At 63.8% G+C, this 42,546-nt stretch carries 23 protein-coding genes and 1 pseudogene; 13 read left to right on the plus strand and 11 right to left on the minus strand.

The features are described from left to right. Window positions 1-199 precede the first annotated feature (199 nt). Together BG22_RS08335 and pepN are read right to left on the minus strand one after the other, a co-directional pair. A complete protein-coding gene (locus tag BG22_RS08335) occupies window positions 200-1,195 on the minus strand; it encodes a sulfite exporter TauE/SafE family protein (protein ID WP_140494767.1) in 996 nt (331 codons plus the stop codon). A 297-nt stretch (window positions 1,196-1,492) separates the two neighbouring features. After that, complete coding sequence (gene pepN / locus BG22_RS08340; protein ID WP_140494769.1) at window positions 1,493-4,102, minus strand: aminopeptidase N; 2,610 nt, start codon at window positions 4,100-4,102, stop codon at window positions 1,493-1,495. Here pepN and BG22_RS10890 point away from each other — a divergent pair. Then, window positions 4,101-4,277: a hypothetical protein gene (locus BG22_RS10890; protein ID WP_158216935.1), complete on the plus strand. Its 177-nt coding sequence runs from the start codon at window positions 4,101-4,103 to the stop codon at window positions 4,275-4,277. The two genes, pepN and BG22_RS10890, sit on opposite strands and share 2 nt — an antisense overlap. A gap of 49 nt (window positions 4,278-4,326) precedes the next feature. On the opposite strand, the gene BG22_RS08345 is transcribed toward BG22_RS10890, so the two are convergent. From BG22_RS08345 to BG22_RS11220, 6 genes are all read right to left on the minus strand, one after another. Beyond that, on the minus strand, window positions 4,327-6,198 hold the full coding sequence (locus BG22_RS08345; RefSeq protein WP_094667127.1) for a ribonuclease J: 1,872 nt from the start codon (window positions 6,196-6,198) through the stop codon (window positions 4,327-4,329). 64 nt (window positions 6,199-6,262) lie between these two features. After that, on the minus strand, window positions 6,263-7,168 hold the full coding sequence (dapA, locus tag BG22_RS08350; RefSeq protein ID WP_094667128.1) for a 4-hydroxy-tetrahydrodipicolinate synthase: 906 nt from the start codon (window positions 7,166-7,168) through the stop codon (window positions 6,263-6,265). 191 nt (window positions 7,169-7,359) lie between these two features. Beyond that, on the minus strand, window positions 7,360-8,115 hold the full coding sequence (gene dapB / locus BG22_RS08355) for a 4-hydroxy-tetrahydrodipicolinate reductase (protein ID WP_094667129.1): 756 nt from the start codon (window positions 8,113-8,115) through the stop codon (window positions 7,360-7,362). A 477-nt stretch (window positions 8,116-8,592) separates the two neighbouring features. Then, window positions 8,593-9,972 carry an MFS transporter gene (locus tag BG22_RS08360; protein WP_140494771.1) on the minus strand — a complete coding sequence of 460 codons (1,380 nt, stop codon included), beginning with the start codon at window positions 9,970-9,972 and terminating at the stop codon, window positions 8,593-8,595. Window positions 9,973-10,321: 349 nt separating this feature from the next. After that, the gene (locus BG22_RS11215; protein WP_233428093.1) at window positions 10,322-14,785 is read right to left on the minus strand and encodes an ATP-dependent DNA helicase; all 4,464 of its coding nucleotides are present in this window, start codon (window positions 14,783-14,785) and stop codon (window positions 10,322-10,324) included. Continuing rightward, window positions 14,782-19,374, minus strand: a complete 4,593-nt coding sequence (locus tag BG22_RS11220) for a PD-(D/E)XK nuclease family protein (RefSeq protein WP_233428095.1) — start codon at window positions 19,372-19,374, stop codon at window positions 14,782-14,784. Before BG22_RS11220 ends, BG22_RS11215 begins: the two co-directional genes overlap by 4 nt. 126 nt (window positions 19,375-19,500) lie before the next feature. Here BG22_RS11220 and BG22_RS08380 point away from each other — a divergent pair, with 126 nt between their 5' ends. From BG22_RS08380 to BG22_RS08420, 9 genes and pseudogenes are all read left to right on the plus strand, one after another. Beyond that, complete coding sequence (locus BG22_RS08380) at window positions 19,501-20,925, plus strand: serine/threonine-protein kinase (RefSeq protein WP_140494773.1); 1,425 nt, start codon at window positions 19,501-19,503, stop codon at window positions 20,923-20,925. 112 nt (window positions 20,926-21,037) lie between these two features. Beyond that, a complete protein-coding gene (locus BG22_RS08385; RefSeq protein WP_140494775.1) occupies window positions 21,038-27,058 on the plus strand; it encodes an Ig-like domain-containing protein in 6,021 nt (2,006 codons plus the stop codon). A 113-nt stretch (window positions 27,059-27,171) separates the two neighbouring features. Then, window positions 27,172-28,617: a MoxR family ATPase gene (locus tag BG22_RS08390; protein ID WP_094667133.1), complete on the plus strand. Its 1,446-nt coding sequence runs from the start codon at window positions 27,172-27,174 to the stop codon at window positions 28,615-28,617. Window positions 28,618-28,660: 43 nt separating this feature from the next. After that, on the plus strand, window positions 28,661-29,887 hold the full coding sequence (locus BG22_RS08395) for a DUF58 domain-containing protein (protein WP_094667134.1): 1,227 nt from the start codon (window positions 28,661-28,663) through the stop codon (window positions 29,885-29,887). A 182-nt stretch (window positions 29,888-30,069) separates the two neighbouring features. After that, window positions 30,070-32,433, plus strand: coding sequence for a transglutaminase domain-containing protein (locus BG22_RS08400; protein ID WP_233428126.1), 2,364 nt, complete (start codon window positions 30,070-30,072; stop codon window positions 32,431-32,433). Next, window positions 32,430-33,494: a PP2C family serine/threonine-protein phosphatase gene (locus tag BG22_RS11225; protein ID WP_233428097.1), complete on the plus strand. Its 1,065-nt coding sequence runs from the start codon at window positions 32,430-32,432 to the stop codon at window positions 33,492-33,494. Before BG22_RS08400 ends, BG22_RS11225 begins: the two co-directional genes overlap by 4 nt. Before the next feature lie 28 nt (window positions 33,495-33,522). Next, window positions 33,523-33,759, plus strand: a pseudogene (locus tag BG22_RS11505) (hypothetical protein); the annotation flags it as partial. Continuing rightward, window positions 33,745-34,440, plus strand: a complete 696-nt coding sequence (locus BG22_RS11365; protein WP_375137714.1) for a hypothetical protein — start codon at window positions 33,745-33,747, stop codon at window positions 34,438-34,440. The pseudogene BG22_RS11505 and the gene BG22_RS11365, both read left to right, overlap by 15 nt. A gap of 27 nt (window positions 34,441-34,467) precedes the next feature. Beyond that, window positions 34,468-35,169, plus strand: coding sequence for an FHA domain-containing protein (locus BG22_RS08420; RefSeq protein ID WP_181163458.1), 702 nt, complete (start codon window positions 34,468-34,470; stop codon window positions 35,167-35,169). 132 nt (window positions 35,170-35,301) lie between these two features. Here the strand turns inward: BG22_RS08420 and BG22_RS08425 are convergent, their stop codons facing one another. Together BG22_RS08425 and BG22_RS08430 are read right to left on the minus strand one after the other, a co-directional pair. Continuing rightward, window positions 35,302-36,780 carry an MFS transporter gene (locus BG22_RS08425; protein WP_140494777.1) on the minus strand — a complete coding sequence of 493 codons (1,479 nt, stop codon included), beginning with the start codon at window positions 36,778-36,780 and terminating at the stop codon, window positions 35,302-35,304. Continuing rightward, on the minus strand, window positions 36,777-37,271 hold the full coding sequence (locus BG22_RS08430) for a MarR family winged helix-turn-helix transcriptional regulator (RefSeq protein WP_140494779.1): 495 nt from the start codon (window positions 37,269-37,271) through the stop codon (window positions 36,777-36,779). Before BG22_RS08430 ends, BG22_RS08425 begins: the two co-directional genes overlap by 4 nt. Window positions 37,272-37,653: 382 nt before the next feature. Here BG22_RS08430 and BG22_RS08435 point away from each other — a divergent pair, with 382 nt between their 5' ends. Together BG22_RS08435 and BG22_RS08440 are read left to right on the plus strand one after the other, a co-directional pair. Continuing rightward, window positions 37,654-39,201, plus strand: coding sequence for an MDR family MFS transporter (locus BG22_RS08435; RefSeq protein WP_219846939.1), 1,548 nt, complete (start codon window positions 37,654-37,656; stop codon window positions 39,199-39,201). Between the two features lie 129 nt (window positions 39,202-39,330). Then, window positions 39,331-39,732: a helix-turn-helix domain-containing protein gene (locus tag BG22_RS08440; protein ID WP_181163459.1), complete on the plus strand. Its 402-nt coding sequence runs from the start codon at window positions 39,331-39,333 to the stop codon at window positions 39,730-39,732. A 122-nt stretch (window positions 39,733-39,854) separates the two neighbouring features. On the opposite strand, the gene BG22_RS10895 is transcribed toward BG22_RS08440, so the two are convergent. Then, window positions 39,855-39,995, minus strand: a complete 141-nt coding sequence (locus BG22_RS10895) for a hypothetical protein (RefSeq protein WP_181163460.1) — start codon at window positions 39,993-39,995, stop codon at window positions 39,855-39,857. 534 nt (window positions 39,996-40,529) lie between these two features. On the opposite strand from BG22_RS10895, the gene ettA reads away from it, so the two are divergent. Next, window positions 40,530-42,209: an energy-dependent translational throttle protein EttA gene (ettA, locus tag BG22_RS08445; protein WP_140494783.1), complete on the plus strand. Its 1,680-nt coding sequence runs from the start codon at window positions 40,530-40,532 to the stop codon at window positions 42,207-42,209. Window positions 42,210-42,546: the final 337 nt, after the last annotated feature.

A 42,546-nucleotide genomic window follows, 5' to 3' on the forward strand; every position in this document is an offset into this window, starting at 1 on the left:
AATCCAAGTGGGACGGAAACGCAGATTCGATTTTGCACTTGCGTCCCGAATCCCGAGCCACTGTGGAGTCGTATCGAAGCCCCTACGGCTCCTAATCATGTGATGCCACGGCGCTTGACAGACGTAAACCGAAGAACCCCGCCATGCATTCACTTCGGCCAGCCCATCGTCAGAGGGGACACAATTGCAGGACAAGCCGTTAGTAGGTCTTCAGCGCCAAGTCGATGGTGAGCACGATGCCGGCGAGTACCGCGGCGGCGCGCATGATGCGTGCGGGGACGCGACGGGTGATGGGAGGCGCGATGTATCCGCCGATGAAGCATCCGATGCACAGCATGATGGCGGCCGGCCAGTCCACCGCTCCCCTGACGATGAACACCACCGATGCGGTGATGTTCGCGCCGATGCCGATAAGCATCTTCAGCGCGTTGATCTTGTGGAACGGTCCGATTTTCGCGACATCAAGCATGGCCAGCGCGCAGGTGCCGGCACCCGCGCCGAAGTATCCCGAGTAGACGGCGACGGCGGACACGCCGAGCCAGACCCACCATGCATCCTGGCGGAGCGGTTGCACCGGACGTTCGAGCGACTGGGTGAGCGTCTGACCGGACGACTGAACGGGACCGGCCGACTGAACGGACGCCTGACCGGGACCGGACGGATAATCGGAACCAGACGAATGACCGGAACCAGACGAATGACTGGGGTCAGACGACTGAGCAGGACCGGCCGAACGACCAGAACCGGCCGGACAATCGGACAGCCGACCATCGCGCAACTGCGCCGAGGCGCGGGCGGCGGCCTGCTTGGCCTCAAGTCGTCCACGCGGATTGACGGCGATGACCAGCGAGCTGAACAGAATCAGCGCCGGCGCCGCATATTCGAATACCGACGGGTCAAGTTCAAGCAGCAGGAAGGCACCGATGACCCCACCGATCGCACCGATGGCGACATAGACGACCGCACGCACCGACTGCCCCGCGAGCTCTCGCTGCGCGCCGAGCACACCGCCGATGCCGGTGCCCATCACGCCGACCGTATTCGAGGCGTTCGCCAATACCGGTGGGATGCCGAAGGCCAACAGCGCCGGATAGGAGACCAGCGAGGACGCACCCACCGCATATCCCACGAATCCCGCGCCGATGCCGGCCAGCAGAATCAGGAATAGGGAGACGATCGAAAACCCCGCGATCATGCGAACATCCTTCTGACCGCGTGCGCAAGCCCGTCGCAGCGCATCCGCCATACCACACGAGCCGGAAATCCTAACACTTTCCTAACGGCCTTGAGCGAGAATACGCCAGCTGGGACATCCTGCGGGATTTTGCTTGATATGTGGACGCCGCACAATCAACGCAGACCCCAAAGCAAGCTCCCTCGAGCCGCAACGTACCGAGCCACGACGCGCCGAGCCACAACTCCCAGCGCAAAACGAAAGGCTCCCCTCAAATCATGAGGGGAGCCAATCAGCTCAGCGAGACAAGCAGACCCGTCACAGCGCGGCGTTGTATCCGCGCACCTTGAGCGTACGATGCGAGGAGGCCACGTTCTCGATGATCAGACGCTTCAGGGCGTTGTCGGCATCGGCGTGAGCGGCGAGCCAAGCGTCACCCAGCGAGACCAGCGTGGCCGGGTCGGCGTAGCCCGGATACAGACCGTTGAGCAGGGCGTCGGCCATGTGGTAGGTCTTGTTGGCCCAGATCCAGTCCACGGTCTCGAAGTACTTCTCGGCGAACGGCTCGGCCAGATCGGGACGCGGCGTGGCGGAGAAGCCACGGGCCACGGCCTCGAGCTGGGAGTTGGTCAGGTCGTCGTTGTGCAGGGCCTGATCCCAAGCCCACGCCTTGGCCTCGGCGGTGGCGCGGGAGGCACGGGCACCGTACGCGAACTCGCGGTTCTCGGTGGTCTCCTTCTTGGCCAGCTGGGCGTCCACCTCGGCGTCCGTCATCTCGTTGACCGAGGTGAGGGACTGGATAATGGTCCAGGTGAAGTTGTTGTCGATCTCGAGGCCCGGCAGGCTCACGGTGCCGTCCAGCAGACCGTGCGCGTTGGCGGCGAAGTCGGCGTCGCCTTCCTCGCCGTAGCCGAGGTACGCGGTAGCGAGCTGGAACTGCATGTCCGAGCCGGCCTCGGCGGCGTTCGCCAGCTTCCACAGCTCGGCGGCCACATGGCGCAGCACCTCCTCGCGGGCGTCCGGAGCCACGTAGTGGTGGGCGGTGGTGCTCATGCAGGCCAGCGCGTAGCGGAACGTGGTGGACTCGGTTTCGGTGGCCAGCAGTCGCAGGGTCATCTCCACGAAGCGCTCGGCCGGGAATTCGCCGTCACGGGTCATGTCCCAGAAGGCGAGCCAGGTAACGGCGCGGGTCAGGGCGTCGTCAAACCGGTGCAGGTTGGCCTCGGCGAACTTGAGGGAGTCTTCATCGAAACGGATCTTGGTGTACGTGAGGTCCTCGTCGTTGACCAGCACGATCGCCGGGCGCGGCTTGCCCTCCACCTCGGCCACGATGGTGGTCTCGCCGTCCACATCCAGCTCGAAACGCTCGGTGCGCACGATCTTGCCGGTCTCCTCGTCCTCGTTGTAGAAGCCGATGGCGAGGCGGTGCGGGCGCAGGATCGGATGGTCGGCCGGGGCGGTCTGGGTGAGCTTGAGCTCGGCGATGGTGCCGTTCTCGTTCTCCTCGATATCCGCGGCGATGGTGTTGATGCCGGACTGCTCGAGCCACTTGGCGCTCCACGCCTTGAGGTCGCGGCCGGAGGTCTGCGCGAGCTCGTCGAGCAGGTCGGCGAGCGTGGCGTTGGAGTAGGAGTGCTTGATGAGGTAGTTGTGGATGCCCTGGAAGAACTGCTCGCGGCCCACGTAGAACGCCAGCTGCTTCAGCACGGAGGCGCCCTTGGCGTAGGTGATGCCGTCGAAGTTCACATACGTGTCGTTGAGGTCGTTGATCGGCGCCACGATCGGGTGCGTGGTGGGCAGCTGGTCCTGACGCAGCGCCCAGCTCTTCTCGCCGGAGCAGAAGGTGGCCCAGGCGTCGTGCCATTCGGTGGCCTCGGCGGTGGCGAGGGTGGAGGTGAACTCGGCGAAGGACTCGTTGAGCCACAGGTCGTTCCACCACTTCATGGTCACGTAGTCGCCGAACCACATGTGGGCCAGCTCGTGCAGCACGGTCACGACGCGGCGCTCGGCCAGCGCGTCGGTCACCTTGGACTCGAACACGTAGGAGTCGCGGATGGTGACCATGCCGATGTTCTCCATGGCGCCCGCGTTGTATTCAGGCACGTAGATCTGGTCGAACTTGGCGTACGGGTAAGGCACGCCCCAGGTCTTGGCGTAGAAGGCGAAGCCCTTCTTGGTGATGTCGAACAGGTAGTCCACGTCCTTGGCGAACGCCTCGGCCAGGGACTGGCGGCAGTACTGGGCCATCGGGACGACGCGACCGTCCTCATTCTGGTATTCGGTGTGCCACTCGGCGTACGGGCCGGCGCAGATGGCGGTGAGGTAGGAGCTCATCACCGGGGTGGTCTCGAAGGACCACAGGCGGGTGGACTCGTTCGGCTTGTCGCCGAGGGTGCCGTCCAAGGTCTCGCGCGGGTCGTCCTCGACGGTGGCGGCCGGCATGTTGGAGGTGACGAGCCAGCTCTGCGGGGCGAGCACCTTGAAATCGAAGGTGGCCTTGAGGTCGGGCTGGTCGAACACGGCGTAGACGCGGCGGGCGTCCGGCACTTCGAACTGGGAGTACAGGTAGATGTTGCCGTCGGACGGATCCACGCTGCGGTGCAGGCCCTCGCCGGTGTTGGAGTAGCGGCACAGCGCCTTGACGGTGACCTCGTTCTTCTCCTTGAGGTCGGTCAGCTCGATGCGGTTGTCCACGAAGGCCGTGGCCGGGTCGAGTGTGCGGCCGTTGATTTCGATGGAGGTGACTTCGTCGGCGATCAGGTCGAGGAAGGTCGAGGAACCGGGCTTGGCGTTGAAGCAGACCAGCGCCGTGGAGCCGAAGTTCTTCGCGCCGACCGTCAGATCGAGGGTGACGTGGTAATGGATGGGGGCCTCGACGATGGCCTTGCGCTCCTCGGCCTCAACGCGGGTGAGATTGGAACCGGGCATGACTGATACTCCTTATAGTCGTCCTCTGGTGATCCGGGTTACCGGACCGGTGACTCGTGATGATTTGGTTGTGGTGCGTTTGGTTTCGCTGTGGTTCGATTGTGGTTCGATTTGGCGCGTTTCCGCGCGTTTTCATGGTGATGGCCCGGCGATTCCGCCGAATCACACTGAGTGATTCGCGGATTCACCGGGCCTGTCGGCTCATGGTTCAGCAGGTCACTGGATCACTGCTGTTCCACGGCGTCTACGTCCTGTGCGAGATCGGCCACGACGGGCACGATCATCGGCTTGCGATGCAGCTGGCGGGCCACCCAGCCACCCAGCGTGCGGCGGATGATCTGCTGCAGCTTGTAGGTGTCCTTCGTGCCCTGCATCATCGCGTCGTTCAGTTGTTCGACGATCTGATGGCGGACCTTGTCGAATTCGCTTTCGTCCTCGGCCACGGCGTTGAGGAAGATCTTCGGGCCGGTGACCACCTCGTGGCTGTCGGTGTCGACCACGACGAAGGCGGAGACGAAGCCCTCGGTGCCGAGGATGCGGCGCTTCTCGAGCTCCTCGTCGGTGATCTCACCCACCGAGTCGCCGTCCACGTACACGTAGCCGCACGGCACCGAGCCGACGACCGCGGCCTTGCCGTGGTAGAGGTCCACCACGTCGCCGTCCTCGGCGAGGACCACGTTCTGCGGGTCCACGCCGGTCTTGACGGCGATCAGGCCGTTGGCCACCAGATGACGGTTCTCGCCGTGGATCGGCATGGCGCACTTGGGCTTGACGATGTTGTACATGTACAGCAGCTCGCCCTCGTTGCAGTGGCCGGAGACGTGGACCGCCGCGTTGTCGCGGTTGACCACCTTGGCGCCGAGCTGGACGAGCTTGTTGATGACCTTGTACACCTCGTGCTCGTTGCCCGGAATCAGGGAGCTGGCCAGAATCACGGTGTCGAACTCGTTGATGTGGATGTCGCGGTGGTTGCCGTCGGCGATGCGGCCGAGGGCGGCCATCGGCTCGCCCTGCGAACCGGTGCACATGTAGACGAGCTTGTCGTCCTGGATGTCGTTGGCCTGCTTGAGATCCACCACGGTGCCTTCGGGGATGTGCAGGTAGCCCAGATCGGCGGCGATGGACATGTTGCGCACCATGGAGCGGCCTACGAAGACCACCTTGCGGCCGTACTTGTGGGCGGTGTCCACCACCTGCTGCACGCGGTGCACATGGCTGGAGAAGCTGGCGACGATGATCTTGCGGGTGGCCTGAGCGAACGCCTGGTCGAGCGCCGGGCCGATGGAGGTCTCCGGCTTGACGAAGCCCGGCACCTCGGCGTTCGTGGAATCCATCATGAGCAGATCCACGCCCTTTTCGCCGATCTTGCCGAACTCCACGAGATCGGTGATCTTGTGGTCGAGCGGCAACTGGTCGAGCTTGATGTCGCCAGTATCGATAAGGGAGCCCGCCGGGGTCTTGACGTAGACGGCCAGCGCGTCCGGAATCGAGTGGGTCACGGTGACGAATTCGAGCTCGAAGGGACCGACCTTGAGACGGTCACGGCCCTGAACCTCCACCTTGGTGGGGTTCTGGTGGTGCTCCTTGCACTTGGCGTCCACGAAGGCGAGGGTCAGCTTGGAGCCGATCAGCGGGATGTCCGGACGCAGCTTGAGCAGGTAGGGCACGCCGCCGATGTGATCCTCGTGGCCGTGGGTCAGGATGAGGGCATCGACCTTGTCCAGACGGTTCTTGATGTAGCTGAAGTCCGGCAGGATGAGGTCAACGCCGGGCTGCTCCTCCTCCGGGAACAGCACGCCGCAGTCGATGAGCAACAGGTGACCGTTGTATTCGATCACGTTCATGTTGCGGCCGATCTCGCCCAGACCGCCCAGCGGCGTGATGCGCATGGAACCCTTGCGGTACTTCGGCGGGGCGATCAGCACGGCGTCCTGCTGGGGCGCGGTCGCCGGCTGGTTCGCCGGCTTGCGGGACGTGGTGCCGCGGGAGGCGCCACGGGACGAGGTGCGGGAGGATGCACCGTTGGAGTTGCCGCGGCGTGCGGAGCCGCGACGGCGTGAATTGGAATTTCTGTTAGTGTTCTTCTGTTCTGCCATATCCTGATTGTTTTCTTGTTGTGCCCCTGCTTCGTCATTCAGAGGCGACGGGCGGGCAACCCGTTCACAGCAAGCCGGCTGCTCGCATGCCCTCGGTGGCCTTCTCCAGCTGGGTGGCGTCGGGACCGATGTTCGGCAGACGCATGGTGGTGGAGGGGATGTATCCCTTGACCTTGAGCGCGGCCTTGGCCATCACGGCCTGATAGCCGTCGCCGTTGAGCGCGTGGACAAGCGGGGCGAGCTGGTTGGCGAGACGACGGGCGGTGGTGATGTCGCCACGATCGAACGCCTGAACAAGCTGCTGCATGGGGTTGGAGGCGACGTGGGCGATCACGGAGATGATGCCGACGGCGCCGATGGAGAGGAACGGCAGGAACAGGCCGTCATCGCCGGAATACCAGGCGAGGCCAGTACGCTGCTGCTTCTCCACTGCGGCCGCAAGATCGCCGGTGGCGTCCTTGACGGCCTTGACGTGTTCGAGTTCGGCCAGTCGGTCATATGTTTCGACCTTGACCTTCAGGCCGGTGCGGCCGGGGACGTCATAGACGATGATCGGCTTCTCGGCGGATTCGTCGACGGCCTTGTAGTGACCGACGACACCGTCCTGCGAGGGACGGGAGTAATAGGGCATGACGACGAGCACCGCGTCGGCGCCCGCTTCCTGGGTCTGTTCGACCATGCGCACGGTGTGCGCGGTGTCGTTGGAGCCTGCGCCGGAAATCACCGGGACGCTGACGACCTCCTTGACCGCGCGGACCAGCTCGACCTTCTCGTCCATGTGGGTGACGGGCGATTCGCCGGTGGTGCCGTTGACCACCAGACCGTCCGCCCCATCGGCGACGAGGTGCTTGGCGAGCTTCTGCGCGGCCTCGTAGTCGATGGAACCGTCCGCTTTCATGGGGGTTACCATGGCCGGCAGAATGCGGCCGAAAGGTGCAGGATCAAGAAGATGCATGTCATGCTCGCTCATAGTGTTCACCGTACTTCCCGTTGTGGACTCTTGCAGGCTCTGTGTGATGAGCCATGATTATGGGACCGATTGGATTCCCGGGGCCGGTTCCGGCAATCGTGTCTTGCGATTGTTCTTGGCGATCGTTCCCAGTGATTGTTCCTGGCAATCGTTCCCAGTGATCGTTCCTGGCAACCAGCCCCGGCGATTGGTTACAGATCAAGGAAATGGTCGAGGCCGACCGTCAGCCCCGCCGGGGCGTCGCCGGCGAGCTTGCGCACGGCCAACAGCACGCCGGGCATGAAGCTCGTGCGGTCGAAGCTGTCGGCGCGGATGGTCAGCTGCTCCCCCGCGTTGCCGAACAGCACCTCCTCATGGGCGTTGAGGCCGCGCAGACGCACCGCGTGCACATGGATGCCGTCGATCACCTGGCCACGCGAACCGCCGTCCGTCTCGGTGGCGTCCGGAATCGGTGCCATGCCGGCGGCCTTGCGGGCCGCGGCGATGCCGTGCGCGGTGTGGATGGCGGTGCCGGAGGGGGCGTCCACCTTGGTCGGGTGGTGCAGTTCGATGACCTCGGCGGACTCGAAGTACTTGGCGGCCTTGACCGCGAAGTAGTCGGCCAGTACGGCGGAAATGGCGAAGTTGGGGGCGATGAACACCTTCTGGGTGTCCGGGCGGGGGCCGGAGGCGAGGGCCTCGCGCACCTGGGCGAGCTTCTCCTCGGTCCAACCCGTGGTGCCGACGACCACGTCCACGCCCTGACCGATCAGCGCGAGCACGTTGGTCAGGCTCACGCTCGGCACGGTGAACTCCACCACCACGTCGGTGTTCTCCGGGGTGACGGCGGTCAGGTCGTCGCCGGCGTCCAGCGCGAGCGCCAGCTGCGTGTCGGGCGCGTTGGTGACCGCTTCGACCACATGCGAGCCCATACGCCCCTTGGCGCCGACCACTGAGACCTTGATCATATTCTCCCCCTTGCTGCTGATGCAGTTGCCTACGTAATTTCGTTGTTCGCCGCTGTTCAGCGCCATCGTATCCGGCGCCGGCAATTCGGCAATCAGACTACCACCCGTATCCGCCTTGGCCAATGGACTGTCCGATGCGTGTACATCTCGGCACAGGTGGTGACCGGTCATTCACGTTCATGCGCGTACATCCCGTCACGGGCGACTACCGGTTATCACGTTCATGCGCGTACATCCCGTCACGAGCGACGACCGGCCATCACGTTCATGCGCGCACCGGCCAATCGCCCATGCACCGGCCAATCGCCCACACACCAGCTAATCACCTACGCACCGGCCTTCCGGCTGTTCGGTTACCCGGCTACCGATATTCCGGTTATCCAATTACTTGACTACCCGGCTATTCGAATATCCGACTATCCCCGGTTACCCGACTATCCCCGGTTACCCGGTTCCCAATTATCCTCGCCGATCCTCCTATCCCCGTCTTTTGGAGAGCCGCCAGCCGAGCAACGCCAACGGCACCGAAGCGAGGGTGAAGGCGCAGGGCAGCAGCATGCCGACATGCGGGCTGGCGGCGTCGAGCACGATGCCCGCCACGGACGACCCGATCGAGGTGCCGACCGTTCCGGCCGTGGTGACCCAGCTCAACCCTTCGGTCAGGGACTGCGGCGGCACCAGATCCTTGACGATGAGGTTGCCGGTGGCGAACAACGGCGAAACGGTCAGACCGGAGAGGATCTCGACCACACCGAGCAGTACCAGATGGTCCATGGTGAGGCGGAAGAAGGCGTATCCGACCGTGAGCAGGGCGAGGAACATGACCATGTGCCACCAATGCGAGCCTTTGAGCTGTCGTGAGCCGAAAATCAACGCGCCGATGCAGGAACCGAGCGCGAACATCGCCAGCTGCAAGCCCAGGAACGGCTCCAGACCCATGCCCTTCATCGTGGCGGTGATCGACACGTCGAACGAGGTGAAGCTCATGTTGAATACGATGAATACGGCGAGCAGCGGCAGCACACCGCCATACAGCAGCACGCTCTTCGGTTTGGCGCCACTGCGCCTGAGCTGTCGAAGGGTGAGCCGATCGGCGGCCGGGGAACCTGCCTGGGGCGATTCCTCGCCGGCCGCAGGGGTGGCGGAGCCATTCGGCATGGCCGCCTTCGCGTCCTTGGATTCAACGGATGCCGCCGAAACCGCAATCTGCTCCACCATGGCCGGAGGCTGCGTGGATCTGAGCGAGAGGAACACGGTGCCGCCGATGCCGCATGCCAGGGTGGGCACGAACAGCTGGGAGACGGGGTGCACCGACGTGGCCAGCCACGCCGCCAGAATCGGACCGAGGATGAAGACGACCTCATCGATGGCCGCTTCCATGGCGTAGGCGGTGTTGAGCAGCTGTTCGCCATCCGGAACCCCACGCAGGGCATATGACCACCGGGTACGTACCAGAGCGCCGAAGGAGAACTGGGTCAGCCCCATGACGACGGCCAATGCGAACAACACCGGAATCGGCACCCGCATCAGCGCCGCGAACGCGAACGAGAGCATCGCGGCAAGCTGCACGGCAAGCGCGATGCGGCCTACACGGGCCTGTCCGAACCGATCGAAAGCACGCGCGTAGAACGGCGTGACGCAGGACATGGCAAGCACGTAGACGGCGCTCATGGTGCCGGCAACGGTCCAATTATCGTAGATATGGTTCAACGCCAGCACGATGCCGAGGCTCATCATGGAGATCGGCAAACGCGCCACGGCACCGGACAGGCAGAACGCCTTGGTGCCGGGCAGCGCGAACAAGCGCTGGTACGGCGAATGTGCGGACGACTCCGTCATGGTTCGGGTCGTAGACATGATCCTCCTTACTGGGGTGCGTTCCGGCATGTGCGCCCGCCCACACATGCCATCCGAGGGTAGCGGTCCCCGAGCAACGTCACGCGGTGCGTTTCAGCCGCGGACCCTTGGCGAGACGGAGGACGGCAGCCCCACGAGTCCGTATACGCGCATATGCGCATACGCCTCGCAGGGCCGTATCGTCGCTCGTCGCTATCGCGATTTCGTCATCGCGACTGCATCTCGCGATAGCACTATCGCGGCTGCATCATCGCGTCCGCAGAGTGCGATCGATGCGTTCCACTGCATTTACTGCATCGATCACCCCCACGGGCGAGCCTCTCGCAACAGGGTCATGAACCTTCGCGGTTCAGTCGTTGTCGGATTGTTCGGGGATGCCGGAGCTCAACTCGGTAAGGATTTCCTGTTCTGTTTTGCCGCGGGCATGCAGCTCGCGACGGTCTTCATCAGACTCACTGACATAGTAGAGAGTGGCGTCGATACTGTCCAACGGAATGCCCTCGACCGCCGCCAGCAGCAATCGGTACATGTCGAGCTGGGCGAGTTTACGCGCCGTATCCTTCGGATCGGAAGGCCTGCGGCCGGTCTTCCAATCGACCACGGTGTACCGTTTGCCGGCATCATCGGGACGGAGTCCGCCGGCGAACACCGCATCGAGCTTGCCGTTGACCAGGCCGATGCCCGGCACGTTCACCACGATGGACCGTTCGGTCCAGACCGGCAGACGGCCGGCCCAGCGCGAAGTCTCCAACCGTTGGCTCCACAGGCGCAGTTGCGCAACGTCCGCGGTTTCGGGGGCTTCGGATGGACCGCCTGCCAGACCGTCGTCCAAGTCTGCGTACTGCCCGTCGTACGACAGTGCCTCATGGTCCGGCCGACGTTCGTTGAGGAACCATTCGGCCCAGGCGTGGAACTGTGTGCCCAGTTCGGCCGCCGGCGAGGACACCCGTGGTATGGGGCGGACGATGCCACGCCAGTAGGCGCGTTCCTCGCGCTCCCCCATACCGCCCATGCGCGCCTGCAGACCGGTGACGTTCTGACGGCCCGCCGCAAGTATGCGCTGCGCCTTGGCTTTGACGGCGGCATCCAGTTCGTTGCCTTCCAAGGTCCCCGCCATGAGATCAGCATCGTTCACCAGCAGCCGCGCGCGTTCCAGCAACGGCCCGGGATGCTCGTCGGGCGTCTCCCGGGCATCTCGCGGCAAGTCGCCGTCCGGGCAGATGCCATGCGACGAGTCACTGCGCGGCGAGTCACTGCGCGGCGAGCCACTATGCGGTAAGTCATCATGTGGAGGGGTGACAGTCATGGAGACGTCCTGTGGGGAATCACCGTCTGCGGAGACACTGTCCAACGAAGCGTCATGCCGGGAGACCTCATGCGCAGAGACATCCTGCATAAGGGTCCCATGCATATGACCGCTACGTTCCGATGACGACGATCGGGTCCGAATCTCCTCCACACCGCGGGAAAGTCTATCCGCGATCTGCGGGCTCAACGAGGCAGGCCAAGGCAGGCTCGTCTCCCGGCTCGCATGTTCGATGGGCGTACGCCACGCTTCGCCGACGACCATCTCGCCGTACTGTTCGGCGTGCTCGCCCACGAAGTAGCCCTCGGGCGGGGCGATCGTATCCACCGGAACAACCGTATCCGACATGAGTGGCGTTCCCTCAGGGGCGCCAGCACCCGGCAGACCATGCACATCCCGCTGACCATGTGCGGTCTTCGCACCGACTGCGTCTTTCGCCTCGACCACCCCGGCATGCCCATGAAGCGCGTCGTGCACCTCCAGCCAGAAGTTGGAGGGTGATGAGGCGCGAGACCCCTTCGCCACCAGTGAGGGGTCGCGACCCGGCTCCCCCGCATGCCGGCAGTAGGTCAGCAGCACATCCTTCTTGGCGCGGGTGAGCGCCACGTACATGAGACGTCGTTCATCGGCATGGAGACGACGGCCGTATTCCTCGGACTGCGTCAGATACCAGCCTGCGGGATCGACCTCGTCCACGCCGTCACCGTATTCGCGCATGGAACCGAATGCCTCATCATCGATGAGTTCCACATCGTCCAGCGACCGCAATGCCTCTATGGGGTCGGCCCCCACCTCGGCGTCGTGGGGGAATCGTGGCAGAATGCCGGCGTCGGCACGCATCGGCACCGGCACGGCCACCGGATTGACCAGCCAGGAATCGGCCGTCTCGTGGTATTCCGGCGCCCGCCACTCCCCTTGCTCCGTGCCGCCGGGATGCCGCTCGTCAAGGACGATCTTCAGATGGTCCCCCTGATTGCTGGGGAATCCGCCCGCAGTCAACCCCACGACGGCGACGGCGTCCCATTCCAGTCCCTTGGACTGATGAACGGTCATCAACTCCACATCCACCGGGCCATCCGGCATGGCGGCGGCCTCATCCTCCACCGAGGCAAGATGATCGACCCACGACATGAACCCCTGCAACGTGGGCATCTGATCGACTGCGATCTCCTGACTGTAGGTATCCACCAAGTCCACGATGGCATCGGTCGGCATATGGGCCAGCGTGGGGTCCGCCTTATGGCGCCGGTTGCGCAACGCCCCGGCCACCACGGTATCGATGTCGAGGTCCAACGCCTCCACGGCGGAGCGCACCACATCCGCCAGGGGATGCCCGATCATGCGATGGACCCGGCGTAGCGCGTCGGCGGCCCGCTGCAAGGCGTTGCGGCCATCAGGACTGAGCCCTTCCGTCAGCGCGTCAAGGTCGGAACGCAGGAGCACATCGGGGAGGAATACCGCATTGGCCACCTGATCACGGTATTCGCGCACGATTGCCGCCCACTCGCCGCGAGGGGCCTCCGGATCGGCCAGCCCCGCCTGGACCAACGCCTTGAACCGCCGTTCGGTGTTGCAGGTTTCGGCCACATGGGCCAGATCGGCCAGATCGGCGGCGGACATGGCGAAGCGTGGGGTGGCTAGCAGGCGCATCAACGATGCTGAATCCGTGTGGTCGGCCGCAACATGGAGCAGGGCCAGCAGATCCCGGATTTCGGGGCGTTCGAGCAGGGCGGAGTATCCGACGACAAAGGTGGTCAGACCGGCCTGTTCCAATGCCGCCTGATATTCCGGCATACGGGTTTTGGAGCGGAACAGCACCGCTACCGGAGCCTTCTGTTCCGCCGGGCGCCCGTTGGCGTCCACCAGACCGGGGTTCCATGGATCATCGGACGGTTTGCGGAACCGGCTGATGGCGGCTTTGCAGAATCGCGTCACGGCGTCGATCTCCTGACCGCCGGTGTCGAATCCCAATACGCCGAGTGTGCCTTCGGCCGCATCTGGCATGGCATCCAGCGGTGAGACATCCACCTCATGCATCAGCGAGCTGGAAACGCGTTCAGGACGCGACCGCAGGGGCAGCGTCAAATCGTTGGCTGCTTCGAGCACGATTCTGCTGTTGCGCCGAGTCACCGTCAACGGGAACGGCTTCGAGCCCGACGGCATGCGAAAGTCCTGCTGGAACATGCGGAAGGCTCCGGGGCTGGCCCCACGCCATGCGTAGATGGACTGGAACGGATCGCCCACGGCGTTGACCGCGGAACGGTCGATCGTTCGGACGGCACCATTGCGGGAACCGTCGCGCGAGCCGTCAGACCGAACATCATCGGGTCGAACAGTCTCAACCCGGAGACCGTCGGGCGCCGCGTCCTCGGCATCCGTATCGGCACCATCCGTATCAGTATGGAACAATGCGGCGAGCAGAGCCGCCTGCGTGGTGGAGGTGTCCTGGTATTCGTCCAGCAGCACGTGGCTATAGCGGCGCCGCATGCGCTCTCCGATGGACGGGAATCGCTCGATGAGCTGGTACGCCGCAAGTGTGAAATCAGGGAATTCCGCCATGTTGCGGTCATGCTTTGCCTGGCTGTACGCCTCGACCAACTGCAGGAGAATGTCGCGCTTGCGGGTGACGGCCAGCAATTCGCCGCAATGGTAGACGCACCGACTGTGCAGCTGCCTACTCCGTTTGTCCAGCTTGGCCTGCCATGTGGCGTCCGTGTCCTTTTTGGTCCGCTCGATTTTGGCGATACGCGGCTCATTCTCGGGCATGGTTTCGCCTTCAAGCGCCTGCTCAAGACATGCGATGAACGCCGTATCCCAGCGGCGGACGCGTTCCACGGCATCCTCGAAGCTGGTGCAGCCCGAGCCGATCATGGCACTTCCTATGGCTGCGGACAGCTTCAGCACCTGCGACGCCAGCGTGCCGAACGCGCCGAAGTCCTGACCGAAAACCAGATCCATATGCTCATCGATGACTTCGGTGGCCAATTGGAGCGCACCTGCCTCGCTCAACGGCTGAGTGTTCTGATCGAAGCCGACCAATAGCCCATATTGACGCACGATGGACTGGAAGAACGCGTCATACGTGAACACCGCAGGCTTGAGAAAAGCACGATCGCCGGGCACGGTTCCGGCGGCATCATGGTCCGTCGTCGTGGATATGCCCGATGCAGCCGCAGCAACGGGTGCGCCCTCCATTCCGGATTGCGAGGCCCTTGACGCCCCATCCAAAGTCAGCGTATCCGAATTCAGCGCATCCGCAGTCGGCATATCCGCAGTCGAAGCGTATACCGCCGCAGATACGCGTTCCAGCAACTCCCCAGCCGCCTTACGGGTGAAGGTCAGACCAAGAATGCGCTCCGGCGGCACACCACGCTCGATGAGCGCGATGATGCGTCGCGTCATGGTGAACGTCTTGCCGGAACCCGCGCCGGCGACCACCAGCACGTCGGCATCCGCCGGTGCGTCGATGATGGCGGCCTGTTCTCTAGTGGGAGTGAACGCACTCATGCTTGCCTCGTTTCGAATATGGTATCGACCTGCCCGGCGCAGGCCGGGCAACTCTGCTTCATGCGGCAGAACGCCACATGCGTGGGCTGCGGATGGGCCGTGATGGTTGCCGAACGACTGGCCGCACCAGCGTAGAACACGCGGGCAATCATGGTCAGGGCCCACATCGTCTGGGTGCCGGCCAGAGCGGAGAAGCGCCGCCAATCACCCGCTTCCACGCCCTCCGGCGGATTGCCAGGGTCCGGCGTCGGCATGTCAAGGAAAGCGCCGGCGTCCTTGTAATGGAAGCGAGGTGTGAACGGTTCGGCGTTCAAGGTGCCATGGGTGAACAGCGGCGGCTGGAAGATGCCCTCGGGCGCGTAGCTCTGGGCGGGAGCGCCGTTCTGCCCCACATGGAACAGCTCGCTTTGCCCAATCGGAGGCATCGCGGCGAGCGCCACCGCCCCGCGCATCCGGCCTTCCGGGAATGCCAGCCCCAGCTGATAGCACACCAGCTGCAGATCGTTGAAGATCTGCTTGACGGATGGGACCTTGCCGGTCTTGTAGTCAATCAAGCGGACGCTCTCACTGCCATCGGCCAGTATGCGGGTCTCCATACGGTCGATACGGCCCGACAGGCGAATCGTCAGATGCTCGTCCATGCCCTCCGGCCATCCGCCCACCAAGGTGCCCATGCACGCCATGAGTATGGACCGGCTCACCGGCTGCATGCCCTCGAGCCCGTTATAGGTGTCGAGGATGTCATCGAGATTGAAACGGGCCGCGAATTCGCGCTCGCATTCGACATGCTCCAGCCGGCCAAGTTCGATGGCCTCTGCATTCCTGCCCAGATAAGCACCTGCGTCGCCGTCGGACGCGACGAAGTAACCAGCGATGTTGGACAGCATATCCGCGGCGGCATCATCCTTGCGAATCGCGGCGTATCGGTCACGGGTGTCCGTGATGGCATTCGGATCGGTTCGTTTGGATTCGTAGATGGCGCGCAGCCGTGCCGTTACCGCGTCGATGCGCTGGACGGAGGTCGCGGAGGCATCCAAGCCCAGGCTTTGCATGCGCTCGGGATCGGAGTTCAACCGATCCAGTCCCTCCTCGCTGCCCTGCTGCGCAACCGTATGAATCAATGTGCCGAATGCCGTGGCCACCGAACCGGGTCGGGGACCCGCGAAACGGTTTTCCAACATCCAACACACCGGACATGCCCAAAGACTGTCCACCGCGGAGGGGGACAAGGCGGCCACTGGCACGGGTTCTCCGGCATGACCGGCATCTCCCCTGTTGTGGCCGGCCTCGACATCACGAGCACCGACATCACCGGTACCGTCTGTGACGTCTGTGACGGATTGCGTAATGGACCGCGAGCCAACGTCCGCAGCATCACCATTCGTGGCATCGCCTAAGGCATCATTCAAGGTGTAACCTGCTGAGCCGTTCACAGTATCGTCTGCGACGGCACCGCTCATGTCATCCGGTGTGCCGGCCTCACCTTCCAGTGCGCCGCTTATACCGGTTTTACCGATCATACCGTCATCGCCGTTTTCGACTGCGGACCTCGCGAAGGACCAATCATCAGGATCAGCCGCACTCATGCCGTTTCCAGCCAGTAATGCCAACGCCGCAACGGCATCCTCCGACTCTGCGGAACCGGCGTCCGCAGTAGCCAAAGCCACGCGGGCCGCGGCGACCAGCCCTCGTGGGTCGGCATCCAGACCGGCAAGATCATACCGGGTTTCTTCGCCGCCTCCCACCGAGGTGTATCGCGCCTGGGCTTTGGAACGAGGATAGCGTTCCGGCAGATACCCGAACAGGAAATCCGATGGGGTCAGGTCGTCGTTCCACACCGCGCTGACGCTCACCTCGCACGAAGCGCGGGTCAATGCCACCAGGAAGCTTTTCTTCTCGCTGGACAGCACCGAGGCCAGTCTGGGGTCATGCCCATCCATGGCACCATGGTCGATTCCGCCATGCAATACAAGGTCGGCGAGGTCCTCGCCCCCGAACAAGGCGTTGCGTCCCGCCAGATTGGGCCAGACATCCTGTTGGACCGCCGGCAACCACACGTATTTCCAATGGCGGCCCGACGCACCGGCCGGAGTCGTCAAAGTCAACGCATCCTCCACCGGTCCGACGTGGGCCAGGGAATCGGCCTGCACCTCCATGCCGCGCACCTGCGCCATGAATCCCATGATGTCCCTGCTGGCAGTGGAGTCCTCGGCGAACTGGAACAGCCGCATGGCCGCGTCAAGTCGATCATTGGCGGCACGCCCGTCTGCCGTGTTGTCCAACGCCATGCGCTGCCATGCCGATGCGACGCCAGTGGCGTCCCAAGCGACCGATAAGGCATAGCGGGGCTGACGGCGCTGTTCGGCAGGCAACCGTCCAAGCTTGCGGGCGATCTCGCTCACCATGGACCACAGATTGGCGAAGGCACGGGCCTGTGGGTCCTTGCCCAGCACCAATCGCACCGCATCGACCACCACGTCCGCGGGCGCCACGGTCTCCTCATCGAACACCAACAGCACGTAGAGCGCATCGGAGCCGAATGCCGGAGCTTTCTCGAAGGGGGCGCCACCTCCTCCGATCAGGCTGTCATCGACCGTGATTCGGGAGCCATCCCGCACAGCGTTGCCGTCTACATCATACAGTGGCCGGGATGCCCTCCCCTCACCGTCGAGAGATGCTTCAGCGTTCTCCCGAGACTCGTCAAGAGATGTTTCACAATCTGTTTCACAATGCGTTTCACGATATGTTTCACACATTGTCGCCCATGCCGCCACCAAATTGTCCACTACGGTGCCCGAACCGGCGATGCCGGCTAGAGACTCGATGGCATCCATGGCCGATTCGACGGATGCCAGACGCGCCGGCATACCGCTCCCCGGACGCGCACCCGTGCCAATCAAAGGTCCGCCCATGATTTCGGCGACGCGTCCCCGCACATAAGCCGCGACGGCACCCAGTCCCAACCGGCATCCCGACACGCCCTCACGGCGCAGCTCGGCAAGCTCGACGAGCGCAAACAGCCCCCGCACCAGCGATTCGTCCTTGAGCGGGCGGGTGATGGATGAATACCGCACCGGAACACCGTCACGACGCAGCCGTTCACCGTATTGACGCACCGTGGCATTGTCATGGGCGATGACGGCCATGTCGTTCCAGCGAACTCGATGGTCAAGGTGTGCATGCTTGATACGCCAGACGGTATCGTCAAGTTCCTCGCGCGGCGATCGGTACAATCCCGCATTCAAACTGCCGTCAACGGCGTAGGCGCACCCGTCGACCTCGCCGCCGCTCCGGCGCCCCTCGCCTCCTATCCTGCCGGCCCGCAGCGCCTCGACCAACTTCCCCGGGCGCCTGGCCAGCGGCAACGGCTCTTCCTCGGGCGAGGCGATGGACAGCGATACGCGCGACGCCATGATACGGGCGGCCCCGATCATGGCGCCCGAGCCCGACGCCGCTTCCTTTTCATCGGTTCCACCCGGCTCCGTCACGGTGTCGCCGTCTTCGGCGATGTCATCAGAGACGTCATCCACCAACGCGGCGCATGCCCCCAACGGCAGCTCAATGGCATGCAGCGACCCGGTAACCGCCTGCCGCATGAGGTATTCAGGATAGGAGCCACGGAAGGTCTGCACGGCCTCGTCAGGATTGCCGACCAGCACCAGCCGAACGCCCGCTTCGTCCAGCGCCTCCACGAAGCGCAGACCAGCCAATGTGGTGTCCTGCACATCATCGATCACCAGCAGCCGCGGCAAATCCAGCGCGCTCGGGCGCATGTCCCGGCCATCACGCTCGATCGCCGCCCTGACCGCACGGGCGCCGGCCACCAGTAGGTATGAGGCATCCAGACGGTACTGACCCGGATATGCCAGACCTTGGATTGCGATGTACTCACGGCGCAGTGCGAACGCCAGCCCCCATTGCACGGTCAGCCTGGCATCCGCGGCGACATCCGCGATCAGGCCGGCCTCCTGCTCGGAGCTCACCCCGAGTTCATCAAGACGCGCGAGCATGTCTCGCAATTGGCCGATGAACGCATCCGAAACGCCGCGTTCGAACATGTCGGCGCTGGTCGCACCACCCTCCTCCGCTCCGGGGCCGACGGAGAATCGGGATGCCGACGCATCGGCATCATGGACCAGACCGACCCAATCGGACTGAGCGAAGTAGTGGCGCAGCAGCGCGCATGTCCGGCAATCATCCCCCACTCTGGCATGCCACACATGCGTCGCCATGACCCGCCTCAGCAGCGCATCCTGTTCGGCGCCGTTGAGCAGTTTCGGCAAGGCAAGTCCCTCGGCGCGCCTGGCCGCCGCAATGGCCCGGAACGCCACGGCCCCCAATGTGGTGACCGGTCTGGCCTGACCCGAGAATCCGATATGCCGTATCACACGGTTGCCCAAGGCATCCGCAGTCACACGGCCGGACACGGCCATGACCGCGTCGGCGCTGCCATAGCGGCGGAGTCCCGCCTGCAGGACGGCGAGCGCGAAATCGGTCTTGCCCGCGCCTGGGGCGCCGACCACCAACCTCGCCGTGCCGTCTCGTTCCAAGCCGTCCAATATGGCCGATGCGTTCCATTGCTCACTCATGGCTCAAGCGTAACCCCGGTTTTCAAGGAGGGAAAAATTTTACCGACCGAAATAATCGGCGGTATCGTCGGCAGTATCCTATTGAACGGATGTGGGGAGCATCCGCACCCAGAGAAGGGAAGGCAGATGGCCAATAACCAAAATCAGCCGCCAAAGTTGCCCGGCTACGATTTCGTGCAACTGCTGGGCGCTGGAGCCACGGCAACGGTGTACCTGTACCGTCAGCGCATGCCCGCACGTCCCGTGGCAGTGAAGGTCAGCGCGAAGACCCTCGACCCCCGCGCCGCGGCGTTGTTCAACCGCGAAGCCAATTTCATGGCCAGATTGTCGTCGCACCCGTACATCCTTCCGGTGTACGACGCCGGTGTGACCTCCGACGGCCACGGCTTCATCGTGGTCGAGTACGCGCCGGGCGGCACCTACAACAGCATCATGAAGGCCCAATCCCTGACCTGCGAGCAGGTGCTCGATCTGGGCATCAAGCTGGCGAGCGCGCTGTTCACCGCCCATCGCAGCAACATCATCCACCATGACATCAAGCCGAGCAACATTCTCATCACCGCGCAGGGGCTGCCGGCGCTGGCGGACTTCGGCATCTCCACCGACGTGTATGACCGCACGGAAACCGGATTCTCCCCGCCGTGGGCCCCTCCCGAAGTGCTGCAGCACAGGACCAACGGTTCCGAGGCCGCGGATATCTATTCGCTGGCGGCCACGTTGTACGCCCTTCTCGTGGGGTGTTCGCCATATCAGCATGAGTATCATCCACGCTCGCAATCCGAGCTCATCGACCTCATCATCAATCAGCCGCTGCCTCGCATCAACCGTGCGGATGTCCCCGCGGACGTGGAATCGGTGCTGCGTCGCGCATTGGATAAGGACCCAGACCGCCGCTACTATTCGGCGCTTGAATTCGCCCGCGCCTTGCAGCGCGCACAATTCGCGCATTTCGGCCACGCCACGCCAGTCACGGTGGAGGGCATGCCGCAATATCCCAAGGATGTCGAGCGTCGTCGGCGGTCTGCCGACAATCAGTCCGGACCGGCATCCGTGAGCCGGCGTGGTTGGGTCAGGCCCGTCGCCATCGCGACGACCGTCATCGCAGTGCTGGCGGCGATCGGTCTGACGTTCGCATTCGTGGTGCTGCCCCGCATGGACAGCGCCGTGGGCCCGGGCTCCCGGGAACTGATGGCGCCCGGCACCGACGGCACCGACGACGCGAAGTCCGGGCAGGGGGACAATGCGATCACCGGCACGTCAAACGCCCCCGTCCCCTCGCCGGAGAATGTGACCGGTTCTTACAGCACGGACAGTTCGTCGGTGACCTTCACCTGGACCAATCCGGACCCGCAGAACGGGGATGCCTACGCATGGTCCGTCATGGAGGGCAGCGCCGCCGATCAAAGCGCCAAGACCACCACCACGACGCAGACGCAGGTGACCGTGGACGCGCAGGAGGGGGCGCAGACCTGCATTCAGGTCTCGATAGTCCGAGAGAACCGCCAGATGTCGGCAAATCCGTCCATCGCATGCGCAGCCAAGCCGCAGTGACCATGACGGCCATGACAGTGGTTCGCACGCCCGAAGCGGCGGAACGCATGCGTTGAATCGAAGGCCCGACGCCGTTAGACTGGCAACAGGGGAGAAAAGTTCAGGGGGAACGATGGCCACATCAGCCAAATCATACGACCGGAGGCGTCGCATCGGAGCAGCGTTGCGCCGACTGCTGCCATCCGGCAGACATCCATGGACCATGCCAGTGATTACGCTGCTCCTGCTCATCGGCATGGTCGCCGGCGCGGTGATCGTAAGCACCGTCACCCGACGGCACGTCCAGCTGGATGACGGCACCGTATGGGTCACGTCGCTCAACAGCAGGAAAGCGGCGCGGTTCAACGTGAGGAACCGGGAGGCGGACGCCGGCGTCTCCTCATCCGCCCCTCGATTCGACGTGGCACAGCATGATGGTCAGACCATCCTCGCCGAGCCGAATCAGGCCTCTTCCATCAAGGCCTCCACCGTCGGAGTCGATGCCAAAACGGAGATCCGGGCCAATACCTCGGTCATGGTCGGCGGAGAGACCGCGGCCTTCATCAACGACAAAACCGGCAATGTATGGATCGGGCGGGCGGCGGACCTCGACGGCGTCTCCCCCGCCACAGCCGACCCCGATATGGAGCTCGGAGCGGGCGGGCGCATTGCAGTGACCCATACCGGGGAGGTGTACGGATACCGCCCCGCCGACGGCATGGTGCTGTATGCCGGGAACGCCAACGGACGCGTCAGGGAGCTTGAATCACTGTCATCCGGTCGCCAGCAAAACGCGGACAGCTTCACCGTCGTCGGCGAGACGCCGGTCATCGCCATCGACGGCGCGATCGTGTTCAAAGGCGGGCGCATCGACACCGGTTCGGCGGGACGTCTCACCCTTCAGGCTCCGCCGTCCGACGACGGCCAGACCGGCTGGGTCGCCGCCGCCTCCCCTCAGGGATTGACGATGGCGGCGCTCGAATCCGGCGCAAAACCTTCATTCCTGTCCAACGGCGGCAAAGGCGAGCCCGCGCAACCCGTGTCCCTGAACGGATGCGTGATGGCCGCGTGGAGCCAAAAGGTCAGCAACTACGTGCGAGTCTGCTCGCCGAGCGGTGACGGAGCCAAACTCCAGACTCTGGACTCGGTGGACACCACATCGCAGTTGGTGTTCCGCACCAACCACCGGCTTGCGGTGCTCAACGACGTCATCAACGGCAATGTGTGGAACCCCGAGGATTCCACCAAGGTCATCAAAATCCAATGGAACCAGATCCAAACGGAACAGACCTCCAAGGAGGATCACAACAGCGATTCGGCCGACAACCACCGCGACTTCGCCAAGACCTGTTCCGCGCAATCCGGCCAGATCAAGGCCGTGGACGATACGATAGGCGCGCGCGCAGGCTCCGAACGTATCCTCGACGTACTGCGCAACGACGAGCAGACGGACTGCTCGGTGCTGCGCATCACCAAGGTGGGGGCGCCCGATGGCGCTCGTGTCACCGTCGCTCCCGTATATGACGGGCGATACCTGCAGCTGGACGCCTCGTCGGCATCATCCGGCACCGTGACGTTCACCTATGACATCTCGGATGGACGCGATCAGACGTCCTCGGCCAAAGTGACCGTGAACCTGACCGGCTCGAACAACACAGCGCCCACGCAAACCGACACGCCACCCGAAATCGACGTGGAACAGGGTGCCAGCACCACGACCAACGCGCTTGGCAGCTTCGCCGACCCCGACGGGGACCCGCTCACCTTGGTTTCCGCCGTCGCGCAGAACACCGATCAGGTGCAGGTGTCCACACGCGCCGACGGCCAGCTCACTTTCAACACCGGCGCTTTGGCATCAGGCAGAGTGGGCGTGCAACTCACCGTCTCCGACGGTCAGGCCACCGGCACCGGTCTCATCTATTTCTCCGTCAAACCGGCGAACACACTGGCGGCGATCATCGATCCCGTATCCAAGAGCACCACCCCCGGCACCGACACCACCATCGAACTCGAGCCATATGTGCATGGCACGTCCAGCGAACCGGCTCAGCTTGGTCAGGTGGATGCCCCTGACGGCACCAGCGCCACGGCCAACGCGGCGGACATGTCCATCTCGTTCAAAGCCTCGAAGCCCGGCACCTACTATGTGCCCTACACCATAACGCAGGGATCGATGCCCGCCACCGGTCTGGCACGCGTGGAGGTGCAGCCGGTCCAGGGCGAAGCGGCCAAACCGGTGGCGGCCAATGACGTGGCGTTGCTGGGAGCCGACAATACGGCGATCGTGGAGCCGCTGGCCAACGACGTCGATCCGATGGGCGGGGTGCTGTCCGTCGCCACGGTGACCGCGCCCGCGGATTCCGGTATCAAGGTGGGACTGGTGAGCCACGAGCGCGTATACATCACCGCCCGTCAGGTGCCCACCAACCCATTGGCCATCAACTACACCGCAGCCAATGCGGCCGGCACCGCCAAAGGCGTCATCGTACTGCAGCCGCCGGCCCTGACGGCCTCGAACTCGGCCCCGAAGGCTGGCAACATCAACACGCAGGTACGTGCCGGCGGCATCGTGTCGGTGGATGTGCTGGACCATGTGACCTATCCGGACGGCACCACGGTCAAGCTCAAGGACAACCTGCAATACGACAAGGACACCTTCAAGGGGCTGGCATTCGTCTCGGGCGACACCGTGCGCTATCAGGCATCCCAGCAGACGGGCACGTTCCCGATCACCTACACGGTCGAGGACAATCTGGGCAATGTGGCCTCGGCCACCATCACCATCACCGTGCATGAGCGCAACGCCGAAGGCAAGGCGGCGCCGACCCCGCACGACACCGAGGCGCAGGTCGCCGCCGGCCAGAAGGTGCGCATCCCAATCACACTGAACGGCATCGACGCGGATGGCGACGACGACCAGCTGCTGGGCTTGGGCAACAAGGCGCCGAGTCTGGGACGTATCTCCGAAGTGGGGTCGGACTATCTGGTCTACGAGGCATATCCCGACTCCTCCGGCACCGATACATTCTCCTACGCCGTGGAGGACTGGACCGGCCAGCGCGCGCAGGCGCAGATCCGCGTCGGCGTGTTCCAAAGCTCCTCGAGCTCGGGAGTCTACGCGCGCGACGACGAAATCACGTTGCGTCCCAATACGGCGGCTACCGTGCCCGTCGCCCAAAACGACATTTCAGGCGACAACACCGACCTCACCGTGGACCGGACGGTCAAGGCGCAGGGTCTCGACGACGTGACGGTCAAGGACAACATGATCGCCTTCACCACGCCCGCCAACGCCACCACGGCATACATCGCCTATACGGTCAAGGACAAGGCCAAGCTGTCGGACACGGCCACGCTCACGGTGAACGTGGACCCGAATGCGGCCATCGAACCGCCCACCGCCTACGACTATCGGGTGCCGTCCGCGGCCACCATCGATAAGAAGTCCGTGGATGTAGATGTCTCACAGTGGATCGCCAACCCGTCGGGCACCGCCGATGAGCTCACGGTGGGGGTGCATCCCTCCGCGGCCGACCACGCCCGGGTCAAGGGCGGCGAACGTTCGACCGTCATCACCGTGGACCTGACCTCGCAGGCCAGGGCGGTGCCGTACACCGTGACCAACACCACGCACCACATCACCTCCACGGCATTCATCCAGGTGCCCGCCTACGGCGTCTTCCCTCCCACGCTTCGCCCCAAGGCGCCGGAGCTCAAGGCCAATTCGCGCGAGACGATCACCATCAACATCAACGACTACGTGCGGGTGGGCGCGGGCAAGGAGCCGCACATCGACTCTGCGGCCTCGGTCAGCGCGACCAAGGCCGCCAACAGTGACCTGTACGTGGACGACCACACCCTGAAGTTCACGGCCGTGGACGGCTATTCGGGCCCTGCGTCCATCACCTTCACCGTCACGGACGGCAAACAGGGGGCGGATAAGACCCATATCATCAATTCGGCCGTGCTCTCCCTGCAGATCACCATCGTGGGCCGTGACGTACCGCCGCCCACGTTCACCTCCTCCACCATCGACGTCGAAGCGGGCGCCGAACCCAAGACCGTCGATCTCAAGGCGCTCACCCACGCGCCGGAGGGCATCGCGCCGGAAAACACGCATTACACCTATGCGGGCGGCACGAGCTCGACCGACCAGATCGTCTCGAAGCTCTCCGGCGACGGCATGCTCGAAGTCTCCGCCATGAAAGACGCCAAACCGGGGACCACGGCCACCATCCCCGTGCAGATCGGCTATGAGAAGGGCACTGTGAACGCCGGCGTGACCGCACGCGTGGTGGCGTCCAGCAAGCCATTGGCACGCATCAACGCCAAGACCCTGCAGATCAAGGCGAGTTCCACCGATTCCGTGGACCTGCTGTCCGACGCCTACAACCCGTTCCCCGATTCCCCGTTGACGGTCGTGGCCTGCAAGGCCGATGACGCCGCCAAACTCACCGTCTCCTCCTGCGATCCGTCCGGCCGCATCGCCATCGCCGCGGCTTCGGACATCGGCGCGTCCACCAGCACCATACTGGTCACCGTCGAGGATGGCAGCAAGGTCAAGGAACGGCAGGTGACCGGCACCGTCACCGTGTCCGTGATAGACAAACCGGACCCGCCGCTGCTGTCTCCGGTGGGCGGCGAGCCTCAGAACGGCGCGGTCACACTCACCTGGACGCCGGGTGCCGCCAACGGCAGCCCCATCACCGAGTACCGGGTCAATTGGACCGGTGGGGCGGAAGGCAGCAAGTCCTGCGGCGCGGTCACCTCCTGCCAAATCACGGGACTTGCCAACAACAAGCCATATTCGTTCACCGTCAGCGCCAGAAACGAGGTCGGATGGTCCAAGCCGTCCGCCGCGGTCGAGGCCACGCCCGACCGCGTGCCCACCGCGCCGACCGCGGTGACCGTCACGGGAGGCAACAAGACCGCCACCGTCACCTGGAACGCCCCCGAAGGCGATTTCGGCGCCGTGGACAACTACTCGGTGACCATCACCGGCGCCGGCGCTCCGCAGACCAAGGAGACCAACGGCACGTCCACGCGCATGACGTTCTCGTTCGCCAACGGCGACATCTCGGACGGCACCGAGGTGACCGCCACGGTCAAAGCGCACAACGCCATCAACTGGGGTCCGGCATCCGAGGCATCCGAGGCCGATGAGGTGTGGGGAGACCCGGAAGCCCCCATCATCACGCTGTCAAACAAGGACACCATAGTCACCGCGAACATCACGCTGGGCGACAACCACAACGCCGGTTGCAAGACGATCGTCTTCGGCGGAGATACCGAGGGCACCATGTCATGCACCGACACCTCCACCTCGTTCGAGGTGAACGAAAGCGATCTCAATACCACCGAGCTCACGGTCACAGCCACGGTCGAACCGAAACGCCCCGCCGACGCGGCGACCGGAAAAGCCCGGTTCACCCCCTCCTACACCATGCAGAAGGCATCCGGCGTCTCCACATCCGGCTCCGGCGGCAGATGCACCGTGCGCTGGACCAAGCAGGGTCTGGCCCAATCCTTCGACGTGACGGCGGACGGCCTCGGCAGCACCACCGCCGGCAAGAACGAGACGTCGGCCACCTTCGACATGGAGCCATGGGACACCTGCGGCACGGCATCGGTGACCCAGGTGTTCAACGGCCGCTCCGGCTCCCCCGCCTACGGCGGTCCTTCCGGAGGCGCGCCGTACATCTATGAGGTCAAGGCAAAAATCACCGCGCCGAACAGCCTCACCTGGGGTGACAACAAGAACGTGGTCAAGGTGGATGGCGGTTCGGTGGAGACCTACGGCAAGAGCGCCCGCTACCAGATCATCATCAACGGCATTGCATTCGACTGGCAGCCCGGAAGACCGCTGGACGTGACCGATCTCAAGACCGACAAGGACGGTACCTATCGTTGGAGCGTCAAGGTCACCAGCACGGAAGGTCTGACCGGACTCGACAACACCGCTTCCGGAGGCACGATTCGAGGCAAACGCCCCGGTGTGGACGAAGAGACCGAGGGGGATGCCTCCACGTCATCCTTCACCTCCCGATCCGGCGCCCATGTACTGATCCGGGAGCCTTGGATTCTTGGACTGGCCAATACGCCGGCGCAACAGTCGCATCCGGCGCAGCCTCATCCCGCAGCACGGAACGTGTAGCCATGACGCAGCCCATGCCCTCAGGCGCATAGCCGATAACGCACCATCCATGCCACAGCACCACAGCACCACAGCACGACAACGCAACAGCAAGCAACAGCAGGAGTACACCAATGAACGAGCACCTCGACGACGCAACGCAGTTGTCCGACGCCACCAGACTGTCGGACAACACGAACATGTCCGAGCCGGACGCCACACGGATATCGACGGCACCCCATGACGGCGTGCAAACCGTACACCCCGAGGGCAATACGCCGGCATGGGCCTCGGCATCATCCTCATCGCCCTCCAAGCCCATGGTGCGGCCAAGTCTGCCGCAACGCCCGGGAACTTCGGGAGCGAAGGCCACAAACGCCGCCAAAGACGTCAAAGCCGCCAAGACGCCGGGGAGCCCGGCCACAGGGCATGGGCCGAACACCGCCAAAACCGTCAAAACCACGGGACCCGCAAAAACCGCAGCACCCGTAACAGTCTCGACGGGGAGCCAGGCACACGCCGCGAAGACCGCGAACGCCGCAACGCGAGGATCCGGCGCCGCCAAGCCCGACCGATCCGGCACGTCGCGCCCTTCACCCATCGACTCCGGCCTACTGCCCGAGCCCACCGATGAAATCCGCGATTTCAGGGACTCCTTCAACGCCCTGGTAGGCAACATCTCCAAGGTGGTCGTCGGCAAGACCATGCCGATCAAGGAATGCGTCACCGCGCTGCTGGTCGGAGGCCATGTCCTGTTGGAGGACAATCCCGGCACCGGCAAGACGCAGCTGGCGCGCGGTCTGGCCAATTCCATATCCACCAGTTTCAAGCGCATCCAGTTCACGCCGGACCTGCTGCCGTCGGACGTGGTGGGCGTGACGTTCTACGACCAGAAGACCGGCGACTTCACGTTCCGCGAGGGACCGATCTTCGCGTCCATCGTGCTTGCGGACGAAATCAACCGTGCATCACCGAAGACCCAGTCCGCCCTGCTGGAGGTCATGGAGGAGCAGAAGGTGACGGTGGATGGCGAAACCCATGACGTACCGCAGCCGTTCATCGTCATCGCCACGCAGAACCCCATCGAACAGCTTGGCACCTACAAGCTTCCCGAGGCGCAGATGGACCGATTCCTCATCAAGACCTCGATCGGGTACCCCGGACACGACGTATCGGTGGACATCCTCAAACAACTGGACATCACCGACCGGGCCGGGCAGATCGAGCCCGTGCTCAGCGGCGAGGATGTGATGCGTCTGCGCGAAGTGGCTTCGAGCATCTACGTGGACGACGCAATCCGGGAATACGTGGTGCGTCTGGTGGAGGCGACACGGCACGATGAGAAGATCATGGTGGGCGCCTCCATGCGCGGCGCTTTGGCGTTGACACGCTGCGCCCGCATCTGGGCGGCCGCGGACGGACGTGCATACGTGGTGCCCGATGACATCAAGGATCTGGCCGTGCCTGTGCTCGCCCACCGCATCACGTTGACGCCGGAGGCCACCTTCGACGGCGCTACCGACGAAAGCCTGATCGCCCGGATTCTGGAGGACGTCCCCTCCCCCACCATCGGGCGTTGACGCCACCGTATTCACCGCACACGAAAGTCTGAAAGGGATTCCCATGGATACCGCATCCGCCACGGCGCTGCGCCGACACCGCCGGCGCGAACGCAGGCTGAAGCGCGCCGCCAAGGCGGTCAGACATGCCGTCACCTCCTACGTCTCCCCGCTGGGCTGGATGACCTTGGGGGCTGCGGCGGCATGCCTGCTGGCCTTCCTGCCGCTGGGCTGGACCGAATTGCTGGCATTCGCCATCGTGGCCGGAACGATGATGCTCGCCGCAGTGGTGCTCTCCTTGGGCAACACCCGATTCAACGCCGCAATCTCCCTGTCCAACCGCCGAGTGACCGCAGGCGACACGGTGACGGTTCTCGTCGACATCGACAACCGTGGCCGCACTCCGACCGCCACGGCCCGCGGCAATCTGCCCATCGGAGACGCCCACGAGCGGTTCACCATCCCCATGCTGGGTCCCGGACAGGCCAAGCAGACCGAAGTGACATTCCGTGCGGTCTCCCGTGCGGTGCTGCCCATCGGCCCGCTGCGCATCCGCAAAGGCGACCCGTTCGGCCTGATCCGCCATGAGAAGGAACTAGCCGAACGGCTCACCGTGTTCATCCATCCGGCCACAGTGCGACTGAACACCTTGAATGCCGGCGTGCCTCGTGATCTGGAGGGGCAGCCGTCCGGTCAGATCGTCGATGACGACCTTGACTTCTACGGATTGCGCGAATACGAGCCCGGAGACGATGTGCGCAACGTGCATTGGCTGAGCTCCGCGAAAACCGGTACCCTGATGATCCGTCAGTACGAGGCCACACGACGCACCGACACCTCGGCGACGATCAGCGTCAACCCGGACGACTACGCCAGCAGCGAGGAATTCGAATTGGCCGTATCCATCCACGCCTCCATCGGGGTGCAGTGTCTGCTGCAGGATCGGCCCCTGTACTGCCATGCCGGCGCATCGCATGCCCGCCCGCGCAATGCCATGGCGTTTCTGGATGCAGCCAGCGGCATCGGGCCGGACCGCGACGACAATCCGAATCTGGCGCAGGAAACGCTCAGTCATGCACCGGACGCCTCATTCTATTACTTCACCGTCGGTTCGATGAAGGACCTCGACCAGATCAAACGCATGACCCTTGCGTTGCCGCGTTCGGCCAATTGCGTGGTATTGCAGGCTGATTCCGGCGCGAATCGCGGCATTCGCCGGTTCGCCAACTTCACGCTCGCGACGGTGGGCGAACTCGACGACCTGCCGCCCATCATGGGGGTGCTCGCATGACCGACAGCAACCAGCCCTCACGCACGCCGGCGGGCTTCTTCGCCGCGCCCCGTACGGCACCCGGCAAAACCCCGGGCAGCATCCCCGTCGCCGCGGCCGGGTCGATCTCCGGTGCCACACTCGGCGCGACGGCGTCCACCACGACCGGATCATGGGCCGATTCCACCCACTCGGTCATCTGGATGACCCGTGGCGAACTGCCCCACGGAGTCCATCATGCGCATCGGCAATGGGCCCGGAACCTCATTAGTCTGACGCTGGTGACGGTCATGATGCTCCTGGCCCTGGCCAACCTCATCGATGTCTATGGCGACCCGATAGCTTGGGCCGCCGCCGGTGTTCCCGCCACACTGATCGGGGCGCTCATCGCATGCGCGGGCACCGTTCCAGCCCTGCGCCTGTGGTGGCAGCTGGTGTTTCTGGCGGTATCGCAATTCATATTGGGCCCGGTGATCGCACTCAATGGCACCACCACCGCCCATGTCGTGCCCTCACTCGACACATTGAGCAAAGGATGGGCAGACACCTTCGGTTCGTTCAAATACCTCATTTCCATCACACCACCCATCGGCACCGCCGATGGCAGTCTCATGGCCCTCTGGACCATGGGATTGTGGCTCACCTTCCTGGCCGGCATATTCGCCGTCCAAGGCAATGCATGGCTTTCGCTGGCCGGAGTGCCGCCGCTGGTGGCCGCCATGGCCCTCAGCGCGCTGCTCGGCACCGGCACCGGCTGGCAACGCCCCCTGTGCGGCACGGCATTCGCGTTGCTGCTCATCATCTGGCTGTCCTGGCGTCTCGAGCTGTTCGAATGGGGACGCTGGCTGTCCAGCCTTATCATCGTGGCGCTGGCCATCGGACTCGCGGCCGGCGGCACCACGCTGACGTCGCAGCCGCGCTTGGTGCTCAGGGACCGGTACAACCCTCCGCTGAGCCCCTATGACTACACCAGCCCCCTCAGTGGCATGCGATCCTATATCAAGGATCATAAGAAGGACGTGCTGCTCACGGCCACCAATCTGCCCGCCGGTACGCCGGTAAGGCTCGCGGTGATGGACCGTTTCGACGGTTCGGTGTGGAATCTGTCCGATTCCAGTGAGGCTGCCGGCTCCTCGAATTACGAGCGCGTGGGCACGAGCATCGCCACGAAGGAACAGGGCTACCCGTTCACCGCGACCTTCACCGTGAACAAGGGGCTCGCGGACTCCTGGCTGCCGTTGGCGGGCATGGCCACCGGCGTCCGATTCACGTCGTCCGGCGAGAACACCTTCTATTACAACGCCGACACCGATTCGGCGATCATCCCTTCCGGCACCCATGAGGGAATGACCTATACGGAATCGGGCATCATCCCAGTCAAACCGACCGACAAGCGGATCAACCAAGCCAAGGCGTCCCGCGTCAGTCAGCCCGAAGCCCGTGAGGTCCCTGATTCGGTGAGCAAACTGGCCACATCCATAGCCGGCGGTCAGGCCTCAGGCGGGGCCGCGGCAACCGCGCTGGCCGATACGCTCAGGGAGTCCGGTTGGTTCTCCCACGGTCTTCAGGGCGATTACCCTTCGGAGGCCGGCCATGGCAACTACCGGGTGAACAAGCTGCTCGCCGGCACCGCCATGGTGGGAGACTCCGAGCAATACGCCTCCGCCATGGCGCTCATGGCCCGCGAACTGGGACTGCCCTCCCGCGTGGTGATGGGATTCCTGCCCAAGAATCAGGAAGGCGATATCACCGATGCGCGCACGAAGAAGACGACGGGCAATACCACGGTCACCGAATTCACCGGCAACGACGTGACCGCATGGGTGGAAATCAAATTGCAGGGATTGGGATGGGTGGCCTTCTATCCCACTCCCAAGGAGACCAAGATTCCCGACGAAAACCAGAATCTGACCCCGCCGAACCCGCAAACGCTGGTTCGTCAGCCTCCCGTGCCGCTCACCGACCCTCTGCGCGACAAAACCCAGGCCAAGGGGCAAAGCTCACTGGCCGGCGCTGATGCCGACGCCGACTCGGCGAACCTGTTCTGGACCCGATTCCAGAGGGTGGCGGGAGCCGTGGCGCTGTATGGCAGCCCGCTGTGGGCCCTGCTTATCCTGTGTGGCCTGATTCTTCTGATCAAGGCCCTCGCTCTGGCCCGCGCGAGGCGTCATGGCAGCCCGCAAACCCGTGTGGCCGCCGGCTGGAACGCCATCTCCTCCCTCGCCGAACAAAGCGGCATCACCCCCAAGGGCACCAGACGCGACCAGGCCGAGTCCATAGCCCGCCAGCTCGGCACCGGCGGACAGGCCCTCACCCAGTTGGGGCGCGAAGCCGATTACGCTTCGTTCTCCGGCAAGGCGGTACTGTCCAGTCAGGCCGCCGCATACTGGCGGAGCGTGGACCGGCTGCGTAAAACCATGCTCGCATCCCTGCCCGCCTTACGGCGTCTGAAGACCAGACTTTCGTTGAAAAGCGTGGTTATACTGTCCAGTAGGCGCGCCGACAGATCGAAGCGGCAACGCACGGCAACGAGGGCGCGCACACCCAAGAAGGGGACGAAATCATGAGGTCAGGTTCCATCCGCACCGCAATCGCCAGCGACGTGGGCCTGAGGCGCCGGAACAATCAGGACAGCGGCATCGCGCGTCGTGGCGTATACGTGGTCTGTGACGGCATGGGCGGCGGCATGGGCGGCGAACGGGCGAGCAGACTTGCCGTGGAACGGCTCGCCCGGCTCGCCGACCAGCCCGAACGAGGACGTGACGATATCGACAACGCTTTGGCCGAAGCCCAACACGACATTCTGGCTCTGGGACTGGAGCTCGGCGGCGTGGCCGGTACCACGATTTCCGGTCTGATCCTGCCGACCGTCCCGTCCGAGGCATCCTCTCCTTCCAAGATGAGCATCCCTTCTGAGGCGACCTCCCCGTCCAAGGAGACCGCGACAGCTACGCCAACCTCAACGAATACGCGAGCGGAAACGTCCACAGCGACCGCAACGACCGCTAACCCCGAGCCGGCCAAGGCCTCGCGCGAATTCATCGATCAGGCCTATGTCGTCAACATAGGGGATTCACGCACCTACCACATGAATCCACTGCCCCGGACCGACGCGGATGCAGAGCCGACGACGACCGATGATGGACTCACCGATGTCACGCCGTTATGGGACGCCACCTCGCTCACACGCATCACGAGGGACCATTCGCAGCGTCAGGAGGCCATCGATTCGGGCCGCATGCTGCCGGAAGTGGCCGAGGCCACGATTCCACGCAATATCATCACCCAATGTCTGGGCGACCCGAACGGCATCAAGCCGGATGTCTACGTAGCGGACATGGTCGGACGGTTCATCGTCTGCTCGGATGGATTGCACGGCGAGGTTCCCGATGATCGCATCGCCGCCATCGCCGCAGCCCACGCCAACCCGCAGGAAGCCGTGGACGCCCTGCTGGCCGCCGCACTCAATGCGGGCGGCACGGACAACATCACTGTGATTGTGGTCGATATGCCACCGGTCTCCCCCAAGCATCACGCCTTCAGCGCCTACAGGCTGAACGTGGGTGAGGAAATCGGCGTCATCGAAGACTCAACACTGCAAACACTACGAACGTTGCGTTCGGCATAGCCGAACGGGAGTCAAGGAGGAATTACCCATGGTCGATTACGATGCCGCGGTCGCCGCCGTACAGGACCCGAACGCAGATCCGGTGCTGCTGGCGAAAATCGCCTACGAAAACCCGGAATTCGGCGCCAATGTGGCGGTGAACCCCCGATGCTATCCGGGACTGAAGCGCTGGCTCGCCGAGTTCGGCGACGAACGCGCCCGCGAGACGCTGGCGCAGATCGGATTCACTGCCGATGCCATCGGAGGCCCGGTGGTCGATAGGGAGACGGCCGAATCCGACAATCCGCAGAGTTCGCAGACCGCATATGCCGGCGACACGTCCTCCGTCGAAACAGGCGCGGCGGGCGAAGAACCCTCCCCCGATACGCAAACGCAGGAAGTCGGCCCAGACGCACCGGAGTATTCGGCTGAGGCCTCTTCGGCCCAGACACCCTCCGCCCCGGCCGCGTCGGAATCGTACGCAGCCGCCGACATGGCTTCGGATGCCGCGTCTTACGGCGGGAACAATGGTGCATGGACGCCGGCAGATAATCAGGCCACCGCCAACGACGCGCCTCAGCATGAGGTATACGCCGATTTGCAGTCCGTCTCGGACCTACCGGCGGACGCCTCCGCATACGGCACCGATCAATCCGGGGCCGCCGACGTCACCGGCGCCGCTCCGACGAACGATTCGTATGCCGCGTATGCCCAGACCGCCGCGCAACCCACTGCCACCCCCGTCCAGCCGGTCTTCGAGGAGCCGGTGGTGACCAACCCCTATGGATTCACCGTGCAGCTCGCACTGACCACCACCGATCAGATGCAAATCGCCCAGATCGCCCAATATGCGCCCGAACTGCGTGTGTGCATCGCGCGCAATCCCAATACGTATCCCGCACTGCTGGACTGGCTCGCCCAATTGGGCGATCCGGCGATCAATGCCGCCCTGGCCTCCCGCCAGTAACGTCCAGCGAAGGAAAGGACAGCGATCATGGCCTTCATCCCCTATCCCCCGGCACCGGAATTCGGCTGGTATGAGGACGACCGGTCCACAGTGGATTCCGTTGCAGACGTACCCGAATCATCAACGGCATCAGTGACACCAGCAGCACCCGAATCATCAACCGTATCGGGATCAGCAGCACCAGCCACATCCGAATCATCAGCCGCAGCATCAGCATCCGAATCATCCGCAGCACCCTCATCATCAGCCATATCAACCGCACCCGAACCATCCTCAGCACCCGAATCCGGCCCGGCCCATGCGGACATCACGCCCCATGCCGCCGAAGACGACATCTCGGATTGGGACAGCACGGTGCTCTCCTCCGCCTTCACGTCGAAGGCCCCGCAGAAGACGTATCTGCTTCACAACGACGTCACCGGCCAGACCATCGTGATCGACAAGAGCACGTTGCTGGGCCGCAAGCCGTCCATGGACGTGCCGCAGGGCGCCAAGGCGGAGCGCGTGGAGGACCCGACGCGCACCACGTCACGCAACCATGCCGCCATCAGCATCGATACGGATGGCGCGCTGTGGATCGAAGACTACGGTTCGCTCAACGGCACCTACATCATTCAGGACGGGCAGGAGACCCAGGTGGTCAAAGGCACACCAAGGCAGCTCGAGGCCCCGTCCACCGTCCGTATCGGCGACCAGTTCTTCCACTTCACCGAACAGGCCGAACGGTAGAGCGGAACAGGTGGAATAGCGGTAGCGCAGAACAAGCCAAGCGGTCACAGTCTCTGCGCTACCGTCATTCCGCCATCATCGCCACCACCATTCCGCCGTCGTGCTCGGATGGTAGTGCCGTCATCGCCGGCATCACCGTCCGTCCGACACCTCCACCAGTTCGGGCGACTTGCGCACGGAGAAGCGGAACATCAGCGCCGCCAGCACCACGCCGAACACCGCCATCGCGGCGAACACCCACATGCTCTGCGCGAACGCGCCACGATTGGCCGCCGGCGCATCCAGGCCGTCGGCCGAGGCCATCATGACGAATTCGGAGAGCAGCGCACTGGCGACGGCCGTGCCTATGGCGCCGGCAAGCTGCTGCACGGTGTTCATCACCGCCGACCCGTCGGCATTGAGACGTGCCGGCAGCTGGTTCAAGGCATGGGTCTGGTCGGGCACGAGCACGAATCCGCTGAACGTCATGAACAGCATGTAGGCCACGGCGACCGCCCACACGTTGGAGGCGCCGACGATAAGCGCGACGTCCACAAGCGTCACTCCCACGAATCCCGGCAGGATGAACTTCGGCGGGAAATGGTTCTTCAGCGCACCTCCGATCATCGGGGCGGCCACCGCGCCGGCCACGGCACCGGGCAGCAGCACGAGGGCCGCGTTCATGGACCCCATGCCCTGACCGCGCTGCAGCAGGATCGGCAGCAGGAAGTTCACGCCGAGTACTCCGCCCGAACTCATGAGCAGGATGAGCATGCCCAGCGCGAAGCCGCCGTAGGCGAACACGCGCACTTCAATCAGCGGACGCGCCATATGCAGCTGCACCACAGCGAACACCGCCAACACCGCGACACTGCCGATCAGAACGGCCCAGAAGCGCCAGTCACCGTTCCATGTGGCGAAGAAGCTTACCGACACGATCAATCCGGCAAGTCCCAAAGCCACTAGCAGCAAGGACGGCACACTGATCGAGGCCTCCTCACCCTTGCGAATGTCGGGGATCGTGGTCACACCCAGCAGGAACGACACCAGCAGGAACGGCAGCATCGTGTAGAAGATCCAATGCCAGTCGAGGTATTCCATGACCACGCCGCCGAACACCGGCCCCACGGCCGGCGCCGCGCAGGTGACCAGACTCACGATGCCCAGCATGGCCCCTCGCTGTTCCAACGGCGCCTTCTCCAGAATGATGTTGGTGATCAGCGGCAGCGAGATGCCGGTGCCAAGGGCCATGACCAGACGGGCGGCCAGCAGCATCGGGAAGTTCACGGCGCATGCGCCCAGCACCGTGCCGGCGGTGAAAATGGACACCGCCGCGACGAACAGCGTCTTGGTGGCGAACCGTCGCACCATGAACGGAGAACTTGGAATCGCCACGGAGAGCAAGAGCAGGTAGCCGGTGGTGAGCCATTGCACCACCGAGGCGTCGGTCTCGAACTCTTCCATCAATGTGGAGTAGGCGATGTTGAGCGAGGTCTCGGACAGGATGCCAAGGAAAGTGAGGATCGCCAGCGAGACCACCGCGATAACGAGCCCGCCCGCAACCGGCCGTTTGCCGCCGTCACCGGCTTCGGGCACGCCGGCCGGTGAACCCTGATGTACTGTTTCGGTCATGACATCCTCGTTTCCTGATATTCGTCCATCTGGTATTCGTTCATGAGACGCAGCGTTTCGTTCAACGTGCACACGGTGGTCTCGCATTGTTCGAGAGTCAGCCCGCCCAGCACATGACTCAGTCGCGCGTGGTATTCCTCCACGTACACACGACGGAGCTCACGCCCACGCGCGGTGAGGGTGAGCGTCACCGCGCGGCGGTCGGACGCATCGGCATGTTTGACAAGCAGTCCCAGCTGGGCCATCTCTCCCACCAGTTTCGTGATTGATGGCGTGGTGACGCCCAGAAACGCGCTCACGTCGCCCACGCGCGCGGCACCCACGTCCTGTCCGCCGGGCTCATTGAGGTGCCAGACAGCGTCGATGATGTGGATGTACCGCGGTTTCAGCCCTTTCGGCAGGGCCGGCATCAGTTCGGTGACGGTCTTCGCCTTCCAGCAGGCGTCCAGCAGCCGACGGACCTCCTCCACCGGCAGCTCGGTGTTCTCCATGTATCACCCCTCTAATTAGTTACTATTGATAATTACTGCAAGTAACTATATAAAGGCATGCGGGGACATAAAAGCCAGGCACGCGCCAAACGGCCCACCACTCACCGGACAAACCACCACTCACCAAACGCCACCACTCGTCGAACACAGCGACCCTCACGCCACGAGCTCGCCCTACCCGCCGAGTATCGACCCGGTGGTCTCGATACACATGCCAGCCCAGCATGCCGAGTACCACCCGTCTGAGGACCGACCACCCACCCCATCCAACAAAACGACGGAGAAACAGGCGCGGGCATGATCGCGCCCATGGGCAATCGCATCATTACAATGACATGCGGCATGCGATGGATTCGCACCGAATGCCGCTTCCAGATGTCACATGGAGGATGAAGCACCCATGACCTCGATTCGCCCCGACAGCCACACCGATACCGACACCGACACCGACGACCACGCCCTCGACCATTCCCTCGACCCGGCACACGGCCACAACGCCCCCAATAAGCCTGCCCGTCCCCAAACCCCGCAGACGCAGTCCGCGCACCCCGGCACCGGCGCCATGATCATCACGCTGATGATCGGCTCGTTCGCGGCCGTACTCAATCAGACATTGATGATCTCCGCCCTACCCACGCTCATGCACGAGTTCGACGTGCCCAACAGCACCGTACAATGGCTCACCACCGGGTTCATGCTCACCAACGGCATCATGATCCCAATCACCGCGTTTCTCATCGAGACGTTCACCACACGTCAGCTGTTCGGCTACGCGATGGGCATGTTCTTCGCCGGCTCGCTGGCCTGCGCACTGGCTCCGAACTTCGCGCTGCTGCTTGCCGGCCGCATCCTGCAGGCGTGCGGCGCCGGCGTGCTCATGACGCTCCTGCAGACCGTGCTGTTCCGCGTCTACCCGCCCGAACGCCGCGGTCAGGCCATGGGCATGTTCGGCATGGTCATCGCCTTTGCGCCCGCGCTCGGCCCCACCATCTCCGGCCTGTTGGTCGAATGGCTCAGCTGGCGTTGGATGTTCGCCATCCTCGTCGCCATCGCCGGCGCCGTGCTCGCGGCCGCATGGTTCACCGTCTACAACGTGGGCGAGCCGACGCACCCGCATATCGACGTGGCGTCCGTGATGCTCTCCACACTCGGTTTCGGCGGCGTGCTGTTCGGCTTCTCCGACGCGGGCAAGGCCGGATGGGCGAGCGCCACGGTGCTGGTCTCCCTAGTGGTCGGCGTGGTAGGGCTTGTGCTGCTCATCGTCCGCCAGCTCAGGCTTGACCAGCCGATGCTCGACTTCCGCATCTTCGCGATTCCTATGTTCTCGCTGTGCCTGACCGTGTCGGTGATCGGCTTCGCCTCGTTCATCGGCATCGAGAACGTGCTGCCGCTGTACCTACAGAACGATCTCGGCGTCAACGCGCTCGAATCGGGCCTGATCATGATGCCCGGCGGCATCGTGATGGGTCTGCTCAATCCTGTGGCCGGCCGTCTCTATGACCGTATCGGCGGGCGCCCGATCGCCCTGATTGGCTTCACCCTGCTCACCGTGGCCGCGGTGCTGCTCGCCACGATGAACGAGCACACGCCGGTGTGGCAGCCGGCGCTGTACTTCACGGTGCTGCTAGCCGGCTCCGCGTTCAGCTCGATGCCGCTGGTCACCGCCGCGCTGAACCAATTGCCCGGCCAGCGCATCCCCCATGGCACCGCGATGAACAACACGATGCGCCAGACCTCCGGCGCGATGGCCATCGCCCTGCTCATCACCATCATGAACACGCACGCCGCCAGCGCCGTCCGATCCGGCATGGATGAGGCCGCGGCCTCCACCCTCGGCATGCGCGCCTCGTTCCGCGACGTGGCCATCGTATGCGCGGTCTGCCTCGTCGCCTCTCTGTTCATCCGCGACCGCGGCCGCAGGGTCAAGTAGCGGTTCCCGACGCGCATCAGCGGGAATCGCTCAGATCATAACCAGCAACACGTGTCCGATTTGTCCGATATTGCCGATATGTCCAGTAGCGGCTACAATCAAGGGAAGCGCCATCGGAAAGGAACAGTCATGACCACATTCGAGGCAATCCCCATTTCCCAAGTCAGCAAGGGGTCCGCATACATCACATCAGGAGACGGCACAGCAATACCGCTGGACGCAGAGGAGCTACGTCGCGCGTTCGATGCGATTGTGCATGGCGGCGGCACGGACCTCATCACCACAGGCGAAGCCGCGCAGATTCTTGGCGTCTCTCCGAAGACGGTCGCGCGCATCCTCGACTCCGGAGAAATCCCGTTCACAAGATACGGCGCAAAAGGCAACCGCATGGTCTCCCGGGCGCAGGTCGTCGCCTACCGCGATAAATCCAAAGCCCATGGACGTCAGGCACTCGAGGAAATGCGGGAGGCCGCCAGCCAAGGCGGATTGGACGACGTCGATTACACCGCCTACCTGTCCCGTTTCAACTGAAACCGGAAAAGAGGAAATCCACTATGGTCATCGCCTTCCTCGATGCGAACGTCTTCCCTCACACATGGTTGACGGACGTATTGCTCACGTTCGCCGACCATCATCTGTTCGACCCCCAGTTCTCAGATGACGTGCTCGAAGAGGCGCGGCGCGCGGCGAATCAGCAACGCCAACAGGAACGAGGATGTCTGGATGCTCAGCGAGCCGACCATCACCATGCCTCCCGTAAGCATTATTCTTCCGGAGGCATTGAAAGACTCCATTGTGCGATTCCCCTGAACATATCCCACTCCGGTCGTCCGCCTCGGCGTGGCATGGTGTCAAACGATCACATGATGACGTCAACGATGGTTGACGCACTCCCCTGCTGCTGCCTCGCCATCACCCTGCATCGACTGGATTTCTCTTTGGGCGAGCTCTTATATTGTTTCACACAAGGTGTGGATTGCTTCACCTGTAAGCTCCGACAACCCAAGTCTTGCCACTCCCATTCGGGGCCTCTCAGCGGACGGCCTCGAACGAACAACGAATAACGTACGACAACCCGCAACCTCCATGCCAACCCGCTGCCAGCCACGGCGCACCCCGCCATTCCAGCCCTTCCGTTACCATGGTGGGCGGTGGTTTGGCATGGATTCGACCGCTATGCGGAACACGCGCCGCATGGAAGCGGACGACAAGGCGGGACGACGGCAACGCGACCTACGGACGGTGACCGTCGATCGCATGTGTCAATCTGCATGCACGAACCAAAGAAACGGCGGAATTCCAACATTTTTAAGGAGTAGCTGCACCTCATGGCAGAATTTGTGTTCCAAATGATCAAGGCGCGCAAGGCCTTCGGCGACCGTGTGATCCTTGACGACGTGACCCTGAGCTTCCTGCCGGGCGCGAAGATCGGCGTGGTGGGCCCCAACGGCATGGGCAAGTCCACGCTGCTCAAGATCATGGCCGGCCTGGAGACCGTGAGCAACGGCGAGGCCACCCTCACCCCGGGCTTCACGGTCGGCATCCTGCAGCAGGAGCCGCCGCTGGACGACACCAAGACCGTGGGCGAGAACATCAAGATGGCGTTTGGCCCGATCGCCGAAAAGGTGGCCCGCTTCAACGAGATCGGTGAGGAGATGGCCAACCCGGACGCCGATTTCGACGCCCTGATGGACGAGATGGGCAAGCTCCAGACCGAGATCGACGCCGCCAACGGCTGGGATCTCGACTCGCAGCTCGAGCAGGCCATGGACGCCCTGCAGTGCCCCGACCCGGACACCCCGGTCAATGTCTGCTCCGGTGGCGAGCGCCGCCGTGTGGCCCTGTGCAAGCTGCTGCTTGAGGCCCCCGACCTGCTGCTGCTCGACGAGCCCACCAACCACCTGGACGCCGAGTCCATCCTGTGGCTGGAGCAGTTCCTGCACCAGTACAAGGGCGCCGTCATCGCCGTCACCCACGACCGTTACTTCATGGACAACGTGGCCGAGTGGATCTGCGAGGTCGACCGCGGCCACCTGTACCCGTACAAGGGCAACTACACGACGTATCTGGAGACCAAGGCCAAGCGTATGGAGATCCAGGGCGCGAAGGACGCGAAGCTCGCCAAGCGACTCAAGGACGAGCTCGACTGGGTGCGCTCCTCGCCGAAGGCCCGTCAGGCCAAGAACAAGGCCCGTCTGGAGCGTTACGATCAGATGGAGACGGAGGCCCGCAACAACAAGAAGCTCGACTTCTCCGAGATTCAGATTCCGGCCGGCCCGCGTCTGGGCTCGCTGGTGCTCGAGGCCAACCACCTGCACAAGGCGTTCGGCGACCGCGTGCTCATCGACGATCTGAGCTTCACGCTGCCGCGCAACGGCATCGTGGGCGTAATCGGCCCGAACGGCGTCGGTAAGTCCACGCTGTTCAAGACCATCGTGGGCCTCGAGCCGCTCACCAGCGGCGAGCTGAAGATCGGCGACACCGTCAAGATCAGCTACGTGGACCAGAACCGCGAGGGCCTCGACCCGAACAAGAACTTGTGGGAGGCGGTCTCCGGCGGTCTCGACTTTATCGAGGTTGCCGGCGTGGAGGTGCCGACCCGCGCCTACGTGGCGAGCTTCGGCTTCAAGGGCTCCGACCAGCAGAAGCTCACCGGCGTGCTCTCCGGCGGCGAGCGCAACCGTCTGAACCTCGCCCTGACCCTCAAGCAGGGCGGCAACCTGCTGCTGCTCGACGAGCCCACCAACGATCTGGACGTCGAGACGCTGGAAAGCCTCGAGAACGCGCTGCTCGCCTTCCCGGGCTGCGCCGTGGTCATCTCCCACGACCGTTGGTTCCTCGATCGCGTCGCCACGCATATCCTCGCGTGGGAGGGCGATGACGAGAACCCGGCCAAGTGGTACTGGTTCGAGGGCAACTTCCAGGCCTATCAGGAGAACCGCGTGTCCCGCCTCGGCGAGGACGCGGCCCGCCCGCACCGTCTGCACAAGAAGCTCGTGCGCGGCTGATTCGACCGTCAGCGGACATGCATGCGGCGGGTCGGCATAGGCCCGTACGCATCATTCGGTAAGGCGGCCGTCACCATGTCGGTGGCGGCCGCCTTACCGTATCCGAGTGCCCGTATCCGAGTGCCATAAGCCGTCAATCGAATGGCCCACCGGTTCCCAGCGCTCGTCCACTCTCCACACTCCACCGCATCAGGCGGCAATCCCTAAGCAGCTCCAAACCACTCCGCACCACCCGGACAACGCCCATGTCGGCGTCCGCATCATGGCCACATTCCACGACTAACCTCACGTTTACCTTTCTCACAGGCTCGTTACACGGCGTTCAGCCATCTCTTAA

The organism is Bifidobacterium sp. UTBIF-78, assembly GCF_006408945.1.
Lineage (GTDB): Bacteria > Actinomycetota > Actinomycetes > Actinomycetales > Bifidobacteriaceae > Bifidobacterium > Bifidobacterium myosotis.

What these genes read in the sequence shown, in the direction of transcription:
- BG22_RS08335 (WP_140494767.1), bottom strand. Translation starts at nt 1,195, where the DNA reads ATGATCGCGGGGTTTTCGATCGTCTCCCTATTCCTGATTCTGCTGGCC.
- BG22_RS10890 (WP_158216935.1), top strand. Translation starts at nt 4,101, where the DNA reads ATGACTGATACTCCTTATAGTCGTCCTCTGGTGATCCGGGTTACCGGA.
- pepN (WP_140494769.1), bottom strand. Translation starts at nt 4,102, where the DNA reads ATGCCCGGTTCCAATCTCACCCGCGTTGAGGCCGAGGAGCGCAAGGCC.
- BG22_RS08345 (WP_094667127.1), bottom strand. Translation starts at nt 6,198, where the DNA reads ATGGCAGAACAGAAGAACACTAACAGAAATTCCAATTCACGCCGTCGC.
- dapA (WP_094667128.1), bottom strand. Translation starts at nt 7,168, where the DNA reads ATGAGCGAGCATGACATGCATCTTCTTGATCCTGCACCTTTCGGCCGC.
- dapB (WP_094667129.1), bottom strand. Translation starts at nt 8,115, where the DNA reads ATGATCAAGGTCTCAGTGGTCGGCGCCAAGGGGCGTATGGGCTCGCAT.
- BG22_RS08360 (WP_140494771.1), bottom strand. Translation starts at nt 9,972, where the DNA reads ATGTCTACGACCCGAACCATGACGGAGTCGTCCGCACATTCGCCGTAC.
- BG22_RS11215 (WP_233428093.1), bottom strand. Translation starts at nt 14,785, where the DNA reads ATGAGTGCGTTCACTCCCACTAGAGAACAGGCCGCCATCATCGACGCA.
- BG22_RS11220 (WP_233428095.1), bottom strand. Translation starts at nt 19,374, where the DNA reads ATGAGTGAGCAATGGAACGCATCGGCCATATTGGACGGCTTGGAACGA.
- BG22_RS08380 (WP_140494773.1), top strand. Translation starts at nt 19,501, where the DNA reads ATGGCCAATAACCAAAATCAGCCGCCAAAGTTGCCCGGCTACGATTTC.
- BG22_RS08385 (WP_140494775.1), top strand. Translation starts at nt 21,038, where the DNA reads ATGGCCACATCAGCCAAATCATACGACCGGAGGCGTCGCATCGGAGCA.
- BG22_RS08390 (WP_094667133.1), top strand. Translation starts at nt 27,172, where the DNA reads ATGAACGAGCACCTCGACGACGCAACGCAGTTGTCCGACGCCACCAGA.
- BG22_RS08395 (WP_094667134.1), top strand. Translation starts at nt 28,661, where the DNA reads ATGGATACCGCATCCGCCACGGCGCTGCGCCGACACCGCCGGCGCGAA.
- BG22_RS08400 (WP_233428126.1), top strand. Translation starts at nt 30,070, where the DNA reads ATGACCCGTGGCGAACTGCCCCACGGAGTCCATCATGCGCATCGGCAA.
- BG22_RS11225 (WP_233428097.1), top strand. Translation starts at nt 32,430, where the DNA reads ATGAGGTCAGGTTCCATCCGCACCGCAATCGCCAGCGACGTGGGCCTG.
- BG22_RS08420 (WP_181163458.1), top strand. Translation starts at nt 34,468, where the DNA reads ATGGCCTTCATCCCCTATCCCCCGGCACCGGAATTCGGCTGGTATGAG.
- BG22_RS08425 (WP_140494777.1), bottom strand. Translation starts at nt 36,780, where the DNA reads ATGACCGAAACAGTACATCAGGGTTCACCGGCCGGCGTGCCCGAAGCC.
- BG22_RS08430 (WP_140494779.1), bottom strand. Translation starts at nt 37,271, where the DNA reads ATGGAGAACACCGAGCTGCCGGTGGAGGAGGTCCGTCGGCTGCTGGAC.
- BG22_RS08435 (WP_219846939.1), top strand. Translation starts at nt 37,654, where the DNA reads ATGGAGGATGAAGCACCCATGACCTCGATTCGCCCCGACAGCCACACC.
- BG22_RS08440 (WP_181163459.1), top strand. Translation starts at nt 39,331, where the DNA reads ATGACCACATTCGAGGCAATCCCCATTTCCCAAGTCAGCAAGGGGTCC.
- BG22_RS10895 (WP_181163460.1), bottom strand. Translation starts at nt 39,995, where the DNA reads ATGGAGTCTTTCAATGCCTCCGGAAGAATAATGCTTACGGGAGGCATG.
- ettA (WP_140494783.1), top strand. Translation starts at nt 40,530, where the DNA reads ATGGCAGAATTTGTGTTCCAAATGATCAAGGCGCGCAAGGCCTTCGGC.